Consider the following 57671-nt stretch of genomic DNA (forward strand, 5'->3'; position numbering starts at 1 on the left):
GGCTCGGCGGTGATCAAGGGCCAGGCGACCGAGGTGATCGACGTCGGCCACTTCCTGCCGATGGCCTTCGCCGACTGGTTCATCCGCAAGGAGATGCACACCGACGCGCAGACGCAGTCGGTGCTGCTGGTCGACGACTCGCCGTTCTTCCGCAACATGCTGGCGCCGGTGTTGAAGTCGGCCGGCTACAAGGTGCGCACGGCGGCCTCGGCGATCGAGGGCCTGGCCACGCTGCGCTCCGGGCACAGCTTCGACATCGTCGTCACCGACATCGAGATGCCGGAGATGAACGGCTTCGAGTTCACCGAGGCGATCCGCGCCGACCAGAACCTGAGCCAGATGCCGGTCATCGCGGTGTCGTCGCTGGTGTCGCCGGCGGCGATCGAGCGCGGCCGCCAGGCGGGTCTCTACGACTACATCGCCAAGTTCGACCGGCCCGGCCTGATCGCGGCGCTGAAGGAACAGATCGAGGAACGGGCCCGCGCCGAAGCCAACCGGCGGGCCGCGTGACAGCAAGCGGACAGGAGTAGCGTGCGATGAGCAGCAAGATCGAAACCACCGAGGGCGCCGCCGTCGAATACGTCACTGCGATGATCGGCGGCCAGCTGTTCGGCCTGCCGATCTCCCGGGTACAGGACGTGTTCATGCCGGAGCGGGTGACGCGGGTGCCGCTGTCATCGGCGGAGATCGCCGGGGTCCTGAACCTGCGCGGCCGCATCGTGACCGTCGTCGACATGCGGGCGCGGCTCGGCCTTGCCCGCGCCGAGGACGGCAAGCCGCCGATGGCGGTCGGCGTCGATCTGCGCGGCGAGTCCTACGGTCTCCTGATCGACCAGATCGGCGAGGTGCTGCGGCTGTCCGAGGAGGGCCGGGAGGAGAACCCCGTCAATCTCGACCCGCGCATGGCGAAATTCGCCGGCGGCGTGCACCGCCTCGACGGCCAGCTGATGGTCATTCTCGACGTCGATCGCGTGCTCGAACTCCTGCCGAAGGCAGCAATCGCCGCCTAGCCCGTCAACCGTCCCATAGGGGAGACAACAATGAAGAGCTGTCTGGTCGTGGATGACTCCAGCGTCGTGCGCAAGATCGCACGCCGTATCCTGGAGGAGTTGGGCTTCTCCGTCGTCGAGGCGGAGGATGGCGAGCGGGCGCTCGAGATCTGCATCAAGAGCCTGCCGGACGCCATTCTGCTCGACTGGAACATGCCCGTCATGGACGGTTATGATTTCCTCGGGCGCCTGCGCCGGCTGCCGGGCGGCGAAGGCCCGAAGGTGGTGTTCTGCACCACCGAAAACGACATCGATCACATTTCGCGCGCGCTGAACGCCGGCGCCAACGAATACATCATGAAGCCGTTCGACAAAGAGATTGTGGCCGCCAAATTCCAGGAAGTTGGTCTCATCCAGGCGCTGTCAGCCGAATCCGCCTGATCCCTTCGTCTGCCCAGAAGAGGCCGCCCGTGAACCAGCCTGATTATGAGTTCCTGCGCAAGCTGCTTCGAGACAAGTCCGGTCTCGATCTGTCTGCCGACAAGCAATATCTGATCGAGAGCCGCCTGCTTCCGCTCGCGCGCAAGGCCGGCCTGGCCAGCATCAGCGATCTCGTCCAGAAGCTGAAGGACGGGTCGAGCGCCTTGATCAGCCAGGTCGTCGAAGCGATGACGACCAACGAGACGTTCTTCTTCCGCGACAAGGTCCCGTTCGATCATTTTCGCGACGTGATCATGCCGGAGCTCCTCAAGGCGCGCGCCAACCGCAAGTCGATCCGGATCTGGTGCGCTGCTTGCTCGACCGGCCAGGAGCCGTATTCGCTGGCGATGTCGCTCAAGGAGATGGGATCTGCGCTCAGTGGATGGCGCATCGAGATCATCGCCACCGATCTGTCGCAGGAGGTGCTGGAGAAATCGAAGGCCGGCCTCTACAGCCAGTTCGAGGTGCAGCGCGGGCTGCCGATCCAGCTTCTGGTCAAATATTTCAAGCAGGCAGGCGAACTCTGGCAGATCAATTCCGACGTGCGCGGCATGGTCCAGCATCGCCAGCTCAATCTGCTGCACGACTTCTCACAGCTCGGCACGTTCGACGTCGTGTTCTGCCGCAACGTGCTGATCTATTTCGATCAGGACACCAAGATCAACATCTTCGGCCGGCTCGCCAAGCAGATGGAGCCGGACGGCTTCCTCGTACTCGGTGCTGCGGAGACCGTCGTCGGCCTCACCGACGTGTTCAAGCCGCTCGCGGACCGGCGTGGCCTGTATCGCCCGAGCGGGATCGCTTCCGCGGCGAAGGCGCCGGCTCCGGGAATGCCCAGGATCGCGGCCGCGGGCAACTAGATGTTCCCGCAGCCCAATAGAGCAGGACGCGAAGATGTCTGACGACAACAAAGGTACGGAGCGCGTCACCTTCAGCCGCGGTTACGATGTCTGCATCATGGGCATCGACGGGACCTGGCGCAGGGACTGCCAGCTCAACGCCATCTCGGACACCGACGCGGTGCTGACGGTCGAGGGATCGATCCAGGGATTGAATCTGAAAGAGTTCTTTCTGCTGCTGTCCTCGACGGGGCTCGCCTACCGCCGCTGCGAGCTGGTCCGGGTCAACGGCTCCGAGATGGACATCCAGTTCATCAAGGGAAAGAACAAGAAGAAACGTGGCAACGCTTCCGCCGGCCAGGAAACGACCGTCAACTAGTTCGCCTTGCGGCAGCACGGCGCATTGCTCGCCCGCCGCTCGGGAAACTTCCGCGCGCGGAGCGACGAGGAGACGCGCCAGCCTGGGTCCTGCGCAAGTCCTAAGACGCGTGGCCTTTTTTCCGAGAGCCGCTTTACGTCGCCGCAGGGTCGGACGTGTATGACAATGACGTCGGTCAAATTTTCCAGGGACGGCCAATGCCGGTCATGAGTTCGGAACTTGCATCCAGCCGGTCGGAGCGCGCCGATGATGGCGAACGGCGCGCGCTGCAGCTCTTGGTCGTCGACGACGACGCCGCGCAGCGGACGCTGATCGCGCTGGCGGCCAAGCAGGCCGGCCACGCCGTGACGGTCGCGGCCACGTGCAGCGATGCGATCCGCGAGGTGCGCAACAAGCGCTTTGACTGCGTGACGCTCGATCTCATGCTCGAGGATGGCGAGGGGACCGAGGTCCTCAAGGTCATCGCAGATACCCGCTTCGGCGGTTCCGTGATCGTGATCAGCGGCATGGATGCGGCGAAGCGAATTGAGGCCCGGCTGTTCGCGCGCTCGCTCGGAATCGACCTGCAGAGCCTGCCGAAGCCAGTCGATCTGGCGGCGTTGCGCATCTGCCTGGCGAATCTCGGCAAGACTGCGCTCGGCCTGCCCGTGGTTCACACCTGGGGCGGCGTCGCAGCCGAAAGTGTTGCCGCGAAGCATCGGTCCTGACAGAGCTGCATCGGCGCAAGCCGCGGTCCAGGGCGCACAATCCTATGCAACGTCCGAATCCCGCCGATCTTTGATCAAAACGAGGGCAAGGCCGGCTGACGGCTGTACGTCTTGTGTCAAATGCCGTGCAGATTTTCGTGGGCTGAGGGCCGTGCACGCGTCCGCCGCCGAGCATGTCTGTGGGCATGGTGCACGCGGGCAACGCCGATGCGATCAGAGTTTGATGTCGATCATGACGCTGTCGGCGTCGATGTGTTTTTGCAAGGCAGCATGCTGCCCGAGACGACTGCCTTGAGATCGTGTCCAGATCATGGTCTCGTGAAGGCGATCACCGATCTGCAGCTACTACTTGTGGGTTAGGATCATAAACCGTACAAATACGGGTGCCCAAAGCACCCGACGAGTATGGTATCATAAGACGCGCTTTCATTGTTTCTTCTCCTTTGCAAGAGCAATCGCCCATGGCCGAACAAACAACTTCCCGCGGAGAGATTTTTGTCGTCGATGACGACCCAGCCGTGCGCGACACCCTCTCGATGGTCTTGTCGGCAGGTGGGTATGAAGTGATCTGTTTTGCGGACGGCGCCGCGCTCCTGGCGGTGGCGCGGAGCAGGACACCGGCCTGTATCCTGCTCGACGTGCACATCCCCGGAAAGTCCGGTCTCGACATTCTCAGGGAACTGCATGGCGAGGACTATCCGGCTCCGATCTTCATGATCTCGGGCCAGGGCGACATCCCGATGGCCGTCAATGCGATCAAGAACGGGGCGCTCGACTTCATCGAGAAGCCGTTCCGCGGCAGTGAGATCGTGGCCCGTCTGAACGAGGCGATCGGCGCGTTCGCGCGGCGGCAGAAGGAGAATGCCTCGCCGAAGATCGGCTCGCTGCATTTCCCCGGCCGCGAGCCGCTGACGCGGCGCGAGCGCGAGGTCCTGGAACAATTCACGGCGGGGGCCTCGAACAAGGAGGCCGGGCGCACGCTGGGCATCAGCCCGCGCACGATCGAGGATCACCGCGCCAACATCATGAAGAAGCTCGGCGCGCGCAACGCGGCCGATCTGATCCGCATCGTGATGACGGCGTCGCGCGCCAATTGAGCCGATGGCCGGGCCGCCCGCACGTGGCCTCAAGCTGGAATAGCGGCAACCGCAAGCGCCAGGCCGCGTTGGTCGGGCCGCATCGGTCAAGCCTCGTTTTTCATGCCTGGTTTTTCAAGCCTCGGTCGCGGCGAGCGCCTTGCGGATCATCTTGGCGAGCTCGGATTTGCGGTACGGCTTCGGCAGCAGAAGAATTCCTTCGTCGAGCCGGCCGTGATGCACCACGGCATTCTCGGTGTAGCCGGAGGTGAACAGGACCCGCTGCGTCGGACGAATCCGCTGGATCTCGGATGCGAGCTGGCGGCCGTTCATCGTCCCCGGCATGATGATGTCGGTGAAGAGCAGATCGAACGGCTCTCCGGCATTGGTGATCGCCAGCGCTTCGGCGGCATTGGCCGCCTCCAGCGTCGCATAGCCCAGTGCATGGAGCTGGGCGAGAACGTAGCCGCGCACCAGCCGGTCGTCCTCCACCACCAGGATCGTCTCCTGGCCGCCCTGGATCGCCGGCGCGTCGCCCGAGGGCTGCGTGATCGCTTCTTCGCTGCCCGGCGGCAGGTACATCCGGATCGTGGTGCCGTGGCCCTCTTCGCTATAGATCCTGATGTGGCCGGCCGATTGCTTCACGAAGCCGTACACCATCGACAATCCGAGCCCCGTCCCCTTGCCAGGCCCCTTCGAGGTGAAGAACGGATTGAACACCTTGTCGATGATGGCGGCGGGAATGCCGCTGCCACTGTCGCTCACCGCGATCATCGCGTAGCGACCGGGCCGCACGTCGTCGTAGAGACTCGCGTAGTTCTCGTCGAGGTCGGCCCAGCCGGTCTCCAGGATGAGCTTGCCGCCATTCGGCATCGCGTCGCGGGCATTGAGCGCGAGGTTGATGACCGCCGTGGCGAGCTGGTTCGGATCGACATGCGCCACGCAGGTCTCGTCCTGGAAGACGGACTCGATCTCGATCTGCTCTCCGAGCGTCGGCCGCAGCAGCTTGGCCGTGTCGATCATCAGCGTGTTGACGTCGACCTCGCGCGGCTGCAGCGGCTGCCGGCGCGCAAAGGCGAGCAGATGCTGGGTGAGATCGGCCCCGCGCGCGGCGGCCTCGTCGATCATCCTGGTGATCGCGGCGAGCTGCGGCTCCTTGGCCACGGCCGCGGCGAGAATCTCGATCGTGCCGGTGATCACGGTGAGGATGTTGTTGAAGTCGTGTGCGATGCCGCCGGTGAGCTGGCCGATCGCCTCCATCTTCTCGGACTGGCGGATCCGCTCCTCGGTCGCGATCTTGTCGGTGAGGTCGCGGAAGAAGCCGTTCAGCACGAAGCCGTTGCGGGTCTTCAGCGCGGTCACGCTGAGCTCGGCCTTGAACTCGCGGCCGTCGCGCCGCTTCACCATGACCTCGCGTCGGCGGCCGACCCCGAGTGCGCTCGCTTGTCCGGTCATCAGGATGCGGCCGAGCGCGGCGCGCAGCTCCTCGCCGACGTCCCCGACCGTGATCACGTCGAAGACGTCCTTGCCGATGATCTCGGCGCGCGACCAGCCGAAGATCTTCTCGGCCTGGGAGTTCCAGTTGAGAATGGCCCCGTTGTCGTCGACCTGGACGAAGGCATCGAGCGCGGTCTCGACGATGTTGCGGGCGAGCTGTTCGCTCTCCCGGAGCGTCTCCTGCGCCAGCCGGCTCTCGGTCATGTCGCGGCCGATGAAGAAGTGGCGCTGCACCGGCTCCGACCAGTTCGAGGTCCAGGACAGCGTCACCACGCGGCCGTCCTTGTGGACGTAGCGGCAGTCGGAGGTGCGCGCCCGAAGGCCTAGGCGCGAGGCGCGAAGCTCCTCGCGTGCCTTGGGTAGATCGTCCGGGTGGATGAAATCCGCGCCGCTGCGGCCGATCATCTCCGCCGGCGTATAGCCGAGAATCGCCTCCACGCTCGGTGAGACCTGAACCAGGATGCCATTGCGGTCGGTGATGAGGATCAGGTCCTGCGACGTCTCGAAGATGCGCCGCCGTTCCTCGGTCTGCTGGCGCAGCGCCAGTTCGGTCCGGCGGCTCTCGGTGACGTCGCGTGCGATCTTGGAGGCGCCGATGATCTGGCCCGTCGGTGATTTGATCGGCGAGACGCTGAGCGAGACCTGGACCAGCTCACCGTCCTTGCGGATCCGCACCGTCTCGAAATGCTGGATCCGCTCGCCGCGGGCCATGCGCGCCAGAAGGTCCTGGGCCTCGGCCATGCGCTCGGGCGGCACGAGGAAATCCGCAAGGCGGCCCACGGCCTCCTCGGCGGAGTAGCCCAGCATGGCCTCGGCTGCCGGATTCCAGGCGGTGATGGTGCCGTCCAGCGACAGCGTCACGATCGCGTCGTTCGACGATTCCACCGCGGCACTGTAGAGCCGTTCGCGGGCGGCGAAATGGTCGCGCGCTGCTTCGGTCAGGTAATGCTCCTGGACCTCGCGCTCGAGCTCGGCGGTCTTGGTGCGAACCTCGTCCAGCACGCGGGCGAAGGCGCGCGCCAGCACGCCGGTCTCGCCGACCGCCTCGAGCGGGATATTCACCGCCTCGCCGCGCCCCACGCCCTCGACGGCCTGGGTCAGCTGGTTGATCGGCCGCGTCAGCGAGCGCGCGACCACGAAGGCGAGCGCGGCCGCGCACAGCATCGCGATCAGGCCGACCTCGATCGCCGTCTTGCGGATGGCGAGGGCGGGCGCCATGAAGGCGGTGTTCGGGATCGTCTCGATCACCGCCACCCATTCCTGTCCCGCGAGCAGCGCCGGGGCGAAGGCGACACCGCCGGGACGATCGGCTTCGTCGTGCAGGATCTGCGCGAAACCCTCGGCGGTGCCGGTCGCGCCTGCGAGCGTCGGAAAATCGTCCTGCCATCGCGTCGATCGGCCGCGTTTCGAGGCGAATTCCCGGTCTGATTCGGGATGGAAGAGATAGTCGCCGCGGGCGTTCACGACATAGAGCTGCGCGCCCGGGCGGGCCGCCATGCGCAGATGCGCGAAGATCGGGCGCATGTCGAGATCGACCATCAGGATCGCGTACGGCTTGCCGTCCGGCGCGAACACCGGCGTGCCGACGCACAGCATCGGCACGCCTGTCTTGGGGTCCGTCGTGTTGCCGTCGAGAATGATCGGCGAGAGCCGGATGCCGCCGGGCGGCAGGCTCAGCGTCTCCTTGATGTAGTTGCGCTCGCCGCGCGTGATCAGCTCGTTCTCCGGAACGATCCGAACCGTGTTGCCCGGCCCGAGCCGGTCGACCCGGATCAGCTCGCGATAATCGTTCTCGATCCCGACCAGGCGGATCATCGCGTAGGTCGGCTTGGCCTGCAGCTCGGCGAAGTAGCGCGTTGCGACCCGCTCGCGCCACGACTGCGCCGGCAGCCCTTCGCGGGGATCGGGAGCTCCCGTCTTCAGTGTGCGTATCAACGTTGCCAGATTCGGAGAGGCGCGATAGCCGTTGATGTCGTTCCGGGCGCTGCCGACATAGTTTTCGAGCTCGGTCGCCATCAGGCGCGAATGCGACTCGATTCGATCGAGCGCGCGCGGCAACAGCGCCCGCTCGAGGCTGCGATAGCCGAGCCAGCCGACGGCGAACACCGCGATCGCGACCAGCAGGATCATCGCGATGGCCAGCCGCGTCGTCAGCGTGAGGCGGCCGCCGAACCGCGGCGCCTCGCTCGCGCGCTGCGCGCCGCTGAGTAGGAGCCCTTCGGTTCGGCCGTCAGGATTTCGGAACAGCATCTTGGCCTGGCCGGGGTCGAGCAGCCCGATCGCCTGCCGATGCCAGGCATTCGGAAACCATCGTCAGGAGGGCTGCCGGTTTGAACGGCTTGGGCAATGCGGACACCGCTCCCAGCCTCGTGGCCATGGTAAGATAATCGGGCTCTATCACAGAGGTCGGGGTGTGGGCACGTCCCGAGGTCATGATGATCGGAACGCCGGGCGTGTGCTTGAGGATCAAGCGCATCGCCTCCAGCCCGTCCATGCCCGGCATGAAGATGTCCAGGATCACCAAGTCAAAGCTCTCGCTCGTGAAGCGGACGAGCGCCTTCTGGCCGTCGCCCGCGATGCCGACGACGTGACCGGCCCGTTCGAGCACGCGCTGAATTGTCAGCTGCATGAGCGGATCGTCGTCCACGACCAGAATCTTCGCCACGCTCCGCATCTCCCGATTGGCTGGCAGCAAGACCAACGGTCAGTTGTAAGGTTTTGCCCAATTCGCGGCGCGCCGCAAGCGTTTCGCCGGGCAAGTCACATGCAGGATGGGGCGCGGTGATCGATGTCCTGTACGGGACAAGGGTGGACTATCCGGGCGCCGGGCCTGCATTCGAGGCGCTCGCGCCGTAGTTGCATGGCACGGAGCGCTCCATAATCGCCTCGTCCTCGCGCCGAATGCACAATATTTGAGCACATGTCTGAGGATTTGCGATCCCAGGTGGCGCGACAGACGGTGCGGACCAGCGTGCGGCGTGACACCGCTCACGTCCTCCGATTGGGCGGGGCTGCTAGCCACTGAGATAGTCCGGCCAGCGGCCGCGAATGGTCGCGAGGTCGCTCAGCGTCCCGGTCAGGTGCTCGCGCAGATGCGTCTGCGCGTCGTTCGGCCGGCCCGCGGCGATCGCATCGACGATCTGCTTGTGATGGCGCAGGATCGTCTGCGCCTTGCCGGGCGAGGGCAGATGCAGCCGGCGCAACCGGTCGATGTGACCGCTGCGGCTGCGCACCAGGGTCCACAGCTCGTGCTTGTCCGCGGCGGTGTAGAGCCGCTCGTGGAATGCGTTGTCGACCACCGTGAATGACGCGAAGTCGCCGTCCCTGGCGAATCGCCGCTGCTGGGCGATCAGAGCATGGAGTTCGTCGATCGGCGCCGCCGCAGGCCGCAGCGCGAGCAGGCGCACGATCTCGAGCTCCAGCGCCTGGCGCAGGAACTGCGCCTGCTGCGCCCGACCAACATCGATGCGGCTGACCAGGGTCGCGTGCTGCGGGAACACGTCGACGAGGCCTTCCTCGGCGAGGCGCATCAGCGCGTCGCGGATCGGCGTCGAGCTGAGGCCGAACTCGGCCTGCAGCGCCGGCCGCGACAATGGCGCTCCCGGTGGGAGCGCGAGGGCGATGATCTGGTCGCGCAACCGCTCGAAGACCTGCGGTGCCGCGCGCCGGCTCGGATCGAGCCGTTCGGGCGGGAGAACCGCAGCAGGCGTCGCGGGCAATGCCATTTGGTGGGACGTCCGGCTCGAATGTCGCAGGGGGAGAACAGCCCTTGTCAGAGATGCACTAATGCATTAGTGCATCTCTCCGCTGGCCGTCAAGAAGGAGCCGGCACGCGAGGAGGGATGTCCCATGTTCGAGAAGTTCGCGCGCTCGGCCGCACGAGCCGCCGGCCTGCTGGCCACGCTGCTGGTCGCGGCGGCCTGGAATGACGCCGCGCAGGCCCAGCAGAAGACCGAAATCTCGCTGTCGCGCCAGCCTGGCATCTTCTACATGCCGAGCCACATCATCGAGAAGAACAAGCTGATCGAGAAGCATGCGGCCGCGCTCGGCGTGCCCGGCGTCACCACCAAATGGCTGACCTTCTCCGGCGGCGGCGCGCAGACCGATGCGCTGTTGTCGGGCAGCGTCGACATCCTCAACACCGGCACCGGCAATCTGCTGCTGTTGTGGGATCGTACCCGCGGTGGCGTGAAGGGCATCGTCGCCACCTCGGCGCAGCCGATGACCCTGATCAGCCGCGATCCCAACATCAAGTCGATCAAGGACTTCGGTCCCAGTGACAAGATCGCCGTGCCGACCGTCAAGGTCTCGACCCAGGCCATCGTGCTGCAGATCGCGGCCGCCGAGGCGTTCGGCGCCGATCAGTGGAACAAGCTCGACGCCAACACCGTGCAGCTCGGTCACCCCGACGCCTATACGGCGCTGTCGAACCCGCAGCACGAGGTGCACAATCATTTCTCGATCCCGCCCTACACGTTCCTCGAATTGAAGAACGTGCCCGGCGCGCATGTCGTGATGAATTCGCCCGACGTCATGGGCGGACCGCTGAGCCAGGCGCAGTTCTTCACCACCACGAAGTTCGCCGACGCCAATCCGAAGATCATCCAGGCGGTGCGCGATGCGACCAAGGAAGCGCAGGACCTGATCCGCAGCGATACCAGGACGGCGGTCGAGATCTACAAGGAGATCACCGGCGACAAGACCTCGGTCGACGACCTGCTCGCCTGGCTCAAGGAGCCCGGCATGATGGAATGGAATCTGGAGCCGCAGGGCACCATGAAGTTCGCGGCCCATCTCGCCAAGATCGGCACCATCAAGACCCAGCCCAAGGCCTGGACCGACTATTATCTGCCGGTCGCGCATGATCTGAAGGGCAACTGATGTCCGCGCTGCTCGACGTCGATGGCGTCACCCTGCGCTACAAGACCTCCAGCGCGGTGATCACCGCGACGGAGCGGGTCGGCTTCTCCGTCGACCGCTCCGATCGCTTCGTGCTGCTGGGACCGTCCGGTTGCGGCAAGTCGACCTTGCTGAAGGCGGTCGGTGGCTACATCAAGCCGAGCGAGGGCCGGATGCGCATCAACGGCCGCGAGATCACCGGTCCTGGCGCCGATCGCATGATGATCTTCCAGGAGTTCGACCAGCTGCTGCCGTGGAAGACCGTGCTCGCCAACGTGATGTTCCCGCTGCTGACGGCGCGGCGCATGCCGCGCAAGGAGGCCGAGAGCCGCGCCCGCACCTATATCGAGAAGGTCGGGCTGACGCGCGTTGTCGATGCCTATCCGCACACGCTGTCGGGCGGCATGAAGCAGCGCGTCGCGATCGCCCGGGGCATGGCGATGGAGCCGGACATCCTGCTGATGGACGAGCCGTTCGCCGCGCTCGATGCGCTGACGCGGCGCACCTGCCAGGACGAGCTGCTGCAGTTGTGGAACGAGACGAAATTCACCGTCTTGTTCGTGACGCATTCGATCGCCGAAGCCATCAAGATCGGCAACCGCATTCTGCTGCTGTCGCCGCATCCCGGCCGCGTCAAGGCCGAGGTGGTCGACGTCGACAAGGTCTCGGCCGAGGACGGCAGCGCGGCGCGCCTGGAGAAGCAGATCCATGATCTTTTGTTCTCCGAACCTGCAACGACGCATTGAGGACGGCGCCCATGGCTGAAGCCAAGATCATCCTGCGCGATACGTCGGCCGCGAGCGCCGCGCCTGCAGATGTCGCGCGCAAGCTCGGCGTGCTCGAGCTGCTGTGGAACGACGGCTTCGTGCGCAAGAGCCTGATCATTGTCTTGCTCGCCGCGATCTGGCAGGCCTATGGCAGCTATCTCGACAATCCCCTGCTGTTCCCGACCTTCTCCGACACCATCGCGGCGCTGTGGGAGAAGGTCCGCGACGGCACCATCCCGATGCGCGTCTGGACCTCGCTGAAGGTGCTGTTCATGGGCTATGCCGCAGGCATCGTTCTCGCGGCGATCCTGACTGTGCTCGCGATCTCGACCCGCATCGGCACCGATTTCCTCGAGACGATCACGGCGATGTTCAATCCCTTGCCGGCGATCGCGCTGCTGCCGCTGGCGCTGATCTGGTTCGGGCTCGGCAGCGGCAGTCTCGTCTTCGTGCTGATCCATTCGGTGCTGTGGCCCGTCGCGCTCAACACCCATTCCGGCTTCAAAAGCGTCTCGAACACGCTGCGCATGGTCGGGCGCAACTACGGTCTCAGCGGCTTCTCCTATGTGATCCGAATCCTGATTCCGGCGGCGTTCGGCGCCATCCTCACGGGTTTGAAGATCGGCTGGGCCTTCGCCTGGCGCACCCTGATCGCGGCCGAGCTGGTGTTCGGTGTCTCCTCGGGGCAGGGCGGCCTCGGCTGGTTCATCTTCGAGAACCGCAATCTGCTCGAGATCCCCGCGGTGTTCGCTGGCCTGCTGACCGTGATCCTGATCGGTCTCGTGGTCGAGAACCTGATCTTCCGCACCATCGAGCGCAAGACCGTGCTGACCTGGGGAACGCAATCATGAGCCACAAGAAGAGCCCCGATCAGCTGCGCAGCGCGCGCTGGTTCGCGCCCGACGATCTCCGTTCCTTCGGCCACCGCTCGCGGGTGATGCAGATGGGCTATGCCCAGGAGGAGTGGAAGGGCCGTCCGGTCATCGCCATCGTCAACACCTGGTCCGACGCGCAGCCCTGCCACATGCACTTCAAGCAGCGCGTCGACGACGTCAAGCGCGGCGTGCTGATGGCCGGCGGTTTCCCGATCGAGCTGCCTGCGCTGTCGCTGTCGGAGTCGCTGTTGAAGCCGACCACGATGCTCTATCGCAACATGCTGGCGATGGATGTCGAGGAGCTCTTGCGCGGCCACCCCGTCGATGGCGTCGTGCTGATGGGCGGCTGCGACAAGACCACGCCGGCGCTGCTGCTCGGCGCCACCAGCATGAACCTGCCGGCGATCTATCTCCCGGCCGGGCCGATGCTGCGCGGCAACTGGAAGGGCAAGACGCTCGGCTCCGGCTCCGACGCCTGGAAGTACTGGGACGAGCGCCGCGCGGGCAAGCTGTCGGACGCTGATTGGAACGCGATGGAAGCCGGCATCGCCCGCAGCCACGGCACCTGCATGACCATGGGGACGGCCTCGACCATGACCGCGATCGCGGAAGCGATCGGCATGACCTTGCCCGGCGCCTCGTCGATTCCGGCTGCCGATGCCGAGCACATCCGCATGAGCTCGGAATGCGGCCGCCGCGTCGTCGAGATGGTGTGGGAGGACCTGACGCCATCGAAGATCCAGACCCATCAGGCGTTCGAGAATGCGATCGCGGTCGCCATGGCGATGGGCTGCTCGACCAACGCCATCATCCATGTGATCGCGCAGGCGCGCCGCGCCGGCGCCGATATCGGCCTTGATGATTTCGAGGCCGCCAGCCGCAAGGTGCCGGTGCTCGCCAATGTCCGGCCGAGCGGCGACGCCTATCTGATGGAGGATTTCTACTACGCGGGCGGGCTGCCCGGCCTGATGAGCAGGATGAAAGAGCATCTCCATCTGGATTGCATGACCGTCAACGGCCGCACGCTGGGCGACAACATCACAGGCGCCGGCGTCTACAATGACGACGTCATCCGTCCGCAGTCGAACCCGATCTATCGCGAAGGTGCGCTCGCCGTGCTCAAGGGCAACCTTGCGCCGGACGGCTGCGTCATCAAGCCTTCTGCCTGCGATCCGCGCTTCCTCAGGCACACCGGCCCGGCGCTGGTGTTCGACGACTATCCCTCGATGAAGAAGGCGATCGACGATCCAGATCTCGACGTCACGGCCGATCACGTCCTGATCCTGCGCAATGCCGGCCCGCAGGGCGGGCCGGGCATGCCGGAATGGGGCATGCTGCCGATCCCGACCAAGCTGGTGAAGCAGGGCGTCCGCGACATGGTGCGGCTGTCGGATGCGCGCATGAGCGGCACGAGCTATGGCGCCTGCATCCTGCATGTCGCGCCCGAGTCCTACGTCGGCGGCCCGTTGGCGCTGGTGAAGAATGGCGACCTGATCACGCTGGACGTCGCCGCGCGCACCATCAATCTCGACGTGCCCGAGGATGAACTGGCGCGCCGCCGCGCCGCCTGGACTCCGCCGGCCCCGCGCTTCGAGCGCGGCTATGGCTGGATGTTCGCCCGCCACATCAAGCAGGCCAATGACGGCTGCGATTTCGACTTCCTCGAGACCGGCTTCGGCGCCGCAGTCGGCGAGCCAGCGATTTATTAGTTCACCCGTCATTCCGGGGCGCCGCGGAGCGGCGAGCCCGGAATCCATAACCACGATCGGGAGTATGGATTCCGGGCTCGCGCTCCGCGCGCCCCGGAATGACGACCGGAGAGAGCAGGACATGACCAAACTCAGCACCGCCACCCGCAACAAGCTCAAGACCGTCTCGACGGCCACGGTCGCTACCGCGCTGTTCAAGCGCGGCCTGCGCATCCAGTGCATCCAGAACGTCCATCCGCTCAGCCCGGCGCAGCCGACCATGGTCGGCGAGGCCTTCACCTTGCGCTACATCCCAGCGCGCGAGGATCTCAACACCATCGAGGTGTTTCGCGACCGCGGCCATCCGCAGCGCAAGGCCGTCGAGGATTGCCCGCCCGGCGCCGTGCTGGTGATGGACAGCCGCAAGGACGCGCGCGCCGCTTCGGCCGGCGCAATTCTCGTGAGCCGCCTGCAGCAGCGCGGCGTCGCCGGCGTCGTCACCGACGGCGGCTTCCGTGACGCCGCCGACATTGCCAAGCTCGGCATCCCCGCCTTCCACCAGCGTCCGAGCGCGCCGACCAATCTCACCCTGCATCATGCGATCGAGATCAACGGCCCGATCGCCTGCGGCGACGCGCCGGTGTTTCCCGGTGACGTCATCCTCGGCGATTCCGACGGCGTCATCGTGATCCCCGCCCATCTCGCCGACGAGATCGCGGACGAGACGTTCGAGATGACCGCGTTCGAGGATTTCGTTACCGAGGAAGTTGCCAAGGGCCGCTCGATCCTCGGCCTCTATCCGGCGACGGATCCGCAGACGCCCGCCGACTTCGCGGCGTGGCGCGCGAAGAACAACAGGTAGCCGCTACGTCCTCGGCTGTCGTTGCGGATGCGACGCCGATTGCGAGGCGAGATTGGCCCCATACTCCGCTGTCGTCCCGGCCTTGAGCCGGGACCCATAACCACAGGCGGTTGTGATGACGAGGGACGTAGCTCCAGCGCGCTCAACAATTGCCGCCGGTGGTTATGGGTCCCTGCGTTCGCAGGGACGACATTGGTGTTCAGGCGCGATCATGGCTCAAACGCTCCGATCTGCCAGACCCACCGCCCATAGCGCGAACGCGTAGACGATCGCGACCTCGTCCAGCCGGTTGAAGCGGCCGGAGGCGCCGCCGTGGCCGGCGCCCATGTTGGTGCGCAGGAGGACCGGCCCGCCGCCGGTCATCGTCGCGCGCAGCCGCGCGATCCACTTTGCAGGCTCCCAATAGGTGACGCGCGGGTCGGTCAGTCCGGCCATCGCGAGGATCGCGGGATACTCCTTGGCGGCGACGTTGTCGTAGGGCGAGTAGGACAGGATGGTGCGGAAATCCTTCTCGCTCTCGATCGGGTTGCCCCATTCGGGCCATTCCGGCGGCGTCAGCGGCAGGGTATCGTCGAGCATCGTGTTCAGCACGTCGACGAACGGCACCTCGGCGACGATGCCGGCGAACAGCTCGCCCGCGCGGTTGGCGACCGCGCCCATCAGCATGCCACCGGCGCTGCCGCCATGGCCGACGATGCGCCTGGCGCTGGTGTAGTTCGCCGCGATCAGCGCCCGTGCACAGGCAGCGAAGTCGTCGAAACTGTTGGTCTTCTTCTCGCGCTTGCCGTCGAGATACCAGCCCCAGCCCTTGTCGGTGCCGCCGCGGATATGGGCGATGGCGTAGACGAAGCCGCGGTCGACCAGCGACAGCCGGTTGGCCGAGAACGAGGCCGGCATCGCATGGCCATAGGAGCCGTAGCCATAGAGCAGCAGCGGCGCCGAGCCATCGGCGTTGAGGTCGCGCCGGTGCAGCAGCGACACCGGCACCTCGGCGCCGTCCTCCGCCTTGGCCATGATGCGCGTGGTGACGTAGTCGGCCGGATTGTGCCCGGACGGAATCTCCTGGCGCTTGCGCAAGGTCTTCGCGCGCGTCACCATGTCGTAGTCCCACACCTCCGACGGCGTCGTCATCGACGAATAGGCAAAGCGCAGATTGGTGGTGTCGAACTCGTAGGAGCCCATCGCGTCGAGCGAATAGGCGCCTTCGTCGAAGGCGATCGCGTGCTCCTCGCCGGATGCGAGATCGCGGATGACGATCGACGGCAGCGCATTGGCTCGCTCCAGCCGCACCAGGTGCCCGGCATACAGATCGTGGTCGAGCACGTAGATGCCGGCGCGGTGCGGAATGAGGTCGCGCCAGTTGGCGCGCTCGGGCGCAGACAGCGGCGCGGTGACGATCTTGAAGTCGATGGCGCCGTCGGCATTGGTCAGGATGAACAGCTCATCGCCGCGATCGGCGATCGAATATTGCACGCCGTTCTCGCGCGCGGCCACGAGGCGTGGCGGCGCCTCGGGAGCGTCGAGATCGATCAACCGTTGTTCGGACGTCTCGTGGTCGCCGCCGGCGATGACGCAGAACCGGCCCGACGTCGACTCGTGCACATGGGTGAACCAGCCCGTGTCCTTCTCCTCGTACACCAGCGCGTCTTCGGCCTGCCTGGTGCCGAGCTTATGCCGCCACACCTGCATCGGGCGGTGATTGTCGTCGAGCTTGACGTAGAAGAAGCTCTTGCAATCGCGTGACCACACCACACCGCCGTCGGTCTCCTCGACCACGTCGTCGAGATCGTTGCCGCTATCCCAGTCGCGGACGCGGATGGTGAAATATTCGGAGCCCTTGGTGTCGGCGCTCCAGGCGACGCGCTTGTGGTCGTGCGAATGCCGGCTGCCGCCGAACTTGAAATAGTCGTGGCCTCGCGCCAGCGCATCACCATCGAGCCCGATCGTCTCCGCCCCGCCGTTGCGCGGCGTCCGGCAGAACAGCTCGTGCTGGCCGCCCTCGCGATACTTGCGGAAATAGGCGTAGGGCCCGTCCGGCGACGGCACCGAGGAATCGTCCTCCTTGATGCGGCCGCGCATCTCCGCGACGAGCTTCTTCTGCAGCGGTGAGGTGTGGCCGAGCACGGATTCCGCATAGGCGTTCTCGGCCTCGAGATAGGCGCGGATATCAGCATCCAGCAGCGACGGATCGTGCAGCACCTCCTGCCAGCGCGCGTCTTTCAGCCACGCATAGTCGTCGCTTACGGTGATGCCGTGACGGGTGAAGCTGTGCGGATGGCGCGGCGCCACCGGCGCCTTGGTGCTCAAGTCGGTCATGTCGTCCTTTACGGGGTCACGCTCTCGCCGAGCCATTGGATCGCGGCGTCGAGGCCGCCGCGGCCGTGCGGAATCTTCAACGCCACCAGCGCCATTTCGATCACGCCGAGCGTGCCCAGCACCATCGGCGCGTTGACATGGCCCATATGGGCAATGCGGAACGCCTGGCCCTGGAGATCGCCGATCCCGGTGCCGAGCACGACGCCGCACTGCTCCTTGCAGTAGGTCTGCAACACGGCCGGATCATAACCTTCGCCGACCAGCACAGTGGTCACGGTGTTGGAGCGCTCGGCGGCGTCTTCGATGTTGAAACCGATCACCTGGCCCTCGCTCCACTTCGCCACCGCGCGGCGCACGGCCTCAGCCAACAGCTCATGGCGGCGGAAGGCGTGCGGCAGCCCTTCGGCGAACAGCATGTCCATGGCCTGGCGCAGTGCGAACAGCAGATGCACCGGCGCGGTGCCGCCATATTTGCGATAGTGCTCGGTGCCCTCGCGCTCGCTCCAGTCCCAATAGGGCGTGCGCATGTTGGCGCGCTTGTGCGCCTCGAGTGCGCGGTCATTGGCGGCGACGAAGCCGAGACCCGGCGGCGTCATCAGGCCTTTCTGCGAGCCGGACATCGCGACGTCGATGCCCCAGGCATCCATCTCGAACGGCATGCAGCCGAGCGAGGCCACGGTGTCGACCATGTAGAGTGCCGGGTGGCCCGCGGCCTTGATGGCGCGGCCGATCGCCTCGACGTCGTTGACGACGCCGGACGCCGTATCGATCTGCGCCACCACGATCGCCTTGATGCTGTGCTCCTTGTCGGCGCGCAGCCGCGCCTCGACCTCGGCCGGCCGCACCGCGCGGCGCCAGTCGCCGCGGAGCACTTCGACCTCGGCGCCCATCGCGCGCGCCGCATTGCCCCAGCCGATCGCGAAGCGGCCGCTCTCCAGCACCAGCACCTTGTCGCCGCGCGCCAGCACGTTGGAGAGCACCGCCTCCCAGGCGCCGTGACCGTTGGCGATGTAGATGTAGGTCTTGCCCTTGGTGGCGAACAGCCGGCCGAGATCGGACATGATGCCGTCGGTCAGCTCGACCATCTGCTTGGAGTAGATGTCGAGCGCGGGGCGGTGCATCGCCTGCAGCACCTCGTCGGGCATCGTGGTGGGTCCCGGGATGGCCAGAAACTCCCGGCCCGCGCGAACGGTCATTGTCAGTGTCCTCGGCGATGTGGTTTGGCGGTTGAGGGTGGTGACGGGCTCTCGCACACGGCCGGCCCATGGTCGTTTTACGTGGCGCGGCGCATTAAGAAAAGCCGGAGAAGCCGGGGGGCTGGCATGCCCCGGCAGGCCGGCGGGTCGGGCCGTCAGCGCCTCGTTTCGCGGCAGCCGGCGGCCTCGGCCTCCTCGACCGAGCAGAACCAGCGGGTGCCCTTGGCGACGTGCATCTTGATCTGCGCGTACCAGCGGCTCTGCGGCGTGTGATAGATGCACTCGCCGGCGCCGTTGACATTGCCCTTGATGGTGCAGTCCGGCGAGGGCGCGACCGGGCCCGAGGCCGAGGCGAGCAGGATTTTGCGCGCGCCCTCCGGCGGGTTGGTGGCCCCGAGGATCGCAGTCTTCTTGTTGCGCACGCGCCAGTCCCATGGCGCGATGAACGCGCCCTGCCACATGCCGGCCTTGGCTGCGCGCGCCTCCGCCTCGTCGGGCTCGTAGTCATGCGAGAGGGTGCGATAGGCCAGCGCCCAGCCGCTGCGCACCAGCCATTTCTGGATGTCCTCGCCATCGACGTCGCAGCGCGCGACCTGGCGGCCGCGGCGGTCGATCGAGCGCGGATGGCAGGTCCAGCTCTTGCCGTCGACGTACTTGATCAGCTCGTCACGCGCCGCCACGCCGCAGGTCCAGCGCTCGCCGTTCTTGTTGAGGCAGAGCTGGTCCACGGAGGGCGCGTCGATGCCGCCGAGCCGGATGCGGGTGGTCCCGATCGTGATCCCATCGGCCTCACGGATCTTGGGAATCCCGGTGATGTCGGCCGCGGACGCGACGGAGGGCAGCAGCAGGAGGAGCGCAAGCAAAGCTGGTTTCATCGACATCAACGGGCGCGGGTCGTCCTTGGGGATGGGAAGGCTGGAGCAATTGTGCGGCGGATCGGCCCGCGGTTCCAGCGCCGTGATTGGCTGAGCCGCTCAACTTCGCGCGATGGCGGGCTGAGAGAAGGGCGACTCGAGCTATCACCTCGACGGCAGTGCGCTCCCTTTCCCGCAAGGGGGAGGGGAGCCGACCGCCATCACTCCCTCACCGCACGACGACCCGCCGCGCCAGCGCCAGGCCCATCAGCACGAAGGCAGATGTCACCTCGGGGCCGCCGACCAGGATCCGGGTCGGGGTCTTCATCTTGTTCCACTCATAGGCGCGGTACGGATGCCGCCGGCCACCCTCGCCGAACGACGTCACGATGCAATGCACTGCGGGCGCGAAGCTCGCCGCAGCGCCGCCGAGATGGCCGAGCGCGATCAGCGCCAGCGCGGCGTCGAACGGGTTCATCTCGCGGCCGACCAGCTCGTCCTCGACATAGGCCAGCACGCGCAGGCGAATGAGCTCGAACGCGCCGTCGGGATCGATCGCCTGCCGCGCCGCCGGCGGCAGCGCCATGAAGGCGTGGTAGCAGCGGCCGAAATAGGCGCAGTACAGCTCCGGCAGATAATAGATGTGCGAGCGGGGGTCGGCGAAGGCGCCGCTCAGCACCAGCCGCTGCTGGAAGCCGACAATCCGCCTGACGACGTCGAGCCGGGCTTGCGTCTCCAGGATCTGCCAGCGCCCGAGATTGCGGAACGATACCTCGAGCACGTCGAGGTTCAACGTCGGATCGAGATCATTGCCGTAGGGCCGCTCGCCGGCCAGGCTGTCGATCCAGGTCGCGACACCGCCCTCATAGTCGATGTTGTCGTTGATCGGCACCGTCACGCGCGGCTCGTTGCCGCCGGCGCGCACCTGGTAGCCCGCATAGAAATCCAGCAGCGGCTGGCTCAACATCGGATCGTCCGAGCCGGCCTGCGTCGCCGCCGAGAACGAGCACGCCGTGGTGTCGCAATCCGGCACGTAGACGCCGAAGCCGAGGTCCTGCTTGATCTGGGTGAAGAAGCGCGAGAAGCGCGGATGCGGCGGCGGCGCCAGCGCGGTGACGACATTGTAGCTCTTGCCGTCGGCGCCGCGCACCTCCTCGCGGCTGATGGTCAGGCAGAACTCGACCATGGCGGCGATGGCGCTGCGCGCCGCGCTTGTCTGCTCCGATGACGCGAGGCCGGTCTCCAGATAACTCAGCAGCGCCTCGGTGAAGAACGCGTCGTAATAGGCCGAGCGGTGGCGGATCTGCACCGGCCCCCACATCGGCTCGGCGATGCCGCGCCACGGCGGATTGATCACCGCGGCCGCCGGCGATCGCGCGATGAAGACGCGGGCGAGGTTGAACAGCAAGGTCGAGTTCTTGTAGCCGCGGGCGTCGAGCCCCTGCAGCGCCATCTTGACCTCGCGGCCCTTCATGTCGGGATCGCCGATCAGGTTGAAGGCGGCATAGGTCGGGATGAAGCCATTGCGGCTGAACGAGCCGAGCAGATCGGCGCCACAGGCCCGGATCACGCGATCGACCTCGCCGGCCGGCGGCATGGCCGCCGCCGCAGTCCGGCGCGGCGGGGCAGGGTGGTGCAAGGCGACGCTGTCGACCAGATCGGCGACGGGGCGGCCGACCTGCTCCCAGTCCGGCGTCGGATTGTCGCGGGCAAGAACCAGCGCGTCGCGCAGCGCATTGAGAACAGCGGGATCGTTCAACTCGGGCAGGCCGGCACGGCGCAGCAATGCGCGCAGCGCCGGGTTCCCGAGCGCGGTCCGGTAGAATTTCGACAGATGCGGGTCGCCGCTGCCGGGCCGGCGCAGGATGGGATCGCAGACCTCGTACAGCGAGGGCCCATCCTTCCGGGCCGTCAGTGCGCGACAGGCCGCGCCGGCGAAATACTGGAAACTCAAGCGAGGACTCGCGGGTTGTCGAAGGCGGGACGAGCGGCATGCGTTGCTCGAGACGCCCGGCAAACGGCGCGTCACGCGCATGCATCGGGCAAACTGACACGCTGGACGGCCAAAGACAACGTGACGGCGGTCACGGCGCGGGAGGCGGATTTGGCGGCAATGTGGTCTCCCGGCGGTCCGTCCGGGGCCGTTTGGAGATCGCCGTCATGGTTAAATTTGCGTTTCTCTTCAAGTGCTTGAAAAGTCAATGGTGTTCCGATGTTGCTTGGGACGCGGGTTCGGGTTAAGCCTTTCTTCGTTGCGGCGCCGCAATTTGCGCGCATTGAGACGACACATCGTCTCGCAACCCCTCAAACCTCAGAGGCGCCAGCGCGACCAAAGGGTGCACCCCTTTGGCATCGATGGGCAGGCTCGGACCAGGATTGACGTGATGACCGCAAGGCAGCCTTCTCTTTCCCGCCGATCGGCCGTGATCGCCGCCGCGCTTCTCTGCACGGTGTCGCTCGCGATCGGCGCGCATGCTGCCCTGAACAAGCGTTCGCTCGAGGCGCCCAAGGCCGCGGCCTCCGAGCAGAGCAGCGTGGCGACCGGCAACGGCGCGCGCCTCGCGCTCGTGATCGGCAATGGTCACTATCCCGACGCCAACGCGCCACTCGTCCAGCCGATCAACGATGCCCGTGCACTGACCGGCGCGCTGCGGCGCGACGGCTTCGACGTCGATGTCGTCGAGGATGCCAACAAGGACGACATGGCCCGCGCGGTCGAGCGCCTGAAGGCCAGGATCAAGCCCGACTCGGTCGTGATGCTGTTCTTCGGCGGCTACGCCATCCAAGCCGGACGCGAGAGCTACATGATCCCGGTCGACGCCAAGATCTGGCGGGAAGCCGACGTACGCCGCGACGGCACCAGCATCGAGCGCCTGCTCGATACCGTCCGCGAGCAGGGCGCGCGCGCCAAGCTGGTGGTGATCGACGCCGCCCGCCGCAATCCCTATGAGCGCCGCTTCCGCGCCTATTCGCACGGCCTGGCGCCGATCAATGCGCCGGCCAACGCCCTGATCCTGTCGTCGGCGACGCCGGGCAAGGTGCTGGACGATCCGAAGGGCCAGAACAGCGTGCTGGTCACCGAGCTGCTGAACCAGCTCGGCAAGAGCCCGAGCGCCGAGACCGTGTTCAACAAGACCCGCAACGCCATCGCCCGCAGCTCCGACGGCGAGCAGGTGCCGACCGTGTCATCCTCGCTGGTCGAGGACATCCGCTTCAGTGCCGACGTCGCCAACGCCGGCAGCTGAGCTTAGCCTGTCCCGCGCCTGAGATGCTCCGCCCTCTCGGCGGCCTCCCACCCTCCCCTGGAGGGGGAGGGTCGCCTCACGGCGAGCGAAGCGAACCGTGGGGCGGGGTGGGGTGATCTCTCCACTTGCGCCGTCATCTCTGGCTCCACCCCACCCCGCCGCACGACGCTGGCGCGCCGCGCGACGACCCTCCCCCTCCAGGGGAGGGTGGGGCCGCGTGCCCCTCAGACCCCTGCGGCGTCGCGTCTTTCAATTGCTCGCCATCACCGGCCGCACCGGGTCGCCCTCGCGCAGCAGCGCGCCGGCGCGGGTGACGACGACGTCGCCCTCGGCGAGGCCGTCGCGGATCTCGACCTGGCCGCCGGCCATCAGGCCGATCTCGACCCGCTTGGTCTCGATCCGCTGAGCCCGGACCACCTGCACCACCGTGCCGTCGGGATCGTACAGCACGGCGGTCAGCGGCACCGCGACGCCGCAGCTCTGGCCGATCTTGATCACGGCGCGGCCGAACGAATTGACCAGCAACCGCGCCGTGCCGGTGATGCCGATGAAGGCCTGGCCGAGCTGGCTGTTCGGCTCGACGGTCGGCGCCACCCTTCGGATCTTGCCCTCGACCTCGCCGGCCCCGACGATGCGGATCCGCGCCGTCTGGTTGACCGCGAGCTTGCCGAGCTGGGCTGATGGCACCAGGCCGACGAGATCATATTCGTTGCGGGCGAGAATCGAGAACAGCGCCTCGCCGCGACCGGAGGCGAACGCCCCGATGGTGGCGCTCGACGACAGGATGGTGCCCGCGACCGGCGCCTGGATCATGATCGTGCCGCCCTCCGGCGGCGTCAGCCGCGCCAGGTTCTGTCCGGCCGTGACGGTGTCGCCGGCATCGACCAGCACCTCCGCGACCTTCAGGCCGGGACGATCGGGCCTGACGGCGGTCTCGTCGCGCGCCAGCACCATGCCGGACACCTCGACCGTGTTGTCGAAGCAGGCCTTGGTCGCCTTGAGCACGCTGACCGCGGCGCCCTTCGGCGCGCCGTCATCGGCTGCCGCAGCCTGGATCATCGCCAGCAGGCCGGCGGCGGCGAGCATCGGCATCCGGCGCATCGTGGCGGCAATTGCGGCATGTCCCATCCGAAACCGATCCTCGCGAACCCAATTCATTGCACGGCTGTCGCCGGGATAGCAGACGTGCCGCCGCCGGGCCAGCCGACCCGCGTCCCTGGTAGTCGCGCCAGGATGCCGCGACGTTCAGCCGATGGTGCCGAACTTCTCGGCCGGGTCCACGTTGACGCTGCCGAATGTCAGCCGTCTTTCACCTGGGACTCACGACCATGCTTCGGCTCTGGATACCGCTTCTGCTCTGCGCCGTCGTCGTCACGCCTGCGGTCTCCGCCGAGCTCACCGCCGACGCCGTCAACAGCGCCGAGCTGCGCAAGCGGCCGCCTGCCGAGGAGAAGATGGATCCGGTGGCGATCCGCGCCCAGGTGCTGCTCGATCGCGCGCATGTCTCTCCCGGCGAGATCGACGGCCGCTTCGGCGACAATGCGCGCAAGGCGCTCGCCGCGTTCGCGCGCGCCAAGGAGCTTGCCGGTGATGCGAAGCTGACGCCCGAGCTGTGGGAGGCGCTGCTGCGCGGCGACCAGGCGCCGGCGATCGTCTCCTACACGATCACTCGTGACGATGTGAAAGGGCCGTTCCTGAAGAAGCTGCCACAGCACATGGAGGACATGAAGGACCTGCCGGCGCTCGGCTACACCTCGCCGCGCGAGGCGCTGGCCGAGAAATTCCACATGAGCGAGGCGCTGCTGTCGGCGCTCAATCCGAAGGCCAGCTTCGACAAGGAGGGCGAGCAGATCGCCGTCGCCAATGTGATCAGGCCGGACGAGAAGGCGCCGGACATCATGCGGCTCGACATCAGCAAGGACGCCGGCACGGTGCAGGCGTTCGACCGCGACGGCAAGCTGGTGGCGGTGTTTCCCGCCACGGTCGGCAGCGACGAAAAGCCGACGCCCGACGGCACCTTCAAGGTCACCTCGCGGGATGCCGATCCCAACTACCGCTACAATCCGGACTACGAGTTCAAGGGCGTCAAGTCGCGCAAGCCGTTCACCATCAAGCCCGGCCCGAACAACCCGGTCGGCGCCTATTGGATCGGCCTGTCGGTCGGCAACGGCTACGGCATCCACGGCACGGCCGAGCCGTCCAAGGTCGGCAAGTCGGAGTCGCATGGCTGCGTGCGGCTGACCAATTGGGACGTGCGATTCCTCGGCGACCACCTGGCGAAGAAGGCGAAGGTGGAGCTGCATTGAGCGGGTGTGCGATCCCGCTCGCTTGAACTGCAGCAGTGTGTGATCTGCCGAGCGGCGTCGGTAACCTCCGCTGTCGTCCCGGCGAACGCCGGGACCCATAACCACAGGGAGTAGTTCGGGGCAGGCGTGTAGTTAAGAGAGATCGCTTCCACGACCGCCGCGGCGTATGGATCCCGGATCGGCGCCCCGCCGCGCTGGCGCGCGTCGCAGCTTGTCCGGGATGACAGCGGTGGGTGGAGATCACAGCGGAGCTCCTCGCCAACGCCTTCGACGAAGTGCGTAGGGTGGGCAAAGGCGCGCGTCCGACGCTTTTGGTTTGATCCGCGATGCAACGCGCGCCGTGCCCACCATCATATACGTGCGGCCTTGCCGCTTGCGGATCTAGCTCCCTCCAATGACCAAGGTAGACGACGCCAAGGCAAACGGGCGCGATCGTCACGAACCGAAAAGCAGCATGGACGCTCGTTCCCACGGTAGCACGGACCGCGCAGCCGAGGCCCGCGTCTGCTTGCGCGTCCCGGCGCGCTCCATCCGCGCGATCGCTAAGCGAACGATTTCTGGATCTTCGCCGGCCGCCTCGTTGAGCCAGACAATGATATTGCCGTTGTTCAGTCGCTGGTAGACGGACCGTGCATCGACGTCCCAATTGGCGCGGCCATAATAGCCCGGGCCATCGTACTCCTTCAGCCATCCAATCCAGTGATCCCTGTGCGTCTCGTAACCGCCCTTCGACAGCTTGTCAGATTGCGGCGTCGTCGCTGGCAGCCGTTTGACGGCGCGAAGCAACTCGGGGATCTCGAACGATCGGAACTCGAACAGCAACCAGGCCAGCCGCTCCCAAGGCAGGATCTGGCGGACAATCTTCGCCAGCATTTGTGGATGATCGGCGCCGGGGCGGATAGCGCGTAGCGCCTGTTCGATCAGCTCCGGGTCGACGCCAGCCGCTTCGTTCAGCCAGATGATGGCGGGGCCGCTGTTCAGGTGTTGATAGACGAAGCGCGCGTCACGGTCCCAGTCCGAGCGGTTGTAATAGCCGGGCCCGTCATAGCCATCCAGCCAGCCGAGCCAGCTTTCCCGGAGCTCACGGTCGGTGCTTCCGAACTCGCGGTTCGTCTGCCGCGCGGTTCCTTTCAGGTTCTCGATGGCTTCGCGAAGCCTCTTGATCGAATAGGAGCGCATGGCAAGTTTCTCAAGCCTTCGCAGAACGGGAGGCCACTGCGCGGCGGCCGCGTGGCTGCCGGGGCTCTGTCGCCGCCGCCGCGCGCTGCGCGCGGATACGCTCCAGCAGGACGCTGGCGGGCTCGTCGTTCGGGTCCTGCGGCACCAGCTCGCCCTTGAACGCCTTGGTCAGGATCGCCGCCTCCAGCCGGTCGAGCAGCGCGCGGGCGCGCGCCACTTCGGCTTCGAGGCGGTCGGCATGTGAGAGCGCTTTCTTGATCCGTGCAACGATTTCCTTCTGTTCCTCGATTGGAGGAAGCGCAATGTGGAAGGCCCGTATCTCGGGGAAATAGATCGTTGTGTGAGTCGATCCCATTCCGAAACGGCGGATGTCTTCGCCTTCGGCCATCAGGGCGTACATCAGATAGTCGGGCAGCAACGCCTCAGTGCAGGTCCAGGTCGCGAAATCCTGGCTGGTGGCCATGCTCTTTGCCATGATTGTCACATATCCAACCGATGCCGTTCGCGACAAGCAAACGGTGCCCGGCGGAAGCAGGCGCGCCGACGAATTGTTCAAGCCGGCCTGTGAGATCGTTTGTATCGTTGATTCGATATGCCGGCCGTGATGAGCGCCTGCATCGCGAATGCCGATCCAGGCTATACCCCCGTCCCAATAGGACGGCTCGGATCGGCTCGGTGTGTGTCCGGTTTCCTGCTTTGCGACCCGCAAAAGTGACACCCATTTCCAGCCTTCCGGAAGGGAGGTGCCGGGATCATTGACTGACAATCCGGCCGTGCCGGGAATGATCTTGTCGGTCGCATCGCGTCCGCCGCGGCCTTGCTGCGGAGCAGGAACATCACGGAGCATCTGTTCTGTCGAATCGAAGCCAGCGTTGTCGCTTCGCCAGTCCGCGGTGAACCTTCCTGTAACACCAGAGCGCAAGATGGAGGTCTTCTGACGTTCGAGAAGTTTCGGCACCCGATCCAGCTCCGCCCGCGCGCGGGCCAAGCGCGCGAACAGCGCATCCAGCTTGGCGACGATGCGGCGCTGTTCGGCCGCAGGAGGCAATTCCACAGCTATTCGTTGAAGCGCCACCTGCGGTAGGTGCTTGATTGTTGTTCCTGTCAAGAATTCTGAAAATTTGTGTTTGACTGCGAAGTGTCGAATATAGTTAGCAACATAGTCCGGCTGTATCTCGTCAAGAACGCGCACCCTGTGAAGTGCCTTCTGAAAGATCAGCTTGCGCTTGCCTTGATGCCACACGGCGCATCGGCCGGGTTCTCCGCCCTCGCAGATAAAAATGTCACCATTTCTGATTTCTAGATCAGACAACTCTGTCGGTGATGCTCGCATTTCCAAGAGATCAGATAGATCAAACGCTCCCCAACGAACATTAATATTTCGCAGGTACGGAACCGACTCTCCTTTGTTCTTTGCTGCATCCAACATTTTTCCAAGTTTTGTATCGGCGAACGCGGAGATCGTCGATCGAGCCCACCCAATCGGCAAAGTCACTCCGCCGCCTCCTCAACGTCGGTGGACAAGGTCGCCTCAATGCTCAGTTGCTCCGATAGCGCTTTGATCTCCTCCAGTGCGGCCGATAAATGAACTTCGATTGCTGCCGCAATATCCTCCGGTGCTTCGAGCCCGTCCTCGGCAGCACCGCTCTCGTCCTTCAACCAAGTGATATCGAGATTATCGCCACGCCCTGCGATCTCGGCACGCGTGAAACGGCGGAAACGCCCCTGTTCGCCCTGATCTTTCCGCTTGGCGCGACCGTAAGCATCGTCACCAAACGAGGCGACGAAATCGCCGAAATCCGACAGCTTCAGTGGATTGGTCTTGCCATAGGCCGGCGCGCTGGAGCGCATGTCGTAGATCCAGACCGCCTCTGTGGCATCTTTCGCAGGAGCCTCCTCCGTGCTCCGGGCGAAAAATAGCACGTTGGTTTTGACGCCCTGCGCGTAGAAAATGCCGGTCGGCAGCCGCAGGATGGTGTGCAGATCGCACCAGTTCATCAGGCGCTGGCGGAGCTGCTTGCCCTTGCCGTCGTCGAACAGCACGTTGTCGGGCACGACGATCGCCGCGCGGCCGCCGGGCTTGAGCGCGCGGATGCAGTGCTCGACGAAGGGGAGCTGGTAGGACGAGACACGGTCGGTGATGGTGAGGTCGTCGCGCGTCGGCGGGCCGCCGGCCGGGCCGAATGGCGGATTGGTCAGGATCAGGTCGGCGTTCTTGAATTGCGGCTCTGCGCCCCGCGGCGACAGCGTGTCTCCGAGAGCGAGATACTCCGGATCGATCTTGTGCAGATGAAGATTCATCAACAGCAGGCGGTAAGTATCCTGCACGTTCTCGATGCCGCGCAGCGCCTGGCGGAGCTGGAACGCTGCCTTGCGTGGGTTATCCGCCAAGTCGTGATAGTCGTCGTTGGCTGCACGCATCATGTGATCAGCGGCAATCAGGAAGCCGCCGGTGCCGGCGGCCGGGTCCTGGATCACTTCCCCGATCTGCGGCTGCATCAGCCGGACCATCACCTCGATCAGCACGCGCGGGGTGAAATACTGGCCGGCGCCGCGCTTGGTCTCCTCGGCCATCTTCTGGAGCAGGCCCTCATAGGTGTCGCCGAAGGCATCGCGTTCCTTGCTGAACCAGTGCAGGCCGTCGATGGCGTCAATCAGCCGGCGCAGATTGACCGGCTCGCGTATGACTGTTGCGGCGTTCTGGAAGATGGCAACCACGGAGAGGTCGGCCCCATTCTTCGGGTCGCCGAGATCGATCAGCGCCTGCCGGTAGCGCTGGAGCACCTCGGTCTCCGGCGCCGACTTCAGCGCGCCCCAGCGATATTGTTCCGGGATGCGGCTCTCGTCCTTCTGCTCCGAGGCCATCTTCAGGAACAGGAGATAGGTCAGCTCGGTGACGTATTGCTGGTAGGTGACGCCGTCCTTGCGCAGCATCGCGCATAGCCGCCACAGCTTGTTGACGAGATCGGTTGCTGGATTCATGTCCGTTCCATCTCAGGCGACGTGGTGGTCCCAGATCGCGCCGTTGAGGTCCTTCAGGATGTCACCTAGCCCGTGATCGAAGGCCTGATCAATCACCTCGAAGCCACCATGCTGTGCAAACAGCGGATCGGCGAGGAGGGCGGGGTCGCCGACCGGCTGCGCCTTCAGCGAACGGCCGATCCGCTCGAGCCAGCGCCTTTGCGTCGCCGTCCAGGGCCGGCTGGCGAGAATGCGCTGAACGCCGTTCTCGACGCGGGTGGCGTAGGGCACCAGGGGATCGCCGAGCGCGGCCTGGCGCACGAAGCCGATGATGTGGGCGGCGATGTCGGCGTTGCGCGCCCGGCCATAGGCCTGGCGCAGATTGGCTTCGGAGAAGCCGTTGGCGTCGAGCAGGACGGCGAGTTCCTTCAGCTCCTTGCGGGTCAGCTCGCGCGGCTTCTGGGTTGCGGCGATCAGCGCCGGCGCCACGTTCATGTTGGCCTTCACGAAGGTCTCGAAACTCTCGATATAGTCGGCCGGGCTGGCGCGGCCGCCGAAATCGTCCTCGACGCTGACCAGCTCGTCCGGATGCTCGGAAATGTAAGTGCCGTCGCGCGGGCGGTTCGGGCTGGAATTGTCGAGAATTCCGGCGAGCAGCGGGTGCTGCCTGAACAGCGCCAGCGTCTCGCCCGGCGGCGCGTCGCGCAGCCGGTCGGGCAGCGCGGCCAGCGGGCCGAGCACGGTCTCCAGGGTCTCTCGCTCAGGACCTTCGATGTATTTCAGCCGCTGGCGCAGCTTGACCACGATCTGGTCGCGGACGAAGGCGCGGTCCTCCTCGGTCGCGGCACGTTCGAGGTCGCCGACGAGGGTTGCGAACGACAGCGCGGGGTTGACCACCACCGGCCGCATGTCGCTGAAATCCTGGAGGTTGGCGTAGATGTCGACCGCGTCGAAGATGCGGAAATACTCCTTGCCGATCTCGTCGCAGCGCCGCGTGGCGCGGCCGATCATCTGGTCGTAGAGGATGCGGCTGTTGACGCGGCGGACGAACACGAGGTTGGTGATGGCGGGCACGTCGATGCCGGTGGTGAGCAGGTCGACGGTGACGACGTATTTCGGCCGGGGATCGTTCTTGAACGCCTTGATGCGGTCCAGCGGCTTGTCGATGCGTCCGGTGATCTTCTCGACCAGATCGTGCGGCTGCGGGCCGTATTCCTCGGCCAGCGCATCCTGAAGCGCCTTGACCAGCGTGTCGGCGTGATCGTCGCGGCTGGCGAAGATCAGCGTCTTGCCGCGCTCGCTCGGCGGACATTCGCGCGCAATCGCATCGGCGACAGCCCGGTTGAAGGGGCGGGTCAGCACCTTCTTGTTGAACTCGGCGACCTCGAAATTGACCTGGTCGTCGAGATTGAACAGGTCGATCTGGCCGGTGCGGGGATCGATGATGTTGACGTCCTCGCCGGCCTCGAAGCTGATGCCGGTCTGGCTCAGCGCCGTGGTGATGCGCCGCGGCGGCCGGTGGTCGATCAGGTAGCCGTCGATGACGGCCTGCCGGTAGCCGTAGTGGAACACGGCCGCGCCGAAGATCTCGCGGGTGTGCAATGCCGGCGTCGCGGTCAGAGCGATCTTGGTCGCGTCGAAATAGTCGAGCACGCGGCGATAGGCGGATAGATAGTCCTCGAGATTGCGGAAGCCGAGATCGTCCTCGCGCAGCTCGGCATCGAGCGTATAGCCGCGATGCGCCTCGTCGACGATGATGAGGTCATAGGTGCCGGGCGTCGGCCTGGTGACGTCGGGGTCGTCGAAGACGCGGCGGATCATCGCCTGCACGGTGGCGACCTGGACACGGTCGGTGGCCTCGGGAAACTTCTTGGTGAGATCGGCGACCGGGAACACCTGGTCGAACTTCAGGAAGCCGGCCGTGTCGGTCGTGCTCATCGCATCCAGCGTCTGCCGCCCGAGCGCATTGCGGTCGACCAGGAACAGGATGCGGCGGAAGCGCTTCCGCCGCAGCAGCTCGTACATCAGGGCGATGGCGAGCCGGGTCTTGCCGGTGCCCGTCGCCATCGCCAGCAGGATGTTCTTCTGGCCCGCGGCGATGGCGGTCTCCACCGCCGTGATGGCATCTGTCTGATACGGCCGCAGGCCGGTGACGCCGAGCTCGCGCTCGGCCAGCGCATCGAAATCCTCGGTCTGCTCCAGCCGTTCGGTGAGGTCGCGCGGCGCGAACCATTCCGGCAGCGCGCGGGGATTCCCGCCGGTCGGGCGCGCATCCCAGAACCAGATTCCCGACTTGGTCTCGAACTGCTTCACATAGGGCCGGCCATTGGTGACGAACAGGAACGGCACCCGGAAGCGATCCAGCCCCTGCGGCCACGGGCTGCCCGGAAGGGTCTCGTCCGGCAGCAGGCGGATGTCGCGGGCGTAGCGCTTGGCCTGGCCGAGCCGGCCGGGCACGTCGGCGATGCCCCGCTTGGCCTCGATCACGCCGACGCAGCGGCCGTCGATGAACAGGGCGTAGTCGACCGGGCCGCTGTCGGTCGGCCATTCGGCGATGGCGATCGCCAGCCCCGGCTGCGGGCGTGTTCCTGCGGCGTGCCGCAGCGTCGGGGTGTCGACGGTCCAGCCGGCCGCGCGGAGCTGCTCGTCGATCAAGAGCCGCGTCGTCGCCTCGTCGAGTTCGACCTGTTGCGCCTGCCGGTTGGCGAGTTGCGCCAGCAGATCGAGCTGCTGCGGGGATGCTGCTTCCGCCGCAGCCTGGGCCGCCTTCAGCGCGGCTTCGGTCTTGCGCAGCCCGGCCTCGGTCTCGGCGGCGTAGGTCTCCCAGAACTCCTTGTCCTGCCGGATGGCGTCGGCCTCGGACAGTGCCTTCAGCCGCGCCTCCTCGGCATCACGCAGCTTGAGCCGCGCCTTGGCTGCTTCGTCGGAGCTGGCGCCGACCTGCTTGCGCAACTCCTCCAGCTCGGCCGTGAGCGCGGCCGTGGCATCGACCGGCGGCCGCGGCGGCACGAACGGTCCGGCCTTGAAGTTCGGCTTGCCGCCATAGCTCTGGTAGAACCAGACTGCGGCGCTGCGCGCGATCTTAAGCGCGAACAGCGCATTCGCCGGCGTGCCGACGTCCTCGTGGACCGCCTCATTGCCGAGCCGCTTCAGGTTGAACAAGAGATCGGCGATTTCGCGCGGCAGGATCGCGCGCAGCCGCAAGGTGCGTAGCACCTCGTCGAAACTGACGTTGCTGGACGGCAGCAGGCCGTGGCGGGCGGCGACCTCCTTGGCGAGGAATTCGGCGAGCTGCCGCAGCTTGATCAGTGTGGAGGGGGCGTCATCGACGAAATAGCGTTCAGCGAGCGCGCCGAGCCTGGCCAGCCGCTCGTCCTGGCCGCTCAGAAAATCGAAATTGCTGGATGCCCCCATCGCGGCCAAATCGTCTCATCGAAATACCGCTCAATCCTTGGTCGCAAAAGACGAATTTGTCTAGCCGTTTCAAGCTGATTTGCCCTGTCCAGATCTTCTGCAAAAAAGAAACCGCTTGCGCCGTCGGGCAAATCAGGTGGAGACTTCCGCCCGTCCCGCCTCATTGAAGAGGGGCGCTTTCGCGAACGTCACGACGCGTTGAGGTGGGATGCGATGGCCGCGGCGGGGCGCAGCGTGAGAGCACGCCGACGTACGCCATGCTGCGGACGGTGAAGTCGCAGGGTCCTGGCCTCCCGACGCTGAGGTCCGCGCGGCGCGCGTGATGCGCGCGTCGTCGCCACGGTGACAAACAAGCCGGTCACCGAGGAGACTGCGTATAAATCGTAAAGCCATCGCGCAGGGAGGGCCGGGTCATTCCGGCTGTACCTGTGGTTCTGCCGCCTGCATTTTTTCTCGCAGGCGGACCGCAGGCCTCAGCCGAGGCCTGGCTCTCCCTGCGCCCTCTGTTCAGAAGAGGGTGTCTCGATGAGTAAAGCTCGGACGCGAAACGCGCCGCGAGACCGAAGTGTCATGTTCGCGCGGCGCTTCGTCGATCACCCGCGCAGGCGGGTGGTCCAGTACGCCGCGGCCGTGGTGATTGAGCCTGTCCGTCTCGGAGTCCTGGATCGCCCGTTCGAGCCGGGCGATGACGGCGAAGAAAATCAGCACCGCCTCGGGATGGCGGAAACGATGCTCATTCCTGTCACGTCACTTGGTCCTGCCGCGCCGCTATCTCGCAAACGACCGAGACGGCGCCACATGCAGTGCGTAGGCATCGGCCGCCTCGCTCACGCGCGGATAGAGTTCGGTCACCAGCGGATCGTGGCCCGGAATGAATCGATCCGGATGCCCGGCGAGGCGCTCGATGATCTCCCAGCCCTGGATCATGTCGCCGATGTTGAGCACGATCGGAAACGGGCTGCGGCGCTGCAGGTTGGCGTAGTAATGCGCGGCGTCGGAGGCGAGCACGACCGGGCCGCGCGCGGTGTCGACGCGCACCACCTGCAGCCCGTCGGAATGGCCGCCGACCCGGTGCACGGTGACGCCCGGCGCGACCTCGCCGTCGCCGTTGTGGAAGGTGACGCGCTCGCCATAGACGTGGCGCACCATGGTGGTGACGTGCTCGACCGTGAACGGGTAGCGCAGCATGCCGTTGCACATGCAGCGTCCGGTCGCATACGCCATCTCGCGCTCCTGCAGGTGAAAGCGCGCGTTCGGGAAGCGGTCGAGATTGCCGGCGTGATCGTAGTGCAGATGGGTCACGATGATGTCGCGGATGTCGGCGGCGTCGACGCCGAAGGACGCGAGCGCATCGATCGGATCGCGCGTCAGGGTGCGATGGCGGATCTCGGCCTCCGCGGCGTTGAAGCCGGTGTCGACCAGGATGTCGCGCCCGTCACGGCGGATCAGCCACACGAAATAGTCGAGGTCCTGCGCCGTGCTGTCGTGCGGATCGGGCTGCAGGAAGTTCATGTGCGGCGTGCGCGGCGACATCGTCGCGTAGCGCAGCGCGTAGATCTCGGCGGCGTTCCCCATAATGGCCTTCTCGTTGGTTGGGCGCGGCCACCATCGAGCCATCGGCAGGGATCGAGGTCAATCGCATCGAGGTCAATCGCGGTGCTCGTCGAACCGGACGCTGCGCTGCCGCGACACAGCGTGAGGCATCTCACATTTCAAGCCATTGGGATCGTTGCATGGTCCGCTCGTGTCATGGCCCGCAGCTCGCAAGAGGCTCCTGCGGGCGGTCGCCGCCTCAGACGATTCGTCAACCTCTGCAAGCGGTTGACGTGCCGTCACGGCGATTTGATAATGCCTGACGCGTGGGATATGGTCGCCGCGGCGCAAGCTGGACGGCGCCTGATTGCTGACCGCTGGACCGCCATCGTGATGACTTTCCGCCTGCTGTTGCCGCTCGGCCTGATGTTCTCCGTCGCGTTTTCGGCCGTTGTCTCCTGGCCCGCGCACGCGGCCGGCGACCGCTTCGCCCTGGTGATCGGCAATGCGAAATATCCGGATGCCGAGGCGCCGCTCAAGGAGCCGGTCAACGACGCCCGCGATCTCACCGACGAGTTGAAGCGTGACGGTTTCAGCGTCGAGACGCTGGAAAATGCCGGCGGCGACGCGATGCGCCGCGGCCTCGATCGGCTCTATGGCAAGATCAAGCCGGGCTCGGTGGCGCTGCTGTTCTTCTCCGGCTACGGCATCCAGTCGAGCCGGCAGAGCTACATGATCCCGGTCGATGCGCAGATCTGGCAGGAGGCCGACGTGCGGCGCGACGGCATCGGCCTCGAGCAGGTGCTGCAGGAGATCAACAGCCGCGGCGCCGGCGTGAAGATCGCGCTGCTCGATGCTTCCCGGCGCAATCCCTATGAGCGCAGGTTCCGCACCGCCTCGGCCGGCCTCGCGCCGGTCATCGCACCGAGCGGTACTTTGGTGATGTACTCGGCGGCGCTGTCCGCTGTCGTGACGGATGGCGGGCGCGATCGCAGCCTGTTCGTGCAGGAGCTCCTGAAGGAGATCCGCGTTCCCGACCTCACCGCCGAGGAGACGCTGAACCGCACCCGCGTCGGCGTCACCCGCGCCTCGCGCAGCGAGCAGGTGCCGTGGATCTCGTCGTCGCTGGCGGAGGACTTCTCCTTCGTGCCGGGCAATGGCGTCAGGCCGCCGCCGGCCGAGAGCAATGCCGCGCCGGCGCCTGCACCTGCACCTGCGCCGACCCCGACACAGGTCGTGGTGGCGCCGCCGGTGCCGTCACCGCTGCCGCCGGCTCCGCCCGCGCCGCAGCCGACGCCGGTGCAGAAGGTGGACACCCCGTCGCCCGCGCCGGTTGCTCCGGCGCCGCCGGCGCCCGCGCCATCTCCCGTGATCGCGAACGTCGCGCCCGCCGCGCCTGCTGCGCCCGCGGCCCCAGCAGCGCCCGCGCAGGATCCGTTCGCCGAGGATCCGACGATCAAGAGCCTGAGCGCCAAGATCGCGGCCAATCCGGAGGATGCCGGCGCGCTGTACCGGCGCGGCCAGGTGTATGCGAGCAAGGGCGCCTACGCGCAGGCGATCCGCGATTTCGACGACACCATCCGAATCAATCCAAAGGACGTCGAGGCGCTCAACAACCGCTGCTGGGCGCGCACCGTCGTCGGCGAGCTGCAACCTGCGCTGCGCGACTGCAACGAGGCGCTGCGGCTGCGGCCGAATTTCGTCGACGCGCTCGATAGCCGCGGGCTGGTCAACCTCAAGAGCGGCGCGGTCAAGAACGCCATCGCCGATTTCGATGCGGCGCTGAAGATCAACCCGCGGCTGACGTCGTCATTGTACGGCCGCGGTCTCGCCAAACAGCGTAACGGCGCCGCGCAGGAGGGGGCGCTCGACATCGCCAACGCCAAGGCGATGGACCCCAACATCGTCCGCGAGTTCGAAGCCTACGGCGTGCGCTGATTTGTTGCGCGCGTCGGCCGGCCGGCTCGAACCATGCGGCAGGCCGGACCGACATAACAGCGAACAGCCGGGTGTCGCGCCGGGCGCGGCGGAGACCGGGACGATCAGTTCGCGTGAGGAGGGATTGGCAATGACCGCACCGAAAACGAATTCGACCATGACCGCCGGCCTGACGGCTCTCCTGGCCGTGACAGTTCTGAGCGCAGCCGCGTCGCTGAGCGCGATGCCGGCCTTCGCCGCCGATGATGTCAGTGAGGATCAGATCGTCCGCGCCCTGGCCGGGCCGAAGAGGCCGCTGACCCGGGGACTGTCGATGTCGCCGCCGTCGGAGGCCACACCCGCGGTCGCGCCGGAGCAGGACAAGTTCCTGCAGAGCATTCGCGGCCGCTCGACGCGGTCGCTGTCCACTGCCGAGCGCGAGGAGATCGCGGCGGTCGCCAAGACCAAGCCGAACATCGACCTCGAGATCACCTTCGACTACAACTCCGCCAACATCAGCCAGAAGTCGCTGCCGTCGGTGCAGGCGCTCGGCCGGGCGCTGACCAACGCCGAGCTGAAAGGGTCGACCTTCGTCGTCGCCGGTCATACCGATGCCGCCGGTGGCGAGGCCTACAATCAGGATCTCTCCGAGCGCCGCGCCGATTCGATCAAGCGCTATCTGGTCGAGAAGTTCGGCATCGCCGGCGCCGACTTGGTGACGGTGGGCTATGGCAAGAGCAAGCTGAAGGATCCGAGCCAGCCGCTCGCCGAGGTGAATCGCCGCGTTCAGGTCGTCAACATGCAGAGCAAGACGGCGGCGGCCAAGTAGCGCCGCGTCCATCAAGCGCCGTCGGAGGTCGCGTGGCCGGAGATCGAGGTGGCCGGATGCGTCCCGCAGGATTGCGGGGCGCATCGCCTTGTCGGAGCGCCCCGTGCCAAATTCGCAGCATCCATAACCCGCATCTCGCGCCGACCGGATCACCCTGCCGATGAAGCTGCCAAAATCCCTCAAGTCCGCGGCCAGTGCGGTCGTCTTCGTGGCCCTGTTCGCCGGCTATTACTGGTATGAGCATCGTCCCCATCACACCGCCGAGGAGCCGCCGATGCAGGCCCAGGTGCTGGTGACCAAGGCGGTGAAGGCCTGCTTCTCAGATCTCGTGCGCGTCACCGGCTTCGTCGTGGCCCGCCGCGAAGCGGTGGTCGGTGCCGATCAGGAAGGCTCGCGGGTCATCGACGTCCTAGTCAAGGAGGGCGACACCGTTACCGAGAACCAGGAGCTGGCGCGCCTGACGCCGTCACCGCCGCAGCCGGGAGCGCCGGCGGCGGCCGCGAACCGGCCGGTGTCGCTGCGTGCGCCGGCCGCAGGACTCGTCACCGAGGTCCGCACGATCGCCGGTGCGCCGGCCTCGCCGCAGGCCGGTCCGATGTTCCGCATCGCCGTGAACAACGAGCTGGAGCTCGACGCCGAAGTTCCGAGCGTTCATCTCCTGAAGCTCGGCACGGGCGCGCCGGTGCGCATCACTCGCGACAACCTACCCGACATTGTCGGCCGCCTGCGCGTGGTGGCGCCGCAGGTCGACCGGACCACGCAGCTGGGCCATGTGCGCATCGCGCTGACCAGCAATCCGTCGCTCAAGCCCGGCATGTTCGCGCGCGCCAATATCGATGCCCGGCGGAGCTGCGGCGTCGCCGTGCCCAATACGGCGATCGATCATCTCACCATCCAGGTCGTGAAGGGCAACACGATCGAGACCCGCCGGGTGCGGGTCGGCCTGGTGTCGGATACGTCGACTGAAATCCTCGACGGATTGACGGAGGGTGAAATCGTGGTGGCCGACGCCGGCAGCTCGCTGCACGATGGCGACCAGATCAAGACCATGTTTGCCGAAGACATCGATCGCACGCGGGTACGCTGATGGCACTGAACATTTCGGCATGGTCGATCAGGAACCCGCTGCCGTCGATCCTCTTCTCCATCATCCTGCTGATCCTGGGCTGGATGAGCTTCACCAAGCTCGCGGTCACCCGGCTGCCGAACGCCGACATTCCGGTGATCTCGGTCGCGGTGGCGCAGTTCGGCGCGGCGCCGTCGGAGCTTGAATCCCAGGTCACCAAGATCATCGAGGACGGCGTCTCCGGCGTCGAGGGCGCGCGCCACATCCAGTCGCTGATCACCGACGGCCTGTCGGTGACGACGATTACGTTCGCGCTCGAGACCAACACCGATCGCGCCATCAACGACGTCAAGGACGCCGTCACCCGGGTTCGTTCCGACCTGCCGCAGAACGTCACCGAGCCGCTGATCTCGCGCGTCGACAAGATCGGCCTGCCGATCGTCACCTATGCGGCGATCTCACCGGGCAAGACCCCGGAGCAGCTGTCGTTCTTCGTCGACGACGTCGTCAAGCGCGAGCTGCAGGGCGTGCGCGGCGTCAGCCAGGTCGAGCGCATCGGCGGCGTCGAGCGCGAGATTCTGGTCTCGCTCGATCCCGACCGGCTGCAGGCCATGGGTCTCACCGCCGTCAATGTCAGCCAGAGTCTGCGCGGCACCAATGTGGACGTCGCCGGCGGCCGCGCCGAGATCGGCAAGAACGACCAGGCGATCCGCACGCTTGCCGGCGCCAAGACGCTGAACGAGCTGTCCAACACGATGATTCCCTTGTTCGGCGGCGGCGAGGTCCGGCTCGCCGATCTCGGGACGGTCACCGACACGATTGCCGATCGGCGCACCTTTGCGCGCTTCAACGGCGAGCCGGTGGTCGCGCTTGGCATCAAGCGCGCCAAGGGCGCCAGCGACGTGGTCGTCGCCGCCGCGGTGCAGAAGCGCATCGACCAGGTCAGGGCCGCCCATCCCGACGTCGAGCTGAAGCTGATCGATACGTCGGTCGATTTCACCAAGGGCAATTACGAAGCGGCGATCTCGACCCTGTTCGAGGGCGCGATCCTGGCCGTCATCATCGTGCTCTTGTTCCTGCGCGACTTCCGGGCCACGGTGATCGCGGCGATCTCGCTGCCGCTGTCGATCTTTCCGGCCTTCTGGGCGATGGATATTCTCGGCTTCTCGCTGAACATGGTGTCGTTCCTGGCGATCACGTTGTCGACCGGTATTCTCGTCGACGACGCCATCGTCGAGATCGAGAACATCGTGCGCCACATGCGGATGGGGAAGTCGCCCTATCGCGCGGCGCTCGATGCCGCCGACGAGATCGGGCTCGCGGTCATCGCGATCAGCCTCACCATCATCGCGATCTTTGCGCCGGCGAGCTTCATGTCCGGCATCGCCGGACAGTTCTTCAAGCAGTTCGGCATCACCGTCTCGGTGCAGGTGTTCTTCTCGCTGCTGGCGGCGCGCTTCGTCACGCCGATGCTGGCGGCCTACTTCCTCAAGGACCACAAGCACGACGATCCGCCGCCGGGGTTCATCCTGCGTGCCTATCAGCGCATCGTGACGTGGTCGGTAAAGCACTACTTTGTCACGGTGCTGCTCGGCATCGGGATCTTCGCTGCCTCGATCTGGAGCACGACGCTGCTGTCGCAAGGGTTCTTGCCCGCGCAGGACGCGGCGCGATCGCTGCTCGCGATCGAGCTGCCGCCAGGCGCGCAGCTCGCCTACACCGAGAAGGTCACCGAGGACATCGTCGCGCGCCTGCGCAAGCGGCCCGAGGTCCGCAGCGTGTTCGTCGACGGCGGCCGGCTTCAGGGCGCGATGGAGGTTCGTCGCGCCGGAATGATCGTCAACTACACGCCGAAGACCGAGCGCAAGATCACCCAGAAAGAGCTCGAGCTCGAGATCACCAAGGATCTCGAAACCATTCCGGACATCCGTTTCTGGTTCACCGACGAAAATGGTCTGCGCCCGATCAAGCTGGTGCTGACGGGCTCGGATCCCAAGCTGGTCGACAACGTTGCGAGCGAGCTCGCCTCGCAGATGAAGCGGATTCCGATCATCTCCAACGTGGTGTCGGACACTTCGCTCGACCGGCCGGAGTTGCGGGTGCAGCCGCGCGCGGATCTGGCGGCACGTCTGGGCGTGTCGACCGAAAGCCTATCGCAGACGATCCGCGTCGCCACGATCGGAGATGTCGGACCTGCGCTGGCGAAGTATGACGCCGGCGGCCGGCTGGTCCCGATCCGGGTGCAGCTCGAGGACGCGGCGCGCAGCGACGTAAAGATCCTCGAACAGTTGCGGGTGCCGCTCGGGCAGTACGGCGAAAAGGGCGGCGTGCCGCTGGCCGTCGTCGCCGACATCAAGCTCGACCAGGGCCCGACCAGCATCAGCCGCTACGATCGCGGGCGGCAGGCCACCGTCGCCGCCGACCTGGTCGGACTTGCGGCGCTCGGCGATGCAACCAAGCAGATCGACGAGCTGCCGGTCAGAAAGAGCATGCCGGCCAGCGTAAAGCTGATCCCGTCCGATGATGCCGAAAGCTTGAACGAGCTGGCGTCGGGCTTCATCACGGCGATCACGGCGGGCCTGATGATCGTCTATGCCGTGCTGGTGCTGCTGTTCGGCACCTTCCTGCAGCCGATCACGATCCTGTTCTCGCTGCCGCTGTCGATCGGTGGCGCGATCGCCGCGCTGATGCTGACAGGCAAGCAGCTCACCATCCCAGTCTATATCGGCATGATGATGCTGATGGGCATCGTCACCAAGAACGCGATCATGCTGGTCGAGTTCGCGGTCGAGGCGATCCATGCCGGGACGAGGCGCGATGAGGCGATCATCGATGCCGGCATGAAGCGGGCCCGCCCGATCGTGATGACCACGATCGCGATGGTGGCCGGCATGATGCCGAGCGCGCTCGCGGTCGGTGCCGGCGGCGAGTTCCGCTCGCCGATGGCGCTGGCGGTGATCGGCGGGCTGGTGTTCTCGACCGTGCTGTCGCTGTTGTTCGTTCCGGCGATGTTCCTGGTGATGGACGATGTCGGCGCGTTGTTCGCCCGGCTTGGCCGCAAGCTGATCGTCTCCTCCGGCGATGCCGCCGACGAGGCGCAGTCCGGCCATGGGCCGGAGGCGGCGCATCAGCCAAAGCCGCCGCCGGCGATGTCGCCGGCAGCGGAATGACATGACGCGCCGGAACGAGCTGTTTCAGTTCGCGGTCGAGGGCGTGCGGCGGCGTGCGCTGAGATCGTGGGCCACGTTCGGCGCGCTGTCGATTGGCGCGGTGGTCTCGGGCGGAACGATCAGGGCAACGAAGCCCTGGCTGGCGCCTTCCAGGCCGAACAGCTTGGTGCGGAGCGTGAAATCGGCCCGCACCGAACGCCGCGCCTGCGCCGCCGCGGCTTGCATGCCGGAGATGCAGGAGATGTCGGTGTCGTAGCACAGGGCCGCCCAGCCCTGCGCAGTCAGCGCTTCGGACGGAGGGTGCAGCTCATGCGGGTGCACCAGCGCCATTTCATAGTGCGGGTGGTCGGGACTGTAGAACGCTGCGGCAAAGGCGAGGCCGTCATCGCCGCCGACGGCGGGAAGGACGCCGTTCGATGCCGTCTGCCACAGGCGGTCGAGCTCGGTCACGGCCGGCTCGTAGAAGTTGCGACCCTCGTTCAACGGAACGTAGTTCCGGTACACTGCATGGAAGGGCGCTACGACTGTGGCCGCGAATGCGGCGATTGCGATCGTCGCAGCGGCGAGATCGATCGTGATGTCGCGGGGGGCGTGATAGCTCGCGCCACACACGATCACGATGACGAACAGGAAGATGCCCTGCAGGCCCCACAGCGGCGGCATGTCGGTGCCGAACACGATCGAGACCAGTGCGGGGAACACCACGGTCCCGATGCTGATCATCGCCAGCAGCCGGAGTCCGGAGTCGAGGCTGAGCGCATCGTTCAGCACGCGGGTGGGGCGAGGCCGCGTCATGGCGAGCCATATGAGGCCGGGGATACCGGCGATGCCGGCCATCGCCAACAGGAAGCCGCTGCCCTCGACCAGGGCGGCCACGGCGGTCTTGCCGACGTGATGCTCGATTGCATGCGAGAACGGCTGGGCGCCGGTCGTGGCCAGCCAATAGATATGAGGCGCCAGCGCGACCAGGCCGGACAGCGCCGCGATCCACGGCGCGGGCGAGGTGAAATAGGCCCGACGCTCGCCGTGGCACAACGCTGCGACCGCAAAGCTCGCGATCAGGAAGACCGAGTAGTACTTGCCGAGCATCGCGAGCGCCCCGGTCAGGCCGACCGCGATGGCCCAGCCGACGTGACGCGTCTCGAACGAGCGCAGGAAACACCAGGTCGCCAGCGGCCAGCTCGACAGCAGCACGGCGTTGGCGTTGAAGCGCTGCGCATGCAGTTGATAGACCGGCAGCAGCATGAGCAACAGCAGCACGACCAGCCGCTTGTCACCGCGCGCGAAACGCCGGGTGATGAGGTCGACGGCGAAGAGGCCGACGGCTGCGTTGGTCAGCGCCAGCAGGTTGAACGACCAGTTGGTCAGCGGAAACACGGTGGTCCAGGCCCACGCCGCCCAGCCCATCAGCGGCGGATGCTTGGTCGAACCCCAGTCGAAGCTGCGTCCAAGCGACCAGGTCTCGATCACGTCCTGGTGGAGATCGCCCCCGAGATAGGCGATCGAGAAATACACCATCCAGACCGCGACGAACCCGACGATCAAGGCCGGAACGGCCCAGCCGTCCTCCACGGCGTCGATCCAGACCGCGAGAGCTCTGCGCCAACGGCCAACAGAACCACTGGCCTCGATGGCGATTGCCGGCAACGCAAGACTCATGACGTCACTTCCAACCACGCTTGCCTGGCGCGCAAAGCTCCACCCCGCGCGCCGCCGCGCGCGAGCAAATGGAACTCTCCGCTGCCGGATTGAACCCTGTTAGAATTGTTAAAAAGAGTTCATGTCGCAAATTGTGAGGCGTGGTGGCCCAATTGCGATCATGTTTGGCCGATGCTGATACGAAACGATGCATGGCGGGCGGTTCCCGCCATGGACCGGACCCGCAATCGACAAATTTGCGGTGAGCGACGCTGCGCGCTCGGCCAATTAGTCGTTGCGTGCGATCGTGTTCAGCTTGGTCAGGTCATGCAGAAGGATGCGGCCGCGTTGCAGATCCAGGATCTTGTCCTTGCGCCAGGCCTGCAACTGGCGGTTCACGCTTTCACGCGCCGCGCCAACGAAGACGCCAAGCTGTTCCTGCGAGATATGAACCTCGGAGCCGAAATCCTCCGCCAGGGCGCACAGCCGGCGTGCCAGCCGGACCGGCAGCGGCTGCAGCACCGATTCCTCCATTCGCTCGCTCTGCCAGCGGATGCGCTGGCACAGCAGCTGAATGATCCTGATCGCCACCTTGGGCTCGCGTTCCAGGAAGCTGAGGAAATCCTCGCGGCGAAGCACGAACAGTTCGGTCGCTTCACCGGCGGTGGCGTCGGCCGTGCGCTCCTGCCCGTCGAGCACGGCGACCTCGCCGAACAGATCGCCGGGCCCCATGAAGTTGAGCGTCAGCCGGCTGCCGTCGGTGGCACCGGTCTCGATGCGAATCTGGCCGCGCCGCACCCCGAACAGGGCATTGCCGGGGTCGCCCTTCTGGAACAGCACCTCGCCCGACGACAGATGCTGGGTGTGGCACAGGCTCGAGATTCGCTGCAGCTCGTCCGCGCCGAGGTCGGCGAACATCGGGTTCATCTTCAGAATGACCGCAAATTCGGCCTGCTTGCTCATCACTATACCTTCGGCAACGGTTCAAAGCCTCAGTTACAGAAACCCCCCGGGCGGAAGTGTGTCATAAGTCACATAATGACGCACGGGCTTCCGACTATTTTGGTCGCGCTGGGAGCGGTCTTCGTTCCGAGAAAATTTCGGATTGAACCGGGTCGGCATTGCCGCACGCTAACCCGTGGAGACCGCTCGCGCCTCGCGCTTGGGACATCGACATGAAGGCATTGAAGATCGCAGGCGGTTTGATTGGCGCCGTCATCGTCGTGCTGGCTCTGGCGCTGGCTTTTGGACTTCCGGCGAGCTTCCTCACGGTGGCCATCCAGGACCGCGTCGAGCGTGACACCGGCTATCGCCTGAGCATCGCCGGCTCGGCGAGCGTCAGCCTGTGGCCGTCGCTGCATGCGACCCTGACGGACATCACCCTGCAGGATCCGAAGGAGCGTGACGGCAACAATCGGCTGACGATCGGCAAGCTGCAGGCCGACGTGGCGCTGTCGAGCCTGTGGTCCGGCCGGCCCGACATCAGCGAGATCATCATCGACAAGCCCACACTTTATCTGCCGTTGCTGCGCGAACGGCTGCGGGACAATGGGCCCCGCAGCCGTGCCTCGGCGAAGCCGGAAGCGGCGCTTGCGGCCCGGATCGAACGGGTCACCGTCAGGGACGGCGCCGTCGTCCTCTCCAACCCGCGCGACCGCGTCGAGAATCGGCTCGAGGGCATCGGCGCGACGGCGTCTCTGTCCGATGGCAAGGTCAAGATCACGGGTACGGCCCGGGCCGGCGACCGTCCGGTGACCTTCGACCTCACAGCGGCCGCGCCCGCGCTGCCTATTGAGCGCCAGACGCTGCCGGTCGATTTCAAGATCGACATGGCTTCTGCATTCCGCGGGAGTCTTGCCGGCCGCGCCGACGTTCGGCTGAATGGCCCGGTGGTGATGATCAACGGCCTCAGCGGCACGCTTGGCGACGGCGATTTCAACGGCTGGGCCTCGGTCGATCTGGCGAGCAAGCCGCTGGTGAAGGTCGATCTCGACGTTCGCCGGCTCGACTTGGGAGCGCCTGCCGCGCAGGGCTCTGCCGGCGCGTCGGGATGGAGCACGGCGGCAATCGACTTGCGGGGTCTGAACTACGTCGATGCGCGCGTGAAGCTGTCGGCGACGGATGTCGTTCTCTCCGGGGCTCGCCTCGGTCCGCTCGATCTCGAAGCCTCGCTGGCCGGCGGCCTGCTGAAGGCGACCGTCGCCAATCTCGGCGCCTATGAGGGGCAGGCCAGTGGCGAGGTCGTGATCGACGCCTCCACGGGCAATCCGGCCTATGCGATGCACTGTGATCTCGTCGGCATCCGGGCGCTGCCGCTGCTCTCGAGCGTCGCCGGATTCGACAAGCTCGATGCGCGGATGCAGGGCAAGCTGGCCTTGCGCTCCAGCGGCGCCAGCCAGCAGGCTCTCATGAGCAACCTGAGCGGCTCGGCGTTCCTGCTGTTCCAGGACGGCGCGATCCGCGGCATCAACGTTGCGCAGATGATCCGCTCATTGACGTCCAATCCGCTGTCGGGATGGCAGGATTCGAAGGAACTGACGACCGATCTCACGCAGCTCTCGGCCTCGTTTCAGGTCGAGCGCGGGCAGGCCGCCACCAGTGACCTCAACTTGGTCGGACCGCTGGTCAAAGTCACCGGTACGGGGACGATCGATCTGGGGAATCGGGCGCTGGCGATGCGGGTCGAGCCGAAGCTCGTGATGACGACCGAGGGGCAGGGCCGCACCTCGGAGCCGATAGGCCTCGGGATTCCCGTCGTCATCGACGGCCCCTGGAGTCAGCCGCGCTTCTACCCCGACATGGCCGGCATCCTCGACAATCCGGATGCTGCCTACGCCAGGCTCAAGCAGATGGGCCAGGGCCTGTTCGGCAAGGACGGGGTCGGGCTGAACAATTTGATCAACGGCATCGGCGGCCTCATCGGAAATTCTGCGCCCACCGGTGCTGCTGGTCCGAACGGCGCGCCGTCAACGGCAGCCCCGAATGCGCAGGCCCCGGCGGCCGGCCAATCCGACCTGCTCGGCGGCGATCTCGGATCGGCGATCGGCAATCTGATTCAGCAAGGACTGCAGGCCGCGCAGCCGCCAGCCAAGAGCCGCGGCCGTACGCTGGTTGCGCCTCAGGACGGCGCTGTTTCTCGGCCTCCGGGCGACGACGGCCGGGGCGCGGCGGAGGCAGCTCCCGCCGAGCCCTTGCAGGAGGGTGTGCAGGACAGCCAGCCGATGAACGACGTTCTGAAGCGCATCTTCAATAGGTAATATATAGCCGCGATCGACCGAGCCCGCGGAGAATCTCCTCGAGCGGTGCATGCGATTCAGGACCAGCCGAGCAATAACGAGTTGGCGCGGGGCGCCGGCATGGTCGCCGCTGTGCATGCCATTCTGTGCTAAACGGGTGCCGGCGACGGACCGTCTCGCACCCGAGCGGTCCCGCCTCCAAAGTGTTGCTGCCGCGAGGACGGCAGCGGACGCGCTTGTCCGAGGCTGACCTCGGCGATGATGCGCGTGAGGGGTCCGGATGAACGAGGTCGAGAACAGAGGCTGGTCGTTGCGGCAGGGCCTGTTCGCCAAATACGTCGTGTCGCTGGTCGGGCTCGTCGTGTTCGTCCTGGCCGTGAATGGCGCGACCGAAACCTGGATCAGCTATCAGTCCACCAAGGCGAGCCTGACCGCCGCCATGGCCGAAAAGGCCAACGCCAGCGCCCGGCGGATCGATCAGGCGCTCTCGGATCTGCAGCGACAGATCAGCTGGGTGACGCGGGCGAGCGCCAATACGCTGGAGCTCCGCCGCGCCGACTATGTACAACTGCTGAGTCAGGCGCCGGCTGTGCGGCAGCTGTATCAGCTCGACGGCCAGGGCCGGGAACAGCTCCGCGTGTCGCGCACCTCGATCTCGTTTGCCTCGGGCAACGACTTGTCACGCGATCTGCGCTTCACCGACACCGTCACGCACGGAAGCAATTTCTCCGCCGTGACCTTCAAGGGCGCGCAGCCGATGATGTCGATCTCGGTCGCGCATTCCGGCTTCAATGCCGGTGTGACCGTGGCCGACATCGACCTCGACTTTCTCGAAGACTTCATGACCGAGGCGCAGATCGGCAAGGTCGGCACCGCCTACGTGGTCGATCCGCGGGGCCAGGTGTTGGCGAGCTCGGCGAGGGGACCGGCGGTCGGTCAGGACCTCTCCAAGCTGCCGCAGGTCGCGGCGGTGCTCACGCCGGATGGCGAGCCGCTGGCCTCCGGCACCGACGGCGAGGGGCACGCGGTGCTCTCGGCGGCCGCGACGCTGCCCAAGCTCGGCTGGGCCGTGTTCTTCGAGCAGTCCACGGCTCACGCGCTGGCGCCGATCCGCGATCAGCTGTTGCGCGGTGCGCTGTTGATCGCGCTCGGCCTTGCGGTTGCGATCCTCGCGGGCTCGGTGCTGGCGCGACGCATGCTCATCCCGATCACCGCGTTGCGCGCCGGCGCGCGCAAGCTCGGCGCCGGCGATTTCGCCCAGCGCATCGAGGTGAGGACGCATGACGAACTGGAGGAGCTCGCCGATCAGTTCAACAGCATGGCCGGCCAGCTCGCGCAGTCCTATGCCGTGCTGGAAGCCAAGGTCGAGGAACGCACGCGGGATCTGGCCCAGTCGATCAATGAGCTGAAGGTGCTCGAGGAGGTTGGCCGCGCGGTGGCCTCCTCGCTCGATCTCAATGCGGTGCTGCCGACGGTGGCGGCCCGGGCGCTGGAGATCACCAAGACCGACGCCGTGCTGATCTATTCCTATGAGGCCGCCGAACGCCGCTTCAGGCTGGTGGAGGCCAAGGGCGTCGACCGGGACGGCCCGCACAATGTGCTGGACGAGCGGACGAGCCTGCTCTCCGACTCCGTGCGCAGCGGCGAGCCGATCGCGATCGCCGAGCTGGAAAACGCGCCCGATCACCCGCTGCGCGACGTCGCGGTCGCCGCCGGCTTTCACGCCGTGCTGTTCACGCCGCTGGTCGATCAGCAGGGCGTGCTCGGCGCGCTCGTGGTGCTCCGCCGGTCGGCCGGTACGTTCCCGCCGAACCTGATCGGACTGATGCGAACGTTCGCCAACCAGGCCGTGCTGGCGATGCGCAACGCACGACTGTTCACCGAGGTCGATCAGAAGGGCCGCGAGCTGGCGCTGACCCACGCGACGGTGCAGCAGCAGGCCGAAAAGCTCACCGAGCAGACCGAGCAGCTGCGCGAATGGAACAAGTCGCTCGAGGAGCGCGTCGAGAAGCAACTGGCGGAGATCGAGCGGATCAGGCGGCTGGAGCGCTTCCTGGCGCCGCAGGTGGCGCAGATCATCGCGTCGTCGGACGGCCATGATGCGCTGCTGGAAAGCCACCGCCGCGAGGTCACGGTGGTGTTCTGCGATCTGCGCGGCTTCACAGCGTTTACCGAGACGACCGAGCCCGAAGAGGCGATGAACGTGCTCCGTGAATATCACGCCGCGCTGGGCAAGCTCATCTTCAAATATGAGGGCACGCTCGATCGCTATGCCGGCGACGGCGTGATGATCCTGTTCAATGCGCCAATCCCGTTCGAGGACCACACGACGCGCGCGGTGAAGATGGCGCTCGAAATGCGCGACGAGATCGGCCAATTGACGGAGCGCTGGAAAAATCGCGGCCACAGCCTGGGGTTCGGCGTCGGCATCGCACTGGGATATGCGACGCTCGGCCAGGTCGGCTTCGAGCACCGGCTCGAATACGCCGCGATCGGCAGCGTCACCAATCTCGCCTCGCGGCTGTGCGACGAGGCCAAGGCAGGCCAAGTGATCGTGTCGCGCCGGGTGTTCGGCGTCGTCGAACAGTCGGTCGATGCCAGGCCGATCGATGACCTGCATCTCAAGGGCTTCAATCACCCGGTGCTGGCGATGGAGATCTTGCGCTGGCGGGGGGAGGGCGCCGACGTGGTCGAAGTCGAGGAGCGGCGGCGATCGTCGGCGACTAACAAGTAGGGCCGGCAAAGGCGCGTGGCGCCTTGCTCGTCGTCGACGGCAGTCTCGCGCGCCCCCGTGCCCATCGCTGTCATTTGACGAAGGATGGTGGGCACCGGTCGCCTTCGGCGCTTTACCCACCCGACGAAGCTCGGCTCAATAGGCCTGCTTCGCATCGGCCTCCTCGCTGGTCTGGATCAGATCGAGGCTTGCCTCGATCTTGCCGATCAGGCGGTCGAACGTCTTGCGCTCGTCGGCGGACAGGCATGCCATGATTTCGCGCTCGCGCTGCTGCAAACGCGGGATCAGCTCCTCGTACAGCGTCTTGCCCTTACGTGTCAGGCGCAGACGGAACTCGCGGCGATCCTCGGCGTTCTCGACGCGCTCGATCAGCCGCCGCTCCAGCAACGACGTCACGGCCCGGCTGATGGTCGATTTGTGCGTGCGGGTGCACGCTGCGACATATTGCGCGCTGCAGGCCTCGCGGCGGAAGCCGAGCGTCGCCAGCACGCGCCATTCCGGAATGTCGAGCCCGTAGCGCTCCCGATATTCGACGGCGAGCGCCGCGCTGACCTCGGCGGCCAGACGGTTGAGCCGGAATGGCGCGAACTTGAACAGGTCGAGCCGCTCGTCGTCCTGCGGCACTGCGGCATTTCGGTCATCCTCGACCGGCTTCGCCTGCCGCCTGGACGCCGCGGTAGATGGCTTCGCCAAGATCGCGCTCCGATTTTTGAGTTGACGCGGCCGAAGCCGTCGGCTTTAGAATAGTTGCAGGTGAGACTATCTGGCAAGACGGCCAGATGCCTCGCCCGAGGAAATGTCGGTCGCTTCGAAAGTCGTCGCTTCGAAAGTCCAAGAAAACCACAAGGCGAGCAAGCCATGGTGCAGGCCAATCCGGGGCAGGGCGCGAGCCAGGCGAAGGTTCAGTTCGGCTATCATCGGCACGAAGACCAGGATCAGGCCACGCCGGCCGCGCATCCGGTCGTCGTCGTGGGTGCGGGTCCCGTCGGGCTGTCGTTTGCCATCGATCTTGCGCAGCGCGGCCATGCGGTCGTGGTGCTCGATGATGCCGACCGGATCGGCGAGGGCTCGCGCGCGATCTGCTTCTCCAAGCGCTCGCTGGAATATTGGGATCGCCTCGGCGTTGGCGACCGGATGGTCGACAAGGGCGTGGTGTGGAACGTCGGCCGCATCTTTCACGGTCCGTCCGAGCTCTATCAGTTCAACCTGCTGCCGGAGCCCGGGCACAAGCGGCCGGCCTTCATCAACCTGCAGCAGTTCTACGCCGAGGCCTATCTGGTCGATCGCGTCAACGCGCTGCCGGCGATCTCGCTGCGCTGGCGCAACAAGGTCACCGCGCTCGAACAGCGCAACGATCATGTCGTGCTGACGATCGAGACGCCGGACGGCCCCTATCGGCTGTCGGCGCAATATGTGATCGCCTGCGACGGCGCGCGCTCGTCGCTGCGCCAGATGGTCGGCGCGGGTTTTTCCGGCAAGGTGTTCGAGGATCAGTTCCTGATCGCCGACGTCAGGATGACGGCCGAATTCCCCACCGAGCGCTGGTTCTGGTTCGATCCGCCGTTCCATGCCGGGCGCTCGGCGCTGTTGCACCGGCAGCCGGACAATGTCTGGCGCATCGACCTGCAGCTCAGCCGCTATGCCGATCCCAACGTCGAGAAGCAGCCGGAGAATGTGCGGCCCCGGATCGCGCGCATGCTCGGCCATGATCAGTTCGAATTCGAATGGATCTCGCTCTACAAATTCCAGTGCCGGCGCATGGAGCGCTTCATTCATGGTCGCGTCGTCTTCGCTGGCGATTCCGCCCATCAGGTCTCGCCGTTCGGCGCGCGCGGTGCCAATTCGGGGCTCGAGGATGCCGAGAATCTGGCCTGGAAGCTCGATCGCGTGCTGCGCGGAACCTCGCCCGCGACGCTGCTCGAAACCTACCATCTGGAGCGAAGCGCGGCCGCCGACGAAAACATTCGCGAATCCACGCGGGCGACGGATTTCATGGCGCCGAATTCGCACCAGGAAGCGCGGCTGCGCAAGGTGGTGCTCGCGCTCGCCAGGGACACCGAATTCGGCAAGCGCATGGTCAATGGCGGCCGGCTGTCGGTTCCCTCGGTCTACCAGACGCCGTTGTCGACCGAAGACGACGAGGCCTGGCACAGTGGCCCTCGTCCGGGAACATCGATGCCGGATGCGCCCCTCGAGACGGCAGACGGACGGCACCTTCACCTTACCGATGCATTCAATGCTCAGGGCCGGCGCTTCACCCTGCTGTCTTTTGCCAATGGTGAGGCGATCGATGTACCCGACGATGTCGGTGTCGTCAGCATCGGCGGTCCGAATGGACTTGCCGATAGCGAGGGCTTCGCGGGCAGGCGTTACGGTGCCGAACCCGGCACCTCCTATCTGCTGCGTCCGGATGGCTATGTCGCGGCGCGCTTCCGCCACCCGCGCCGCGCCGCGATCGCGGCGGCGGTCGCCCGCGCCTCCGGCCTGAACTGAGGAAGCCGCAACGATGACGCTCTCGACCGCCTCCAATTTCGCCAAGCCCGACGATGCCTTCCGCGCCATTGTCGAAGCGCATCGGGGCCTCTCGGACCTCGAAAGCGCCGATCTCGATGCGGCATTGGTCCTGATCCTCGCCAATCACATCGGTGACATCGGTGTGCTGGGCGAGGCGATCGCGCTGGCGAAACGCAGCATGGCGGATGCCGGCCAACAGCAACAACAGCAGCAGCAATAGGCTGCTGCGCACACAAGGAATGAAGTGATGGCGAAGGGTTTCGCATCGACCACGGATCTCGCCGAGAAGAAGGTCACCTTCTCGGAGATCGGCCCGGATCTCTATGCTTTCACGGCGGAGGGCGATCCGAACTCTGCGGTGATCGTCGGCGACGACGGCTGCATCGTGTTCGACGCGCAGGCGACGCCGGCGATGGCCAACAAGGTGATCGAGCGGGTCAAGACCGTCACCGACAAGCCGATCAAATATGTCGTGCTGTCGCACTACCACGCCGTGCGCGTGCTCGGCGCCTCGGCCTATCATGCGCAGGGCATCGTCGCCTCGCAGGAGACGCACCGGCTGATCGTCGAGCGCGGCCAGCAGGATTGGGACTCCGAATACGGCCGTTTCCCGCGCCTGTTCCAGGACGCCGAGAGCATTCCCGGCCTGACCTGGCCGACCCTGACCTTCGAGGGCGAGATGACGATCCATCTCGGCAAGCGCGAGGTGCAGCTGATCCAACTCGGCGCGGGCCACACCTCCGGCGACATCGTCGCCTGGGTGCCGGACGCCGAGGTGATGTTCTCCGGCGATCTCATCGAATATCACTCGGCCTGTTATTGCGGCGATGCCTATTTGCGCGAATGGCCGTCGACCTTGAACGAGATCCGCGACTTCAATCCCAAGGCGATCGCGCCCGGTCGCGGCGATGCGCTGAAGGGCGAGGCCACCGTGCGCGAGGCGATCGCCATGACGCGCGACTTCGTCACGTCGCTGTATGGCGCGGCCGAGATGTCGGTCGCGAAGGGACGCAGCCTGAAGGAGTCGATGGCGGCGACGCGCGAGGTGATGGATCCGAAATTCTCGAGCTTCGCCATCTACGAGCACTGCCTGCCGTTCAACGTGTCGCGCGCCTATGACGAGGCCAGCGGCATCGACGATCCCGTGATCTGGACCGCCGAGCGCGACCGCGAGATGTGGGCCCGCCTGCAAGGAGAAGGATGATGAACGTCAACACATCGCCTGACCAGCTCAACCGCGCCACCGGGCAGGTGACGCCGGGCTACATGTCCGGCTTCGGCAATTCGTTCGAGACCGAGGCGCTGCCCGGCGCGCTGCCGATCGGGCGCAACTCGCCGCAGCGCTGCGCCTACGGGCTCTATGCCGAGCAACTCTCGGGTTCGCCGTTCACCGCGCCGCGCGGGTCCAACGAGCGCTCCTGGCTGTATCGCATCCGTCCGTCGGTGAAGCATTCCGGCCGCTTCGCCAAGGTCGATGCCGGGCTGTGGCGCACCGCGCCCTGCCACGAGCAGGAGATCACGGTGCAGCAACTGCGCTGGGATCCGACACCGTTGCCATCGGGCGATGTGACGTTCCTGCAGGGCGTGCAGACCATGACGACGGCCGGCGACGCCGCGACGCAGGCCGGCATGGCCGCGCATGTCTACGTCATCACCAAGTCGATGGTCGACCAGCATTTCTACAATGCCGACGGCGAGCTGATGTTCGTCCTGCAGCAGGGGCGCCTCAAGCTCGTCACCGAGTTCGGCCGCATCGATGCGGAGCCCGGCGAGATCGTCGTGATCCCGCGCGGCGTCAAGTTCCGGGTCGAGATCCCGGCGGGGCCGGCGCGCGGCTATCTCTGCGAGAACTATGGCGGCGCCTTCACGCTGCCGGAGCGCGGACCGATCGGCGCCAACTGCCTCGCCAATGCCCGCGACTTCCTGACGCCGGTCGCCTCCTACGAGGACAAGGACACCCCGACCGAGCTCTACGTCAAGTGGGGCGGCGCGCTGTTCAAGACCGAGCTCGAACATTCTCCGATCGACGTCGTCGCCTGGCACGGCAACTACGCGCCCTACAAATACGACCTGCGCACCTTCTCGCCGGTCGGCGCCATCGGCTTCGACCATCCCGATCCGTCCATCTTCACCGTGCTGACCTCGCCGTCGGAGACGGCCGGCACCGCCAACATCGACTTCGTGATCTTCCCCGAGCGCTGGATGGTGGCCGACAACACCTTCCGTCCGCCGTGGTATCACATGAACATCATGTCGGAGTTCATGGGGCTGATCTACGGCGTCTACGACGCCAAGCCGCAGGGCTTTGTGCCGGGTGGCATGAGCCTGCACAACTGCATGCTGCCGCACGGGCCGGATCGCGAGGCGTTCGATCACGCCAGCAATGGCGAGTTGAAGCCGGTCAAGCTCACAGGCACCATGGCCTTCATGTTCGAAACTCGCTTTCCCCAGCGCATCACGAAGCATGCGGCGGAGTCCGGCACCTTGCAGCCGGACTATGCCGATTGCTGGAACGGGCTCGAAAAGCGCTTCGATCCGAACCGGCCGTAGCCACGACCTCCGCCGTCATTCCGGGGCGCCGCGCAGCGGCGAGCCCGGAATCCATAACCACGATCGGCCGTGGGGATGCAAAGCTCGGCCACAACCACTGTGCCCCACACATCTGCCCGTTGCTATGGATTCCGGGCTCGCGCTGCGCGCGCCCCGGAATGACGAGCGGAGACATGGTCCGAACTCAGGAAGACAACTGTGCCCCACCCCAACGATCCCTCGCTCCGCTCCTTCATCCCGGTCGATCCGTCTTCCGACTTCCCGATCCAGAACCTGCCCTACGGCGTGTTCTCCGCCGCCGACTCGCCGAAGCCGCGCGTCGGCGTGGCGATCGGCGACGTCGTCCTCGACCTCGCGGTGCTCGAGGACGAAGGCCTGCTCGATCTGGCGCCGGCCTATGAGGTGTTCGCGCAATCCTCGCTGAATGCCTTCATGGCGCTCGGCCCCGCCGTGTGGTCGAAGACGCGGGCTGCGATCAGCGCCCTCTTGCGCCAGGACAATCCGCGGCTGCGCGACGACAAGCCGTTGCGTAGCCGGGCGCTGCTGCCGCGCTCCGACGTTACGCTGCATCTGCCGTTCCATGTCGCCGGCTACACGGATTTCTATTCGTCGAAGGAGCACGCCACCAATGTCGGCGTCATGTTCCGCGGCAAGGACAATGCGCTGCAGCCGAACTGGCTGCACATGCCGATCGGCTATAACGGCCGCGCGTCGACCGTGGTCGTGTCGGGCACCCGAGTGCGTCGGCCGCGCGGACAGCTGAAGCCGCCGGGCGCCGACGTGCCGAGCTTCGGTCCATGCAAGCGGCTCGATTTCGAGCTGGAGATGGGCGTCGTCATCGGCCAGTCCTCGCCGCTCGGCGAGATGCTGACCGAGGCGCAGGCGGGGGCGATGATCTTCGGCTTCGTGCTGCTCAACGACTGGAGCGCGCGCGACATCCAGCAATGGGAATATGTGCCCCTCGGCCCGTTCCAGGCCAAGGCGTTTGCGACGTCGATCAGCCCGTGGGTGGTGACGCGGGAGGCGCTGGAGCCGTTCCGCGTGTCGGGGCCAACGCAGGATCCAACGCCGCTGCCCTACCTGCAGCAGAAGGAGGCGCAGAACTACGATCTCTCCCTCGACGTGGCCTTGCGCGCCTCCGGCAGCAACGCCGCGCAGACCATCGCGCAGACCAATTTCAAGTACATGTACTGGTCGAGCGTGCAGCAGCTGATGCACCATGCCTCGTCCGGCTGTGCCATGAGTGTCGGCGATCTCCTGGGGAGCGGCACCATCTCCGGTCCGGAAAAGCACCAGCGCGGCAGCCTGCTGGAGATCAGTTGGAACGGCACCGAGCCGGTCGAGCTCGCCGGTGGCGTGAAGCGCTCGTTCTTGGAGGACGGTGACTCCCTCATCATGCACGGCTGGTGCCAGGGGCAGGGCTATCGCGTCGGCTTCGGCGAGGTCGAAGGCACGATCGTGGCGGCGGAGTAGGCGTCACTGCGAGCGTAGCGAAGCAATCCAGAGTCGTGTCCGCAGCCCTGGATTGCTTCGCTGCGCTCGCTATGACGAAGATCTAGCGGTCCTCTGGCATAACGTCCTTCACACCAGCCACGAATGCCGCAACGTCCTCCGCCGCATATTTCAGATGCACGCGCGTGTCGGACGGCCGTTGCTTCGTCACGCAAGCTCCCGACCGCCACTCGCGGCTGGGCCGGATCGGCCTGGGCGCAAAGCCGCCGCCGCAGTTCGGGCAGACATTGAACAGCTTGGTCTCGACGCAGTCGGCGCAGAACGTGCATTCGTAGGAGCAGATGCACGCCTCTGTTGCCGAGGGCGGCAGGTCCTTGTCGCAATATTCGCAATTGGGCCGAAGCTGCAGGGCCATGGTCGTCTCGCAGATCAGGGGACACGGTCACTGTCGCAAAAGCGCTGGCGATGTTGAAGGACGCATTTCCCTCGATTTGCGCCGCAGACGCTCAGTCGGTCGATAGCGAAGCCAGCGGCAGCTTCGCGCTCTCCTTGAGGCGGTCGAGCACGATCGAGGAGCGGACATGCGCCACGCTCTGGTGCGGCATCAGCACGTTGTTGACGATGTCGGACAAGCTCTTGAGATCGCGCAGCACCACCTTGAGCAGATAGTCGGAATCGCCGGTCAGCGCGTAGGCCTCCTGGATGTCGTCGACGCGGTTGACCAACGCGCGAAACTTCTGCGCGTTGTCGGGCGAATGCGTCGCCAGGGTGATCTGGATGAAGGCAATCAGCTCGAAGCCGAGCGCCTGGCTGGCGAGCTGCGCGCGATACCCCGCGATCACGCCGTCCTGCTCCAGCCGCATCCGGCGCCGCGAGCACTGCGAGGCCGACAGGCCGCGATGTCGGCCAGCTCCTGGTTTGTGAGCCGGCCGTCGTCCTGCAGCGCGGCCAGGATACGGAGATCGAAGCTGTCGACCGAAATCATGCGCCATTTCCTCTGGTCGTGCATGGATCGTGCATATCCAGGCGAAAATGACAATGGTTTGCATGCCCTGTGCGCGGAATTCGGGAGATGATCGGCACATCAAGCTGAAGGAGCTTCCCCCGATGGGTCCATTTCCGCACGATGCGCCTCCTGCCACCATCTCCGCCGACAACCCGATGGGCACGGACGGCTTCGAGTTCGTCGAATATGCGCACCCCGAAGCAAGCGAGCTGCACGCGCTGTTCAAGCTGATGGGCTTCGCCGCGGTCGCGCGCCACAAGACCAAGGCGATCACGCTGTACCGCCAGGGTGACATCAACTACCTCGTCAACGAGGAGCCGGGCAGCCACGGCCACGACTTTGTCGCCGCGCACGGGCCGTGTGCACCGTCGATGGCGTTCCGCGTGGTCGACGCCAACAAGGCTTACGATCGCGCGATCGCGCTCGGTGCCGAGCCGGCCGACCTGCCCGCATCGCAGAAGACGCTGGACGTTCCTGTCATCAAGGGCATCGGCGGCAGCCTGCTGTATCTGGTCGATCGCTACGGCGCCAAGGGCTCGGCCTATGATCTCGAATTCGAGTGGACCGGCGCGCGCGACCCGCGCCCCGCAGGCTCCGGCCTGTACTACATCGATCACCTGACCCACAATGTACACCGCGGCCGCATGGACGTCTGGGCCGGCTTCTACGAAAAACTGTTCAACTTCCGCCAGATCCGCTTCTTCGACATCGAGGGCCGCGCCTCCGGCCTGTTCTCGCGCGCGCTGACCAGCCCCGACGGCAAGATCCGGATTCCGATCAACGAGGATGCCGGCGATTCCGGGCAGATCGAGGAGTATCTCAAGATCTATCGCGGTGAAGGCATCCAGCATATTGCTTGCGGCGCCCGCGACATCTACGCCACCGTCGAGGGCCTGCGCGCATCAGGCCTGCCGTTCATGCCGTCGCCGCCCGACACCTATTTCGAGCGCATCGAGTCTCGCCTGCCCAAACATGGCGAGGACCTCGCCCGCCTGCAGAGAAACGGCATCCTGATCGATGGCGAGGGAGTCGTCGCTGGCGGTCACACCAAGGTGTTGCTGCAGATCTTCTCGGCCAATGCGATCGGGCCGATCTTCTTCGAGTTCATCCAGCGCAAGGGCGACGACGGTTTTGGCGAAGGCAACTTCAAGGCGCTGTTCGAGTCGATCGAGGAAGACCAGATCCGCCGCGGCGTGCTGAAGGTGGAGGCGGCGGAGTAGGCGAAGGAAGCAGGCCGTCATTGCGGGAAGCGGAGCGACGAGCAATCCAGACTTCCGTCTGTCCCTGGAATGCTTGGCTTCGCTGGCAATGACGGCGTGATTGGAGGCAGTTTGCCGCCAAACTCTCAACTGTCGTCCCGGGCCAGCCCGACGGCGCGTAAGCGGCGTTGGGCACCGACTCGGGACCCATACCGCAGGGTGCGTCGATGAGGCACGGCGACAGATAATCGTCGTTTCAGGACGGCCGGTGGTTATGGGTCCCCGCGTTCGCGGGGAC

The 57671-nt window shown here is 65.9% G+C and carries 44 protein-coding genes and 1 pseudogene; 26 read left to right on the forward strand and 19 right to left on the reverse strand.

Annotation, left to right across the window (positions count from 1 at the left end; translation table 11 throughout):
* From ACQR13_RS16570 to ACQR13_RS16600, 7 genes are all read left to right on the forward strand, one after another.
* Window positions 1–510, forward strand: a 510-nt coding sequence (locus tag ACQR13_RS16570; protein ID WP_434862994.1) for a response regulator, incomplete at its 5' end; no start/stop codon positions are given.
* 26 nt (window positions 511–536) lie between these two features.
* A complete protein-coding gene (locus ACQR13_RS16575) occupies window positions 537–1010 on the forward strand; it encodes a chemotaxis protein CheW (RefSeq protein WP_315750715.1) in 474 nt (157 codons plus the stop codon).
* 30 nt (window positions 1011–1040) lie between these two features.
* The gene (locus tag ACQR13_RS16580) at window positions 1041–1430 is read left to right on the forward strand and encodes a response regulator (protein WP_316201941.1); all 390 of its coding nucleotides are present in this window, start codon (window positions 1041–1043) and stop codon (window positions 1428–1430) included.
* Between the two features lie 29 nt (window positions 1431–1459).
* Entirely contained in the window at window positions 1460–2329 is an 870-nt protein-coding gene (locus ACQR13_RS16585) for a CheR family methyltransferase (RefSeq protein ID WP_315716972.1), read from the forward strand.
* A gap of 34 nt (window positions 2330–2363) precedes the next feature.
* The gene (locus ACQR13_RS16590) at window positions 2364–2687 is read left to right on the forward strand and encodes a PilZ domain-containing protein (RefSeq protein WP_315716973.1); all 324 of its coding nucleotides are present in this window, start codon (window positions 2364–2366) and stop codon (window positions 2685–2687) included.
* A gap of 197 nt (window positions 2688–2884) precedes the next feature.
* Complete coding sequence (locus ACQR13_RS16595) at window positions 2885–3394, forward strand: response regulator (protein WP_434845013.1); 510 nt, start codon at window positions 2885–2887, stop codon at window positions 3392–3394.
* A gap of 461 nt (window positions 3395–3855) precedes the next feature.
* On the forward strand, window positions 3856–4491 hold the full coding sequence (locus tag ACQR13_RS16600) for a response regulator transcription factor (RefSeq protein WP_315717165.1): 636 nt from the start codon (window positions 3856–3858) through the stop codon (window positions 4489–4491).
* Window positions 4492–4605: 114 nt separating this feature from the next.
* On the opposite strand, the gene ACQR13_RS16605 is transcribed toward ACQR13_RS16600, so the two are convergent.
* The 3 genes from ACQR13_RS16605 to ACQR13_RS16615 form a co-directional block, all read right to left on the reverse strand.
* Window positions 4606–8217 (reverse strand): PAS domain S-box protein, encoded by a 3612-nt coding sequence (locus ACQR13_RS16605; protein WP_315716976.1) that lies wholly within the window; start codon window positions 8215–8217, stop codon window positions 4606–4608.
* Complete coding sequence (locus ACQR13_RS16610; protein WP_434862995.1) at window positions 8198–8632, reverse strand: response regulator; 435 nt, start codon at window positions 8630–8632, stop codon at window positions 8198–8200. Before ACQR13_RS16610 ends, ACQR13_RS16605 begins: the two co-directional genes overlap by 20 nt.
* A gap of 349 nt (window positions 8633–8981) precedes the next feature.
* The gene (locus tag ACQR13_RS16615; RefSeq protein WP_316173309.1) at window positions 8982–9692 is read right to left on the reverse strand and encodes a GntR family transcriptional regulator; all 711 of its coding nucleotides are present in this window, start codon (window positions 9690–9692) and stop codon (window positions 8982–8984) included.
* Between the two features lie 124 nt (window positions 9693–9816).
* Between ACQR13_RS16615 and ACQR13_RS16620 the strand changes: the two genes are divergently transcribed.
* The 5 genes from ACQR13_RS16620 to ACQR13_RS16640 all read left to right on the forward strand — a co-directional run bounded on the left by ACQR13_RS16620 (window position 9817) and on the right by ACQR13_RS16640 (window position 15058).
* Window positions 9817–10848 (forward strand): ABC transporter substrate-binding protein, encoded by a 1032-nt coding sequence (locus ACQR13_RS16620; protein WP_316165719.1) that lies wholly within the window; start codon window positions 9817–9819, stop codon window positions 10846–10848.
* Window positions 10848–11612, forward strand: coding sequence for an ABC transporter ATP-binding protein (locus tag ACQR13_RS16625; RefSeq protein WP_315750730.1), 765 nt, complete (start codon window positions 10848–10850; stop codon window positions 11610–11612). The genes ACQR13_RS16620 and ACQR13_RS16625 overlap by 1 nt, the downstream gene beginning before the upstream one ends.
* An 11-nt stretch (window positions 11613–11623) precedes the next feature.
* Entirely contained in the window at window positions 11624–12484 is an 861-nt protein-coding gene (locus tag ACQR13_RS16630) for an ABC transporter permease (protein WP_315750732.1), read from the forward strand.
* Window positions 12481–14217 (forward strand): L-arabinonate dehydratase, encoded by a 1737-nt coding sequence (gene araD, locus ACQR13_RS16635; RefSeq protein ID WP_316201945.1) that lies wholly within the window; start codon window positions 12481–12483, stop codon window positions 14215–14217. The genes ACQR13_RS16630 and araD overlap by 4 nt, the downstream gene beginning before the upstream one ends.
* Window positions 14218–14338: 121 nt before the next feature.
* Complete coding sequence (locus tag ACQR13_RS16640; RefSeq protein ID WP_316201946.1) at window positions 14339–15058, forward strand: ribonuclease activity regulator RraA; 720 nt, start codon at window positions 14339–14341, stop codon at window positions 15056–15058.
* A 216-nt stretch (window positions 15059–15274) separates the two neighbouring features.
* On the opposite strand, the gene ACQR13_RS16645 is transcribed toward ACQR13_RS16640, so the two are convergent.
* The 4 genes from ACQR13_RS16645 to ACQR13_RS16660 all read right to left on the reverse strand — a co-directional run bounded on the left by ACQR13_RS16645 (window position 15275) and on the right by ACQR13_RS16660 (window position 21378).
* A complete protein-coding gene (locus ACQR13_RS16645) occupies window positions 15275–17374 on the reverse strand; it encodes a S9 family peptidase (RefSeq protein WP_434842300.1) in 2100 nt (699 codons plus the stop codon).
* A gap of 8 nt (window positions 17375–17382) precedes the next feature.
* On the reverse strand, window positions 17383–18570 hold the full coding sequence (locus ACQR13_RS16650) for a pyridoxal-phosphate-dependent aminotransferase family protein (protein WP_315828376.1): 1188 nt from the start codon (window positions 18568–18570) through the stop codon (window positions 17383–17385).
* A gap of 155 nt (window positions 18571–18725) precedes the next feature.
* Entirely contained in the window at window positions 18726–19451 is a 726-nt protein-coding gene (locus ACQR13_RS16655; protein WP_315716988.1) for a thermonuclease family protein, read from the reverse strand.
* A 202-nt stretch (window positions 19452–19653) separates the two neighbouring features.
* Window positions 19654–21378, reverse strand: a complete 1725-nt coding sequence (locus ACQR13_RS16660; protein WP_434862996.1) for a hypothetical protein — start codon at window positions 21376–21378, stop codon at window positions 19654–19656.
* A gap of 430 nt (window positions 21379–21808) precedes the next feature.
* Here ACQR13_RS16660 and ACQR13_RS16665 point away from each other — a divergent pair, with 430 nt between their 5' ends.
* Window positions 21809–22669, forward strand: coding sequence for a caspase family protein (locus ACQR13_RS16665; RefSeq protein ID WP_315750742.1), 861 nt, complete (start codon window positions 21809–21811; stop codon window positions 22667–22669).
* Window positions 22670–22918: 249 nt separating this feature from the next.
* Here ACQR13_RS16665 and ACQR13_RS16670 read toward each other — a convergent pair whose 3' ends face one another.
* The gene (locus ACQR13_RS16670; protein ID WP_315716991.1) at window positions 22919–23797 is read right to left on the reverse strand and encodes an efflux RND transporter periplasmic adaptor subunit; all 879 of its coding nucleotides are present in this window, start codon (window positions 23795–23797) and stop codon (window positions 22919–22921) included.
* Between the two features lie 200 nt (window positions 23798–23997).
* Between ACQR13_RS16670 and ACQR13_RS16675 the strand changes: the two genes are divergently transcribed.
* Window positions 23998–24975 (forward strand): L,D-transpeptidase family protein, encoded by a 978-nt coding sequence (locus tag ACQR13_RS16675; protein WP_316196186.1) that lies wholly within the window; start codon window positions 23998–24000, stop codon window positions 24973–24975.
* A gap of 435 nt (window positions 24976–25410) precedes the next feature.
* Here ACQR13_RS16675 and ACQR13_RS16680 read toward each other — a convergent pair whose 3' ends face one another.
* The 6 genes from ACQR13_RS16680 to ACQR13_RS16705 all read right to left on the reverse strand — a co-directional run bounded on the left by ACQR13_RS16680 (window position 25411) and on the right by ACQR13_RS16705 (window position 34104).
* Window positions 25411–26154 carry a hypothetical protein gene (locus tag ACQR13_RS16680; protein WP_316201951.1) on the reverse strand — a complete coding sequence of 248 codons (744 nt, stop codon included), beginning with the start codon at window positions 26152–26154 and terminating at the stop codon, window positions 25411–25413.
* A gap of 10 nt (window positions 26155–26164) precedes the next feature.
* Window positions 26165–27649, reverse strand: a complete 1485-nt coding sequence (locus tag ACQR13_RS16685; protein WP_316201952.1) for a restriction endonuclease subunit S — start codon at window positions 27647–27649, stop codon at window positions 26165–26167.
* On the reverse strand, window positions 27646–29136 hold the full coding sequence (locus ACQR13_RS16690) for an N-6 DNA methylase (RefSeq protein WP_316201953.1): 1491 nt from the start codon (window positions 29134–29136) through the stop codon (window positions 27646–27648). The genes ACQR13_RS16685 and ACQR13_RS16690 overlap by 4 nt, the downstream gene beginning before the upstream one ends.
* A gap of 12 nt (window positions 29137–29148) precedes the next feature.
* Window positions 29149–32529: a type I restriction-modification system endonuclease gene (gene hsdR / locus ACQR13_RS16695; RefSeq protein WP_316201954.1), complete on the reverse strand. Its 3381-nt coding sequence runs from the start codon at window positions 32527–32529 to the stop codon at window positions 29149–29151.
* A gap of 507 nt (window positions 32530–33036) precedes the next feature.
* A complete protein-coding gene (locus tag ACQR13_RS16700) occupies window positions 33037–33237 on the reverse strand; it encodes a hypothetical protein (RefSeq protein WP_315828373.1) in 201 nt (66 codons plus the stop codon).
* Between the two features lie 60 nt (window positions 33238–33297).
* Complete coding sequence (locus tag ACQR13_RS16705; protein WP_434862997.1) at window positions 33298–34104, reverse strand: N-acyl homoserine lactonase family protein; 807 nt, start codon at window positions 34102–34104, stop codon at window positions 33298–33300.
* Between the two features lie 351 nt (window positions 34105–34455).
* Between ACQR13_RS16705 and ACQR13_RS16710 the strand changes: the two genes are divergently transcribed.
* From ACQR13_RS16710 to ACQR13_RS16725, 4 genes are all read left to right on the forward strand, one after another.
* Window positions 34456–36000, forward strand: coding sequence for a caspase family protein (locus ACQR13_RS16710; protein ID WP_316202015.1), 1545 nt, complete (start codon window positions 34456–34458; stop codon window positions 35998–36000).
* Between the two features lie 130 nt (window positions 36001–36130).
* On the forward strand, window positions 36131–36808 hold the full coding sequence (locus tag ACQR13_RS16715) for an OmpA family protein (RefSeq protein WP_316201956.1): 678 nt from the start codon (window positions 36131–36133) through the stop codon (window positions 36806–36808).
* 160 nt (window positions 36809–36968) lie between these two features.
* Entirely contained in the window at window positions 36969–37895 is a 927-nt protein-coding gene (locus tag ACQR13_RS16720) for an efflux RND transporter periplasmic adaptor subunit (protein WP_315750750.1), read from the forward strand.
* Complete coding sequence (locus ACQR13_RS16725; protein ID WP_316201957.1) at window positions 37895–41044, forward strand: efflux RND transporter permease subunit; 3150 nt, start codon at window positions 37895–37897, stop codon at window positions 41042–41044. The genes ACQR13_RS16720 and ACQR13_RS16725 overlap by 1 nt, the downstream gene beginning before the upstream one ends.
* A gap of 24 nt (window positions 41045–41068) precedes the next feature.
* Here the strand turns inward: ACQR13_RS16725 and ACQR13_RS16730 are convergent, their stop codons facing one another.
* Both ACQR13_RS16730 and ACQR13_RS16735 read right to left on the reverse strand, forming a co-directional pair.
* Window positions 41069–42703, reverse strand: coding sequence for a glycosyltransferase family 39 protein (locus ACQR13_RS16730; RefSeq protein ID WP_434862998.1), 1635 nt, complete (start codon window positions 42701–42703; stop codon window positions 41069–41071).
* 267 nt (window positions 42704–42970) lie between these two features.
* Window positions 42971–43645, reverse strand: coding sequence for a Crp/Fnr family transcriptional regulator (locus ACQR13_RS16735; RefSeq protein WP_315717001.1), 675 nt, complete (start codon window positions 43643–43645; stop codon window positions 42971–42973).
* Window positions 43646–43857: 212 nt separating this feature from the next.
* Between ACQR13_RS16735 and ACQR13_RS16740 the strand changes: the two genes are divergently transcribed.
* Together ACQR13_RS16740 and ACQR13_RS16745 are read left to right on the forward strand one after the other, a co-directional pair.
* Window positions 43858–45939 (forward strand): AsmA family protein, encoded by a 2082-nt coding sequence (locus ACQR13_RS16740; protein WP_315750756.1) that lies wholly within the window; start codon window positions 43858–43860, stop codon window positions 45937–45939.
* Between the two features lie 259 nt (window positions 45940–46198).
* Entirely contained in the window at window positions 46199–48652 is a 2454-nt protein-coding gene (locus tag ACQR13_RS16745; RefSeq protein ID WP_315750758.1) for an adenylate/guanylate cyclase domain-containing protein, read from the forward strand.
* A gap of 135 nt (window positions 48653–48787) precedes the next feature.
* Here the strand turns inward: ACQR13_RS16745 and ACQR13_RS16750 are convergent, their stop codons facing one another.
* Window positions 48788–49345: a MarR family winged helix-turn-helix transcriptional regulator gene (locus ACQR13_RS16750; RefSeq protein WP_315750760.1), complete on the reverse strand. Its 558-nt coding sequence runs from the start codon at window positions 49343–49345 to the stop codon at window positions 48788–48790.
* 165 nt (window positions 49346–49510) lie between these two features.
* On the opposite strand from ACQR13_RS16750, the gene ACQR13_RS16755 reads away from it, so the two are divergent.
* The 5 genes from ACQR13_RS16755 (at window position 49511) to fahA (ending at window position 55189) form a co-directional block, all read left to right on the forward strand.
* Window positions 49511–51145 carry an FAD-dependent oxidoreductase gene (locus tag ACQR13_RS16755; protein ID WP_315750762.1) on the forward strand — a complete coding sequence of 545 codons (1635 nt, stop codon included), beginning with the start codon at window positions 49511–49513 and terminating at the stop codon, window positions 51143–51145.
* 13 nt (window positions 51146–51158) lie between these two features.
* Window positions 51159–51386 carry a DUF2783 domain-containing protein gene (locus ACQR13_RS16760; protein ID WP_315750764.1) on the forward strand — a complete coding sequence of 76 codons (228 nt, stop codon included), beginning with the start codon at window positions 51159–51161 and terminating at the stop codon, window positions 51384–51386.
* Window positions 51387–51413: 27 nt separating this feature from the next.
* The gene (locus ACQR13_RS16765; RefSeq protein WP_315750766.1) at window positions 51414–52370 is read left to right on the forward strand and encodes an MBL fold metallo-hydrolase; all 957 of its coding nucleotides are present in this window, start codon (window positions 51414–51416) and stop codon (window positions 52368–52370) included.
* Window positions 52370–53716: a homogentisate 1,2-dioxygenase gene (gene hmgA, locus ACQR13_RS16770; RefSeq protein WP_315750768.1), complete on the forward strand. Its 1347-nt coding sequence runs from the start codon at window positions 52370–52372 to the stop codon at window positions 53714–53716. Before ACQR13_RS16765 ends, hmgA begins: the two co-directional genes overlap by 1 nt.
* Before the next feature lie 198 nt (window positions 53717–53914).
* Window positions 53915–55189: a fumarylacetoacetase gene (gene fahA / locus ACQR13_RS16775; RefSeq protein WP_315750770.1), complete on the forward strand. Its 1275-nt coding sequence runs from the start codon at window positions 53915–53917 to the stop codon at window positions 55187–55189.
* An 82-nt stretch (window positions 55190–55271) separates the two neighbouring features.
* Here fahA and ACQR13_RS16780 read toward each other — a convergent pair whose 3' ends face one another.
* Window positions 55272–55583, reverse strand: coding sequence for a DUF1272 domain-containing protein (locus ACQR13_RS16780; RefSeq protein ID WP_316165702.1), 312 nt, complete (start codon window positions 55581–55583; stop codon window positions 55272–55274).
* Window positions 55584–55674: 91 nt separating this feature from the next.
* Window positions 55675–56153 (reverse strand): annotated as a pseudogene (locus tag ACQR13_RS16785) (Lrp/AsnC family transcriptional regulator).
* A gap of 122 nt (window positions 56154–56275) precedes the next feature.
* Here ACQR13_RS16785 and hppD point away from each other — a divergent pair.
* Window positions 56276–57394 (forward strand): 4-hydroxyphenylpyruvate dioxygenase, encoded by a 1119-nt coding sequence (gene hppD / locus ACQR13_RS16790; RefSeq protein ID WP_316169891.1) that lies wholly within the window; start codon window positions 56276–56278, stop codon window positions 57392–57394.
* Window positions 57395–57671: the final 277 nt, after the last annotated feature.

The sequence above is a fragment of the Bradyrhizobium sp. HKCCYLRH3059 genome, assembly GCF_051168035.1.
In the GTDB taxonomy this organism is placed as follows: Bacteria; Pseudomonadota; Alphaproteobacteria; order Rhizobiales; family Xanthobacteraceae; genus Bradyrhizobium.

What these genes read in the sequence shown, in the direction of transcription:
- ACQR13_RS16575 (WP_315750715.1), top strand. Translation starts at nt 537, where the DNA reads ATGAGCAGCAAGATCGAAACCACCGAGGGCGCCGCCGTCGAATACGTC.
- ACQR13_RS16580 (WP_316201941.1), top strand. Translation starts at nt 1,041, where the DNA reads ATGAAGAGCTGTCTGGTCGTGGATGACTCCAGCGTCGTGCGCAAGATC.
- ACQR13_RS16590 (WP_315716973.1), top strand. Translation starts at nt 2,364, where the DNA reads ATGTCTGACGACAACAAAGGTACGGAGCGCGTCACCTTCAGCCGCGGT.
- ACQR13_RS16595 (WP_434845013.1), top strand. Translation starts at nt 2,885, where the DNA reads ATGCCGGTCATGAGTTCGGAACTTGCATCCAGCCGGTCGGAGCGCGCC.
- ACQR13_RS16600 (WP_315717165.1), top strand. Translation starts at nt 3,856, where the DNA reads ATGGCCGAACAAACAACTTCCCGCGGAGAGATTTTTGTCGTCGATGAC.
- ACQR13_RS16605 (WP_315716976.1), bottom strand. Translation starts at nt 8,217, where the DNA reads ATGCTGTTCCGAAATCCTGACGGCCGAACCGAAGGGCTCCTACTCAGC.
- ACQR13_RS16615 (WP_316173309.1), bottom strand. Translation starts at nt 9,692, where the DNA reads ATGGCATTGCCCGCGACGCCTGCTGCGGTTCTCCCGCCCGAACGGCTC.
- ACQR13_RS16620 (WP_316165719.1), top strand. Translation starts at nt 9,817, where the DNA reads ATGTTCGAGAAGTTCGCGCGCTCGGCCGCACGAGCCGCCGGCCTGCTG.
- ACQR13_RS16625 (WP_315750730.1), top strand. Translation starts at nt 10,848, where the DNA reads ATGTCCGCGCTGCTCGACGTCGATGGCGTCACCCTGCGCTACAAGACC.
- ACQR13_RS16630 (WP_315750732.1), top strand. Translation starts at nt 11,624, where the DNA reads ATGGCTGAAGCCAAGATCATCCTGCGCGATACGTCGGCCGCGAGCGCC.
- araD (WP_316201945.1), top strand. Translation starts at nt 12,481, where the DNA reads ATGAGCCACAAGAAGAGCCCCGATCAGCTGCGCAGCGCGCGCTGGTTC.
- ACQR13_RS16640 (WP_316201946.1), top strand. Translation starts at nt 14,339, where the DNA reads ATGACCAAACTCAGCACCGCCACCCGCAACAAGCTCAAGACCGTCTCG.
- ACQR13_RS16645 (WP_434842300.1), bottom strand. Translation starts at nt 17,374, where the DNA reads ATGACCGACTTGAGCACCAAGGCGCCGGTGGCGCCGCGCCATCCGCAC.
- ACQR13_RS16650 (WP_315828376.1), bottom strand. Translation starts at nt 18,570, where the DNA reads ATGACCGTTCGCGCGGGCCGGGAGTTTCTGGCCATCCCGGGACCCACC.
- ACQR13_RS16655 (WP_315716988.1), bottom strand. Translation starts at nt 19,451, where the DNA reads ATGTCGATGAAACCAGCTTTGCTTGCGCTCCTCCTGCTGCTGCCCTCC.
- ACQR13_RS16665 (WP_315750742.1), top strand. Translation starts at nt 21,809, where the DNA reads ATGACCGCAAGGCAGCCTTCTCTTTCCCGCCGATCGGCCGTGATCGCC.
- ACQR13_RS16670 (WP_315716991.1), bottom strand. Translation starts at nt 23,797, where the DNA reads ATGGGACATGCCGCAATTGCCGCCACGATGCGCCGGATGCCGATGCTC.
- ACQR13_RS16675 (WP_316196186.1), top strand. Translation starts at nt 23,998, where the DNA reads ATGCTTCGGCTCTGGATACCGCTTCTGCTCTGCGCCGTCGTCGTCACG.
- ACQR13_RS16680 (WP_316201951.1), bottom strand. Translation starts at nt 26,154, where the DNA reads ATGCGCTCCTATTCGATCAAGAGGCTTCGCGAAGCCATCGAGAACCTG.
- ACQR13_RS16690 (WP_316201953.1), bottom strand. Translation starts at nt 29,136, where the DNA reads ATGAATCCAGCAACCGATCTCGTCAACAAGCTGTGGCGGCTATGCGCG.
- hsdR (WP_316201954.1), bottom strand. Translation starts at nt 32,529, where the DNA reads ATGGGGGCATCCAGCAATTTCGATTTTCTGAGCGGCCAGGACGAGCGG.
- ACQR13_RS16705 (WP_434862997.1), bottom strand. Translation starts at nt 34,104, where the DNA reads ATGGGGAACGCCGCCGAGATCTACGCGCTGCGCTACGCGACGATGTCG.
- ACQR13_RS16710 (WP_316202015.1), top strand. Translation starts at nt 34,456, where the DNA reads ATGACTTTCCGCCTGCTGTTGCCGCTCGGCCTGATGTTCTCCGTCGCG.
- ACQR13_RS16715 (WP_316201956.1), top strand. Translation starts at nt 36,131, where the DNA reads ATGACCGCACCGAAAACGAATTCGACCATGACCGCCGGCCTGACGGCT.
- ACQR13_RS16720 (WP_315750750.1), top strand. Translation starts at nt 36,969, where the DNA reads ATGAAGCTGCCAAAATCCCTCAAGTCCGCGGCCAGTGCGGTCGTCTTC.
- ACQR13_RS16725 (WP_316201957.1), top strand. Translation starts at nt 37,895, where the DNA reads ATGGCACTGAACATTTCGGCATGGTCGATCAGGAACCCGCTGCCGTCG.
- ACQR13_RS16730 (WP_434862998.1), bottom strand. Translation starts at nt 42,703, where the DNA reads ATGAGTCTTGCGTTGCCGGCAATCGCCATCGAGGCCAGTGGTTCTGTT.
- ACQR13_RS16735 (WP_315717001.1), bottom strand. Translation starts at nt 43,645, where the DNA reads ATGAGCAAGCAGGCCGAATTTGCGGTCATTCTGAAGATGAACCCGATG.
- ACQR13_RS16740 (WP_315750756.1), top strand. Translation starts at nt 43,858, where the DNA reads ATGAAGGCATTGAAGATCGCAGGCGGTTTGATTGGCGCCGTCATCGTC.
- ACQR13_RS16745 (WP_315750758.1), top strand. Translation starts at nt 46,199, where the DNA reads ATGAACGAGGTCGAGAACAGAGGCTGGTCGTTGCGGCAGGGCCTGTTC.
- ACQR13_RS16755 (WP_315750762.1), top strand. Translation starts at nt 49,511, where the DNA reads ATGGTGCAGGCCAATCCGGGGCAGGGCGCGAGCCAGGCGAAGGTTCAG.
- ACQR13_RS16760 (WP_315750764.1), top strand. Translation starts at nt 51,159, where the DNA reads ATGACGCTCTCGACCGCCTCCAATTTCGCCAAGCCCGACGATGCCTTC.
- ACQR13_RS16765 (WP_315750766.1), top strand. Translation starts at nt 51,414, where the DNA reads ATGGCGAAGGGTTTCGCATCGACCACGGATCTCGCCGAGAAGAAGGTC.
- hmgA (WP_315750768.1), top strand. Translation starts at nt 52,370, where the DNA reads ATGAACGTCAACACATCGCCTGACCAGCTCAACCGCGCCACCGGGCAG.
- ACQR13_RS16780 (WP_316165702.1), bottom strand. Translation starts at nt 55,583, where the DNA reads ATGGCCCTGCAGCTTCGGCCCAATTGCGAATATTGCGACAAGGACCTG.
- hppD (WP_316169891.1), top strand. Translation starts at nt 56,276, where the DNA reads ATGGGTCCATTTCCGCACGATGCGCCTCCTGCCACCATCTCCGCCGAC.